53 protein-coding genes, 3 tRNA genes and 2 pseudogenes (1 of these 58 running past the window's edge) are annotated in these 57,671 nt (G+C 49.1%); 23 read left to right on the top strand and 35 right to left on the bottom strand.

Annotated elements, in window-relative coordinates; translation table 11 throughout:
- The 8 genes from APU02_RS21105 to APU02_RS21070 form a co-directional block, all read right to left on the bottom strand.
- Nucleotides 1-21, bottom strand: the 5' end (the start) of a protein-coding gene (locus APU02_RS21105) for a DUF987 domain-containing protein (protein ID WP_008783823.1). It extends 201 nt beyond the left edge of the window; 21 of the gene's 222 nt are visible here — the first part of the coding sequence; it begins with the start codon at nt 19-21; its stop codon lies beyond the left edge, outside the window.
- A gap of 8 nt (nt 22-29) precedes the next feature.
- Nucleotides 30-512 (bottom strand): DNA repair protein RadC, encoded by a 483-nt coding sequence (gene radC, locus APU02_RS21100; RefSeq protein WP_060571129.1) that lies wholly within the window; start codon nt 510-512, stop codon nt 30-32.
- Nucleotides 513-520: 8 nt separating this feature from the next.
- Nucleotides 521-985, bottom strand: coding sequence for an antirestriction protein (locus APU02_RS21095; protein ID WP_060571128.1), 465 nt, complete (start codon nt 983-985; stop codon nt 521-523).
- 141 nt (nt 986-1,126) lie between these two features.
- Nucleotides 1,127-3,970 (bottom strand): Ag43/Cah family autotransporter adhesin, encoded by a 2,844-nt coding sequence (locus APU02_RS21090; RefSeq protein ID WP_060571150.1) that lies wholly within the window; start codon nt 3,968-3,970, stop codon nt 1,127-1,129.
- A gap of 72 nt (nt 3,971-4,042) precedes the next feature.
- A complete protein-coding gene (locus APU02_RS21085; protein ID WP_047738081.1) occupies nt 4,043-4,729 on the bottom strand; it encodes a WYL domain-containing protein in 687 nt (228 codons plus the stop codon).
- A gap of 226 nt (nt 4,730-4,955) precedes the next feature.
- A complete protein-coding gene (locus APU02_RS21080; protein ID WP_060571127.1) occupies nt 4,956-5,783 on the bottom strand; it encodes a DUF932 domain-containing protein in 828 nt (275 codons plus the stop codon).
- 89 nt (nt 5,784-5,872) lie between these two features.
- On the bottom strand, nt 5,873-6,736 hold the full coding sequence (locus APU02_RS21075; protein ID WP_060571126.1) for a GTPase family protein: 864 nt from the start codon (nt 6,734-6,736) through the stop codon (nt 5,873-5,875).
- A 90-nt stretch (nt 6,737-6,826) separates the two neighbouring features.
- Entirely contained in the window at nt 6,827-7,738 is a 912-nt protein-coding gene (locus tag APU02_RS21070) for a hypothetical protein (protein ID WP_060571125.1), read from the bottom strand.
- Nucleotides 7,739-8,131: 393 nt separating this feature from the next.
- Here APU02_RS21070 and APU02_RS25485 point away from each other — a divergent pair, with 393 nt between their 5' ends.
- The 6 genes from APU02_RS25485 to APU02_RS21045 all read left to right on the top strand — a co-directional run bounded on the left by APU02_RS25485 (nt 8,132) and on the right by APU02_RS21045 (nt 15,390).
- On the top strand, nt 8,132-8,338 hold the full coding sequence (locus APU02_RS25485) for an AlpA family transcriptional regulator (RefSeq protein ID WP_072197167.1): 207 nt from the start codon (nt 8,132-8,134) through the stop codon (nt 8,336-8,338).
- A gap of 372 nt (nt 8,339-8,710) precedes the next feature.
- Nucleotides 8,711-9,322: an inovirus Gp2 family protein gene (locus APU02_RS21065; RefSeq protein ID WP_060571124.1), complete on the top strand. Its 612-nt coding sequence runs from the start codon at nt 8,711-8,713 to the stop codon at nt 9,320-9,322.
- Nucleotides 9,323-9,627: 305 nt separating this feature from the next.
- Nucleotides 9,628-10,506 (top strand): WYL domain-containing protein, encoded by an 879-nt coding sequence (locus APU02_RS21060; protein WP_060571123.1) that lies wholly within the window; start codon nt 9,628-9,630, stop codon nt 10,504-10,506.
- Nucleotides 10,507-10,540: 34 nt separating this feature from the next.
- On the top strand, nt 10,541-11,386 hold the full coding sequence (locus tag APU02_RS21055) for a hypothetical protein (protein WP_047738096.1): 846 nt from the start codon (nt 10,541-10,543) through the stop codon (nt 11,384-11,386).
- On the top strand, nt 11,386-12,831 hold the full coding sequence (locus APU02_RS21050; RefSeq protein ID WP_060571122.1) for a hypothetical protein: 1,446 nt from the start codon (nt 11,386-11,388) through the stop codon (nt 12,829-12,831). The genes APU02_RS21055 and APU02_RS21050 overlap by 1 nt, the downstream gene beginning before the upstream one ends.
- A gap of 36 nt (nt 12,832-12,867) precedes the next feature.
- The gene (locus APU02_RS21045; RefSeq protein ID WP_060571121.1) at nt 12,868-15,390 is read left to right on the top strand and encodes a hypothetical protein; all 2,523 of its coding nucleotides are present in this window, start codon (nt 12,868-12,870) and stop codon (nt 15,388-15,390) included.
- 191 nt (nt 15,391-15,581) lie between these two features.
- Here APU02_RS21045 and APU02_RS21040 read toward each other — a convergent pair.
- A pseudogene (locus APU02_RS21040) lies at nt 15,582-15,779 on the bottom strand (arsenate reductase); the annotation flags it as partial.
- 503 nt (nt 15,780-16,282) lie between these two features.
- On the opposite strand from APU02_RS21040, the gene APU02_RS25480 reads away from it, so the two are divergent.
- Complete coding sequence (locus APU02_RS25480) at nt 16,283-17,110, top strand: DUF2971 domain-containing protein (protein ID WP_072197166.1); 828 nt, start codon at nt 16,283-16,285, stop codon at nt 17,108-17,110.
- A gap of 178 nt (nt 17,111-17,288) precedes the next feature.
- Here APU02_RS25480 and APU02_RS26730 read toward each other — a convergent pair whose 3' ends face one another.
- Complete coding sequence (locus APU02_RS26730; RefSeq protein ID WP_072197165.1) at nt 17,289-18,329, bottom strand: hypothetical protein; 1,041 nt, start codon at nt 18,327-18,329, stop codon at nt 17,289-17,291.
- A 244-nt stretch (nt 18,330-18,573) separates the two neighbouring features.
- Here APU02_RS26730 and APU02_RS27035 point away from each other — a divergent pair.
- From APU02_RS27035 to APU02_RS21020, 4 genes and pseudogenes are all read left to right on the top strand, one after another.
- Nucleotides 18,574-18,720: pseudogene (locus APU02_RS27035) on the top strand (alpha/beta hydrolase); the annotation flags it as partial.
- Nucleotides 18,721-19,073: 353 nt separating this feature from the next.
- Nucleotides 19,074-19,781: a hypothetical protein gene (locus tag APU02_RS21030; RefSeq protein ID WP_047738102.1), complete on the top strand. Its 708-nt coding sequence runs from the start codon at nt 19,074-19,076 to the stop codon at nt 19,779-19,781.
- The gene (locus APU02_RS21025) at nt 19,778-20,359 is read left to right on the top strand and encodes a hypothetical protein (protein ID WP_060571118.1); all 582 of its coding nucleotides are present in this window, start codon (nt 19,778-19,780) and stop codon (nt 20,357-20,359) included. Before APU02_RS21030 ends, APU02_RS21025 begins: the two co-directional genes overlap by 4 nt.
- Nucleotides 20,360-20,681: 322 nt before the next feature.
- Complete coding sequence (locus APU02_RS21020; RefSeq protein ID WP_047717959.1) at nt 20,682-20,951, top strand: hypothetical protein; 270 nt, start codon at nt 20,682-20,684, stop codon at nt 20,949-20,951.
- 157 nt (nt 20,952-21,108) lie between these two features.
- On the opposite strand, the gene arsC is transcribed toward APU02_RS21020, so the two are convergent.
- The 5 genes from arsC to arsR are packed head-to-tail and all read right to left on the bottom strand — an operon-like array spanning nt 21,109 to nt 25,410.
- Nucleotides 21,109-21,534, bottom strand: a complete 426-nt coding sequence (gene arsC / locus APU02_RS21015; RefSeq protein ID WP_060571117.1) for a glutaredoxin-dependent arsenate reductase — start codon at nt 21,532-21,534, stop codon at nt 21,109-21,111.
- Between the two features lie 12 nt (nt 21,535-21,546).
- Nucleotides 21,547-22,836 carry an arsenite efflux transporter membrane subunit ArsB gene (gene arsB, locus APU02_RS21010; RefSeq protein ID WP_060571116.1) on the bottom strand — a complete coding sequence of 430 codons (1,290 nt, stop codon included), beginning with the start codon at nt 22,834-22,836 and terminating at the stop codon, nt 21,547-21,549.
- A gap of 47 nt (nt 22,837-22,883) precedes the next feature.
- The gene (gene arsA, locus APU02_RS21005; protein ID WP_060571115.1) at nt 22,884-24,635 is read right to left on the bottom strand and encodes an arsenite efflux transporter ATPase subunit ArsA; all 1,752 of its coding nucleotides are present in this window, start codon (nt 24,633-24,635) and stop codon (nt 22,884-22,886) included.
- A 17-nt stretch (nt 24,636-24,652) separates the two neighbouring features.
- The gene (gene arsD, locus APU02_RS21000) at nt 24,653-25,015 is read right to left on the bottom strand and encodes an arsenite efflux transporter metallochaperone ArsD (RefSeq protein ID WP_024273801.1); all 363 of its coding nucleotides are present in this window, start codon (nt 25,013-25,015) and stop codon (nt 24,653-24,655) included.
- A 47-nt stretch (nt 25,016-25,062) separates the two neighbouring features.
- Nucleotides 25,063-25,410 (bottom strand): As(III)-sensing metalloregulatory transcriptional repressor ArsR, encoded by a 348-nt coding sequence (gene arsR / locus APU02_RS20995; RefSeq protein WP_060571114.1) that lies wholly within the window; start codon nt 25,408-25,410, stop codon nt 25,063-25,065.
- 346 nt (nt 25,411-25,756) lie between these two features.
- On the opposite strand from arsR, the gene APU02_RS20990 reads away from it, so the two are divergent.
- The 3 genes from APU02_RS20990 (at nt 25,757) to APU02_RS20980 (ending at nt 29,620) form a co-directional block, all read left to right on the top strand.
- Nucleotides 25,757-26,842 carry a nucleoid-associated protein gene (locus tag APU02_RS20990; RefSeq protein WP_060571149.1) on the top strand — a complete coding sequence of 362 codons (1,086 nt, stop codon included), beginning with the start codon at nt 25,757-25,759 and terminating at the stop codon, nt 26,840-26,842.
- Nucleotides 26,843-26,844: 2 nt separating this feature from the next.
- Nucleotides 26,845-28,131 (top strand): hypothetical protein, encoded by a 1,287-nt coding sequence (locus APU02_RS20985; RefSeq protein ID WP_060571113.1) that lies wholly within the window; start codon nt 26,845-26,847, stop codon nt 28,129-28,131.
- Between the two features lie 571 nt (nt 28,132-28,702).
- Nucleotides 28,703-29,620 (top strand): restriction endonuclease, encoded by a 918-nt coding sequence (locus tag APU02_RS20980; protein WP_060571148.1) that lies wholly within the window; start codon nt 28,703-28,705, stop codon nt 29,618-29,620.
- Nucleotides 29,621-30,105: 485 nt separating this feature from the next.
- Here the strand turns inward: APU02_RS20980 and APU02_RS20975 are convergent, their stop codons facing one another.
- From APU02_RS20975 to proB, 6 genes are all read right to left on the bottom strand, one after another.
- Nucleotides 30,106-30,516 carry a hypothetical protein gene (locus APU02_RS20975; RefSeq protein WP_004129411.1) on the bottom strand — a complete coding sequence of 137 codons (411 nt, stop codon included), beginning with the start codon at nt 30,514-30,516 and terminating at the stop codon, nt 30,106-30,108.
- Nucleotide 30,517: 1 nt separating this feature from the next.
- A complete protein-coding gene (locus APU02_RS20970) occupies nt 30,518-31,216 on the bottom strand; it encodes an HNH endonuclease signature motif containing protein (RefSeq protein ID WP_060571112.1) in 699 nt (232 codons plus the stop codon).
- A 440-nt stretch (nt 31,217-31,656) separates the two neighbouring features.
- Entirely contained in the window at nt 31,657-32,895 is a 1,239-nt protein-coding gene (locus tag APU02_RS20965) for an integrase arm-type DNA-binding domain-containing protein (RefSeq protein ID WP_060571111.1), read from the bottom strand.
- 163 nt (nt 32,896-33,058) lie between these two features.
- Nucleotides 33,059-33,134, bottom strand: a tRNA-Thr gene (locus APU02_RS20960).
- A 113-nt stretch (nt 33,135-33,247) separates the two neighbouring features.
- Nucleotides 33,248-34,501 carry a glutamate-5-semialdehyde dehydrogenase gene (gene proA / locus APU02_RS20955; RefSeq protein ID WP_060571110.1) on the bottom strand — a complete coding sequence of 418 codons (1,254 nt, stop codon included), beginning with the start codon at nt 34,499-34,501 and terminating at the stop codon, nt 33,248-33,250.
- Nucleotides 34,502-34,512: 11 nt separating this feature from the next.
- Nucleotides 34,513-35,616 carry a glutamate 5-kinase gene (gene proB, locus APU02_RS20950; RefSeq protein WP_042286149.1) on the bottom strand — a complete coding sequence of 368 codons (1,104 nt, stop codon included), beginning with the start codon at nt 35,614-35,616 and terminating at the stop codon, nt 34,513-34,515.
- A 287-nt stretch (nt 35,617-35,903) separates the two neighbouring features.
- On the opposite strand from proB, the gene phoE reads away from it, so the two are divergent.
- Nucleotides 35,904-36,956: a phosphoporin PhoE gene (gene phoE / locus APU02_RS20945; protein ID WP_060571109.1), complete on the top strand. Its 1,053-nt coding sequence runs from the start codon at nt 35,904-35,906 to the stop codon at nt 36,954-36,956.
- Nucleotides 36,957-37,001: 45 nt separating this feature from the next.
- On the opposite strand, the gene crl is transcribed toward phoE, so the two are convergent.
- The 3 genes from crl to gpt form a co-directional block, all read right to left on the bottom strand.
- On the bottom strand, nt 37,002-37,403 hold the full coding sequence (gene crl, locus APU02_RS20940; RefSeq protein WP_042286152.1) for a sigma factor-binding protein Crl: 402 nt from the start codon (nt 37,401-37,403) through the stop codon (nt 37,002-37,004).
- Nucleotides 37,404-37,460: 57 nt separating this feature from the next.
- Nucleotides 37,461-38,705 (bottom strand): esterase FrsA, encoded by a 1,245-nt coding sequence (frsA, locus tag APU02_RS20935; RefSeq protein WP_042286154.1) that lies wholly within the window; start codon nt 38,703-38,705, stop codon nt 37,461-37,463.
- A gap of 99 nt (nt 38,706-38,804) precedes the next feature.
- On the bottom strand, nt 38,805-39,263 hold the full coding sequence (gene gpt / locus APU02_RS20930; RefSeq protein ID WP_003863205.1) for a xanthine phosphoribosyltransferase: 459 nt from the start codon (nt 39,261-39,263) through the stop codon (nt 38,805-38,807).
- Between the two features lie 260 nt (nt 39,264-39,523).
- On the opposite strand from gpt, the gene pepD reads away from it, so the two are divergent.
- A complete protein-coding gene (pepD, locus tag APU02_RS20925; protein WP_060571108.1) occupies nt 39,524-40,981 on the top strand; it encodes a cytosol nonspecific dipeptidase in 1,458 nt (485 codons plus the stop codon).
- Between the two features lie 41 nt (nt 40,982-41,022).
- On the opposite strand, the gene dinB is transcribed toward pepD, so the two are convergent.
- A complete protein-coding gene (gene dinB, locus APU02_RS20920) occupies nt 41,023-42,078 on the bottom strand; it encodes a DNA polymerase IV (protein WP_060571107.1) in 1,056 nt (351 codons plus the stop codon).
- A 262-nt stretch (nt 42,079-42,340) separates the two neighbouring features.
- Here dinB and dpaA point away from each other — a divergent pair, with 262 nt between their 5' ends.
- On the top strand, nt 42,341-43,081 hold the full coding sequence (gene dpaA / locus APU02_RS20915) for a peptidoglycan meso-diaminopimelic acid protein amidase (protein ID WP_042286159.1): 741 nt from the start codon (nt 42,341-42,343) through the stop codon (nt 43,079-43,081).
- On the opposite strand, the gene APU02_RS20910 is transcribed toward dpaA, so the two are convergent.
- Both APU02_RS20910 and lpcA read right to left on the bottom strand, forming a co-directional pair.
- On the bottom strand, nt 43,052-43,819 hold the full coding sequence (locus APU02_RS20910) for a class II glutamine amidotransferase (RefSeq protein WP_042286160.1): 768 nt from the start codon (nt 43,817-43,819) through the stop codon (nt 43,052-43,054). The two genes, dpaA and APU02_RS20910, sit on opposite strands and share 30 nt — an antisense overlap.
- A 48-nt stretch (nt 43,820-43,867) precedes the next feature.
- Entirely contained in the window at nt 43,868-44,446 is a 579-nt protein-coding gene (gene lpcA / locus APU02_RS20905; RefSeq protein ID WP_060571106.1) for a D-sedoheptulose 7-phosphate isomerase, read from the bottom strand.
- Between the two features lie 239 nt (nt 44,447-44,685).
- Here lpcA and fadE point away from each other — a divergent pair, with 239 nt between their 5' ends.
- A complete protein-coding gene (fadE, locus tag APU02_RS20900; protein ID WP_060571105.1) occupies nt 44,686-47,130 on the top strand; it encodes an acyl-CoA dehydrogenase FadE in 2,445 nt (814 codons plus the stop codon).
- 109 nt (nt 47,131-47,239) lie between these two features.
- The gene (locus APU02_RS20895; RefSeq protein ID WP_060571104.1) at nt 47,240-48,010 is read left to right on the top strand and encodes an amidohydrolase; all 771 of its coding nucleotides are present in this window, start codon (nt 47,240-47,242) and stop codon (nt 48,008-48,010) included.
- A 66-nt stretch (nt 48,011-48,076) separates the two neighbouring features.
- Here the strand turns inward: APU02_RS20895 and APU02_RS20890 are convergent.
- Nucleotides 48,077-48,153: transfer RNA gene (locus APU02_RS20890), tRNA-Asp, on the bottom strand.
- Nucleotides 48,154-48,287: 134 nt separating this feature from the next.
- On the bottom strand, nt 48,288-49,019 hold the full coding sequence (dnaQ, locus tag APU02_RS20885) for a DNA polymerase III subunit epsilon (RefSeq protein WP_082636886.1): 732 nt from the start codon (nt 49,017-49,019) through the stop codon (nt 48,288-48,290).
- 64 nt (nt 49,020-49,083) lie between these two features.
- Between dnaQ and rnhA the strand changes: the two genes are divergently transcribed.
- The gene (gene rnhA, locus APU02_RS20880) at nt 49,084-49,554 is read left to right on the top strand and encodes a ribonuclease HI (protein WP_042286171.1); all 471 of its coding nucleotides are present in this window, start codon (nt 49,084-49,086) and stop codon (nt 49,552-49,554) included.
- Here rnhA and APU02_RS20875 read toward each other — a convergent pair.
- Nucleotides 49,551-50,273, bottom strand: coding sequence for a class I SAM-dependent methyltransferase (locus tag APU02_RS20875; RefSeq protein WP_042286174.1), 723 nt, complete (start codon nt 50,271-50,273; stop codon nt 49,551-49,553). The two genes, rnhA and APU02_RS20875, sit on opposite strands and share 4 nt — an antisense overlap.
- A 33-nt stretch (nt 50,274-50,306) precedes the next feature.
- Between APU02_RS20875 and gloB the strand changes: the two genes are divergently transcribed.
- The gene (gene gloB / locus APU02_RS20870; RefSeq protein WP_042286175.1) at nt 50,307-51,062 is read left to right on the top strand and encodes a hydroxyacylglutathione hydrolase; all 756 of its coding nucleotides are present in this window, start codon (nt 50,307-50,309) and stop codon (nt 51,060-51,062) included.
- 71 nt (nt 51,063-51,133) lie between these two features.
- Nucleotides 51,134-52,501 (top strand): murein transglycosylase D, encoded by a 1,368-nt coding sequence (gene mltD / locus APU02_RS20865; protein WP_042286177.1) that lies wholly within the window; start codon nt 51,134-51,136, stop codon nt 52,499-52,501.
- Between the two features lie 50 nt (nt 52,502-52,551).
- Here the strand turns inward: mltD and APU02_RS20860 are convergent, their stop codons facing one another.
- The 3 genes from APU02_RS20860 to APU02_RS20850 form a co-directional block, all read right to left on the bottom strand.
- Nucleotides 52,552-53,322 carry a class I SAM-dependent methyltransferase gene (locus APU02_RS20860; RefSeq protein ID WP_060571103.1) on the bottom strand — a complete coding sequence of 257 codons (771 nt, stop codon included), beginning with the start codon at nt 53,320-53,322 and terminating at the stop codon, nt 52,552-52,554.
- 78 nt (nt 53,323-53,400) lie between these two features.
- A complete protein-coding gene (locus tag APU02_RS20855; protein WP_042286179.1) occupies nt 53,401-54,201 on the bottom strand; it encodes an endonuclease/exonuclease/phosphatase family protein in 801 nt (266 codons plus the stop codon).
- 130 nt (nt 54,202-54,331) lie between these two features.
- Nucleotides 54,332-55,510: an MFS transporter gene (locus tag APU02_RS20850; protein WP_060571102.1), complete on the bottom strand. Its 1,179-nt coding sequence runs from the start codon at nt 55,508-55,510 to the stop codon at nt 54,332-54,334.
- A 104-nt stretch (nt 55,511-55,614) separates the two neighbouring features.
- Between APU02_RS20850 and yafC the strand changes: the two genes are divergently transcribed.
- Nucleotides 55,615-56,520: a DNA-binding transcriptional regulator YafC gene (yafC, locus tag APU02_RS20845; protein ID WP_060571101.1), complete on the top strand. Its 906-nt coding sequence runs from the start codon at nt 55,615-55,617 to the stop codon at nt 56,518-56,520.
- 24 nt (nt 56,521-56,544) lie between these two features.
- Here yafC and dkgB read toward each other — a convergent pair whose 3' ends face one another.
- Both dkgB and APU02_RS20835 read right to left on the bottom strand, forming a co-directional pair.
- Entirely contained in the window at nt 56,545-57,348 is an 804-nt protein-coding gene (gene dkgB, locus APU02_RS20840; RefSeq protein WP_060571100.1) for a 2,5-didehydrogluconate reductase DkgB, read from the bottom strand.
- Nucleotides 57,349-57,511: 163 nt separating this feature from the next.
- Nucleotides 57,512-57,588: transfer RNA gene (locus APU02_RS20835), tRNA-Asp, on the bottom strand.
- Nucleotides 57,589-57,671: the final 83 nt, after the last annotated feature.

Genomic DNA, 57,671 nt, shown 5'->3' with positions numbered 1-57,671 from the left:
GCGTTTACTGATAATTTTCATGTAATACCTCAAAGCAGACCGTGTTCAGCGAACGACAATATCTGCGTGCCACCGACGATAAGGTGGTCAGGCACACGGATATCAACGAGCTGGAGCGCCTGCACCAGACGCTGCGTGACAGCTTTATCGGCCTGACTGGGTGTGGTGTCACCGGAAGGGTGGTTGTGCGCAAATAACACTGCTGCCGCATTAAAGTACAGGGCCCGCTTGACCACCTCACGGGGATGTACCTCGGTGCTGCTAATGGAACCGGCAAACAGGGTTTCGTGGGCAATCAACCGGTTCTGCTGATTGAGATAAAGCACCATAAACTCCTCTCGCTCAAGCCCGGCCATTTTCAACCGCAGCCAGTCGCGGGCGGCCTGTATGGAGGTGAACGCCACGCCAGTTTCGCGCAGGTGGCGGTCAAGCAGGGCCAGGGCATGTTGCACAGTGCGTTGAGCGCTCAGTGGGAGCACCGGAGCCTGTGGGGTAAGTGACTGTTCCATCATGAGTATCCTCAATCGATAATGCTCAGAATGGCGTGAGCTTCGGGATGCTGCAGGGCATAGTCCCGCAGGCGGTAATAGTGCGCGGTCATGGCATAGCATTCGGTGCGACAGGCGTGATGGCTGTATTCAATCAGGCAGACAGCGATACCTGCGGCTTCCGCGCTCATTTCCGCACCATTGCCGTTCATGCCGTTGAACAGATGCCATTTATCGTCACTGTCAGCATCGGGAGCCATAAACGCTCCGCCATTGCTGAGCATGTAAAAGGACCAGATACCACCGCTGTACTCATCACAGAAGCGGTCCATCCAGGCGAAAATGCGGGGCTTCAGGATTATCCACTGCGGAATGGAACCAAAGTGTGTCGGCCAGAATGAGAGCCGCTGACGATCGGGCACAACAGAGGCGGTAATACCTGTCGCTGGCGATTGTTCCTGAAAGGGCGTAACGCTATTGCTATTGAATGCGTTCATGATGTTTCTCCGAAATAAAAAGCCAGCGACTGTGTGCTGGCGTGAAGTCGATTACATAACGTTAAAAACAAAAAGCCCCTGCTGCATAAGCAACAGGGGCCGGATGAGAGTGGTTATCTCTGTTTTAGTGGGGCTGTGCTATCAGAAGGCGACTTTCAGCGTGGCCTGCCCGTTGTAACCGTCAGCGCTGTTACCGCTGACACTACGGGTATAGCCGCCTTGAATACCCAGCGTCACGTTCTGGCGGATAAGGGCATCGATACCCGCCTGGAGATCAACCGCTGTGCCATCCTGAGACGGGGTAAAGGTAACATTGCTTCCCGCCGTGGCCGTTCCCATGCTCAAATCACCATCTGAGCTGAAGGTACGAATAAAAGACGGACGCGCCCACCAGTTCACCGGCAGTTCGCTTACGCTGCGTTTCATGCTGTCGCCAAAACCAGCCTGTGTGGAAGTACCGTTACCGAAGGCCATCTCTGACTGGCTGCCGAAGCGAACACCGGCACGAATATGCTGTACGCTACCGTCACCGAGGTTCACGTAGCCGCCATTGTCATAGCCGTTATTCAGGGACAGCCCCTGCCAGACATACTGAAGCTGCGGCTCCAGTATCAGGCCACTGGTCACACTGAACGACAGGCCCGTTTCCAGCGAGCCCAGCCAGCCCCAGCCGTGGGTAGCGAAACTGTCTGCATCAGACGTCGCTTTCAGGTTATGACGGGAGCCCTGAGCCACCACATCCGCCCACAGGCCGCTGGCGGCATGCACGGCGGTCAGGTAACCGCCCAGGCTGTACACATCGTCACGGGCAGTCCCGGCGCGGGAGCGGTCATCGTCTTTTACATCAACAGAAGAATGTCCTGCTGCACCGTACACACCGGCTTTCAGTGATGGCGTACTCAACATGTCACCACCCAGCTGTACGAAGCCGTAGCTGCCGCTGCTTTCCGGTGTCGCACCCTGTGCAATTCCGCCGTTATTATCATGTCCCATGTGACCGCCCTGGATGCGTCCCCAGACTCCGCTGTCACCTTTGACCGCGCTGCGCTGGTTGTAACTGCCTGCCAGTGCGCGGTCATAGTCCATGCTCTGCGCAAACAGCGAAGCATAAAGAGCAACTTCAGCACGATAGCCAGCTTCGCTGGTCAGATACCAGTTTTCATCCGCAGCACCGTGGTTCAGGATGTAGTTATACGCACCAGCCTGCAGTTTGCTGCCAAGTGCAAAGGCCCCGGCATTCGTCGTGGCACCGTTAATCGCATCCACTACTTTGATGCCGTTCCCCGTGGTGGCGAGGCCCAGCCCGGCATCACCGGCATTGGTGAAATTCAGCCAGGTTTTACCCGTTGCCTGCCCACCATCAATAACCAGCATATCAGCCGGGAAGTCTGGGTTAGCCAGATTAATGCTCATGTTAATGGTGCCACCCTGGCCGACAATGTTTGTCGTGGTGAGCTTGCGGGGAGTAAAGGTAATATCAGAGGAAGCAGCAAACAGGCGAGTTCTGGCGGCATCGCTTTGCTCAGGCGCGAAGGTTATCGTACCGGCATTTTCAATGGTGCCGGTACTGATGACATCCCCCGTAATCGTCAGGTTTGCATGCTCAGCCAGGCTGGTGGTTCCGGCCAGCCCACCGCCATTTCCCACACTCAGCTCGCCGCCGCTGCCAACGGCTGTATTTTCCGCTATCGCACCGGATTTAACGCTAAAGTGACCGCCGTTTTCCAACCAGAGCCCACTGGCTTTGCCAGATGCAGCATCAATACTGAATTCACCATGCGCGTTTGTACCGCTGACCGTTGAACCGCTGTCGGCAATCAGGGCACCGCCCTCATTTATAGTCACGTTTGTCGCCGTTCCGCCGTTGTTAACCGCCAGCACACCGCCCTTATCGACCATTGTTGTGTCTGCGGCATTGTCAGTGAGGACATCCAGTCGCCCCCCATTTTCCAGCACCACATTGCTTGCGTTACCGGAAACCGAATCAACACTGAAGCTGCCTAGCCGGTTGGTGCCGGACACATCCGCAGCCGTATTTGTCACCAGTGCGCCACCGGCATTGATAATGACATCTGAGGCTTTGCCACCCGCCACCACGCTGAGTCTGCCGCTGTTATTGACCGTGGTATCGCTGACCTGAGCGCCGTCCTTAACTACCTGCCAGCCACCGTTGTTGATGACGGTATCCGTTGCTGCCGCACCGGAATGAACGTACTGATAGCCGCCATTTAGCGTGGTATTTTCTGCACTGCCATGAACGCTCTGGTCACCGCCAGCATTCACCGTCGTAGCGACGACGGTCCCTTGCTCGAAAACGACCTGGCGGCCATTTTCATTGATGGTTGTATTTGTTGCGGTACCAGAAACAAACATCCCGTCGCTGTTTTCCGAATCCGGACCACCCTGTGCGCCGGTATTCACAACGGTGCCAATTGCCTGAGCCCCCCCTTTAACTACCATGTAGCCGCCTTCATTAATGACGGTACCGCTGGCAATCCCGCCGGAATGTACCCATTGCTCGCCACCGTTCAGTACCGTACCGGAAGACTGACCGTGTACGCTCTGACCACCACCGGTATTTATCGTTGTATCGCTGGCACTGCCGCCTGCAAGCACCGCCTGAAGACCGTTACTGTTTATGGTGGTGTGGTTTGCTACGCCACCATCCTGTACGAACTGGCCGCCCTGATTGTTATCTTCATCATCGCTGCCGTACTCAAGCCCAGTGTTAATGGTGGTGTTATTCGCCTGCCCGTAAACCAGCTGCGTGTCGTTATTGCTGATAACCACCCCGTCAGTCGTCTCCCCGACAGGTACAGAGGTCTCTGCCGCCAGTGCTGTACCAGAGGTCAGTCCGGCAACGGCTAGTGCGAGTACTGCGCCAGTACGCTTTCCTTTTGCTTTTGCCAGTTCTGAAACAACCACAAATGCGCCAAGAACTTCGTTCCAGACCAGCCGATAGCTGGTATTCAGATTTCGCTTCATCGTATTAACCTTGTTGTGTGTAAATAAAAAAGCCAGCATCCACTCTCCGTGGATGCTGGCTGGTGAAAAACTTCAGGGTGAGGTAAATGCATTCAGCGACTGCTGGATGCAGCGGAAATGCGGCAGAGCCCGGGCAAAACCGGTATTCTCTGCCATCCGCCAGAGCCTCTCGTTACGTCTAAATATCTCCGTTGTGGGCTGTACCACATGGATTTCATTCAGGGTGAAAACAGCCGGGCGCTCCTGATATTCAGCGATCAGGTACCAGTGACCTTCCTGCATCATCAGCCGATACGGTGCCAGCCGTTCGCAACGCTGTCCGTCAGCAAGCAGCGTGACGCGATAGCAGGCGGTAATGGCTTTGACCAGACGATAGAATGACAGTGACGCTGACGGGCTGGTTATACCCACAGCTTCACCCGCCAGACAGGGCGCGTCGTTGCAGTTCAGCAGCAGGCTGACCAGTCGACGGTCCAGCCCCGGAAACAGATCGGCTACACCTGTACGGTGGGCGAAGGTCAGCACATCCAGCTCGGCCTGCGCACCACTCACCCCCGTCCGCAGGCGGTAACAACCGTTGCTACATTCAAGATCCAGATACATCAGCCGTTCACGAAAATCGCGGTACAGAGTACGTGCAGATACACCAAACTCTGCGGTCAGCCTGCGCATATCCAGCGTTTCACCTGCGACGAGGCGACTGATAATCAGCGACAGCCTGATCGCCAGCCTGTCGTGGCGGCGCTCTGTCTGTGTCATTATCATTTCTCCATACGAGTTAACTGACTGAAAGGGTTATGATTCTAAAGAAGGGGTCTGACAGGGTATGTCCGGGGCAATAACTATTTTTCGATGGACAGGAAGCCACTGTTCACTGGGTAAGCTGGGGTTTTTGTTCAATTAATCAGCAACACAAGAAGAGGTGAATTGACAGGGCATGTCATTCTTTAACGAGGCATTAACTTTTCAGATGCAGAACCTGAATTTAAACAGACTGAAACTGTGACAACATCGTTTCCGCCATCACCCACAGCGCACGGTTGAGTTTTACGTCCCCGTCAATGCCACGCACCGCACGGGTATGCGTTCGTCCGCCTTTAGCATTGCGTCCACTAAGCCCGCCCTTAATCAGGTTTTCCTGTACACGCTGATAAGTGGTCCACAGTTCATTGCTCTCATCCTGCCAGCGGCGTGGGGAGAGTATCTGCGATTCAGTAACAGGCTGGTGGTCCTCACCAAAGCGATACGTAAGCGCTGCTTTCGCAAGTGCCTGCTGCGCAGGTGGCGGTAGCATCAGAGACTGCATGGCATCGCTTTTCTCTTCCACCCGATCAAAAATCCCAAGCACTTCATAAGCCCCTTCAATCACCTGACTCACCACATCACCTTTATGTGGTACCCGCACCTCACCAAACGACTCACCGCAGACAAGCCCGTTCTGACACACCGCACGAAATAATCCCGGCAGCATTTGATACGAACTGGTGCCATCATGAGAGTTAAGCAGAATGATTTCCGGCACCTGTTTACCTGTAATTTGCCCCTCCCGCCGCAGGCGAAGCATGTGCCTGGTGTGTTCCCGACGCCCCGGGTCACGCACGCGGGTCTGACAGGCAAAGAATGGCTGAAAACCTTCGCGCTGCAGGCTGTCCAGCAGGGAGATAGTTGGAATATAGGTATAACGTTCGCTGCGGGATTCGTGTTTGTCCTGGCTGAAAACGCTGGGCACCACACGAAACAGTTCTTCGCGGGTTAACGGACGGTCACGACGGATAAGATTTGCTGCGCCAAAGCGCGAAGCCAGACGGGTCATAAGCAGACTCCTCATAACGGAAAACAATAATAGAAAGCCCTGCCGCACAGGCGACAGGGCTCATGGAATAACAGGTTGGAATTAAACGCTCAGAAGAAGAAATCCCAGACAGCACGGGCCACTGATACCACGGTGGTGCGCATGGCCTGAATGATGGTCCGCACCGGAGTCGGTATCAGTGGGAAAGTACTCACCGTATCCAGCACCGCACCGATAGTTTCACCAAAATCAACGCGCGCTTTTTCCTGGACTACTGTTGTGCGAAAGGGAGACTGCAGTTGCGCGACCACCGGGCTGCTGGCCTCGCGCGGCAGGCAGCGAATCATTCTCTCCGCCATTGTTCGTAATCCCCACTTAGCCCGGACCGATACGGCACATACAGGATGAACAGGCTGGAACAATTCATGCAGCAGGCAAATTTTACGGCTAATGTTTTGCTTCTGCTCTGTGGATAAGTAACCGCCACCGCTAGTGGGTTCGGTCTTGTCCGACTGACTAATAACAAACAGCACCTTATGCCGGTACGACTCACCAATTATCTGATGATAAAAATGCTCATCCACCGCCAGCGCCCGATCATCGGCCTTGATCAGCCACAGCACCAGATCGAGCCGGGGAAGCTGATCACGGTACAGCCCGTCATACTCGTTATCGCGTGCACTACTTTCCCCTACGCCGGGCAAGTCTACCAACGTCATAACGCGCTCGCCAACCTGAAGGCGAAAGCGCAGAGGTTCCCGGGTGCAGGCTACCACATCGCTGACAGGAGATACCTCACCAGCAAACAGGGCATTGCAAAGGCTACTTTTGCCTGCTCCCGTTTTACCCATAATACCTATAACCGGTTCATACTCAGTTATCTGTCTTATTTGTTGCAATAAATGCTCAGTAACCCATTCAGGTAATCCAGATACCGGCTTTAGCAAAGAAGAATAACCGTATTTATTTTTCATAACACCCCCCTCTTATTGATAATAAAAAGGCAGCTTACATGGCTGCCTTTTTGAATCCTTCATGGGGATGATATATATCCAAAAAAACATTCAGCGTGGATTCAATTTTTGCCTCCATGCCAGATGAATAGCATATTCAATAACTCTGGCATTTGAGATCCCTTCTCTCACAGATATATCACGAAGCTTATCATGAGTCTCCTGAGAAATGATCACGTTAAGGGATTTATTTTTATCTGCACGCTTCTTCTCTCGGCTTTTCTGTGTGCTCAATGCACTTTTAAATTTCCTTATGAATAGTTCTCTTTCTGCTTCAGTTCTAAAAACATCCTCACGCCAGATAAAATATGACGCATAACAGTATGCGATTTTTTCTTCTGTTCCTTCAGCATGCCGATACTTTTGCAAGGTAATATTGTTTTCCTGCAAATAGTTCAGCAACCAGTCAATGGTCACCCCTGCCTTCCCATTAACATCAGAAAATAAATTTCTCTTTGTGATTAATTCATTCCACTCATTATGTAATTTTAGGATGTATTGTCTGGTATTTCCTTCAGAAATGCTTCTTACAACTTTATCTTTGATAAGCCGCACCCGAAGATTATGGACCGGCGGAATATCGAATCCTAAAGTGAATGGTTCATTTAACAGAGAATTTCCTGCCTGAACAGGGAAAGTGTTTGTATAGGGTGCATAACCCGCGGTAACGTGATCTTGATCTGTTTTACAAAGTAACCAATAACTAGCCCTGGAGTCTGTGGTGAACCATTCAAGCTCATCTTCACATGGAATCTCTTTTTTAGCCTCAACCCGGGTGTTATTGATAAAAGTATCTACTTCTCTTTCGGAACCTTTATTCCCACTCAATAATAAATTGCGCACTCTCTTTTCATAGTTTGCAAGATTTGCTTCGGACGACTCAGGAGGAATATCAACCTCGAATTTCTTTAATTTAAAGTACAAAAATAAAATGAGATTCCTTTCATCATAAAATGAAACCACCACTACCCCCTTGTCACTACGTGATTATAGGTACAAAAATGCCCATTTTTGCACATTAACTCAATGAGTTATTGTTGATAACGTGTATACGGTCACGAAAATTTGGCTTCTTGAGGACTGGGGGATAGCAGAGGGGAAGAAGTAAAAGAACTGTTTGGGTCCTGGATTACAAAGGGATATAAAACTCTAAGCGCAAATATAAACAGATTGAAATAGTCATAACGAATTATAAAAAACCTTACTGCTTTATATGCATGAAGTGGGACATTTCAATTTCCAGAATCACTTAAAAGGCTCATTATAATTTTTACATAACAACCGGTTGTTATGCCTGAACGCGAACTCAATTCCAAATTGAGCTCTGCCACACTAATAACAACCGGAGAATCTAATATGATAACTGAAACACTATTAACTGAAGACAAATTAGTTGACATGTTATTTATCACCACCCTAACTGGATTAACTGACAAGTGGTTCTATAAATTAATTAAAGATGGTGAATTTCCAAAACCTATTAAGCTAGGGAGAAGTTCTCGCTGGTTACAGAGTGAAGTTGAAAATTGGTTACGAGAACGAGTTAAAGCATCGCGAAGCTGAAATGAAATTACGCCCATGCCCCCAATCGGACTGCATGTTTATATCATAAATATCATTATATAACCCACATGTTAACTTCGGAGTAAAAATAAATGATCACCAGCTAATAAAATCACACCTTGCATGACACGCATTAAAATTAACACCCCGGATTGGTAATATATACAACAATATACTACACATCCAACCATCAACACACTCATCCATTGCAAGTATATAAACAACAATAGTCAATACACTCTGCACATATACACGCTCCCACAAATCAAACTAACAAACATTCAAATCAAAACCATAAATCACCATTTAATTACCTCATCAACCCAAGGTAAGACACAACCCTAGATACTATACAGACAACAGGAATTTATGATGCTTAATGATATTTATCTTGATCAACGTCATGCCCCATTCAATACAATGTATCTGCAACGGATGCTTCGCGTGATTAATAACGCTACAGCACAATACCCACGAACAATGGTTGTCCGTGTAGACCTACGACTTCCTGATAACCACGATGAATGTAAGGCTGGTCTTATCTCTCGATTTATAGAATCGCTTAATGCAAAGATTGAAGCACGATATCGAAGCAAACTAAAGCAGGGTATTCGATGCTACCCATGTCATTTACGTTACGCCTGGGTCCGGGAGGTTGGAGAAGTAAACAAGAAGTCTCATTACCACATGGTACTCTTTGTGAATAAAGATACTTTCAACGGGTTAGGGGTGTACGGTGAAGATGGAACTGGGTTAGCCAGCCTGATACAGGCAGCCTGGCTGAGTGCCTTACAGTTGAGCTCTCCCCCCGGATATCGAACGCTGGTACATATCCCGGACAACCCATTGTATTACCTGGACGTCAATAATTTAGACTACAAAACGGTTTACGATAAACTCACTTTCAGGCTGAGTTATTTTGCGAAGGAGCGCACCAAGTCATACAGCCGGAATGAAAGCTCATTTGGCTGCAGCCAGTCCTGAGGCAAAACAAACTAAGTCTATAAAGATTTTTTCAGCCTGGCTCTAATCGACTGAATCTCAGCATACTCCGCTTTTGAAGCCTTGACACGTCAGTTGTTCTTTCACCTCTGAGTGGCTACTCGCGACTGCCTGCAGGAGACTGATTATGTTATTGACCGCAAAAGCCATTAACTGACTTTTCGACTTAATCTCCTTAAGTTATGTGAGAAATTTGCCGATATGAAAACATGATCCCCCAGTCGCTACTGACATGCCCTGTCAGTAGCGACTGGTAATCTCAAGGAAAAATTACAAGGAGAACGCGCATGAGCGGGCATGAGGTAATGGTACAAAGAATAACCGCTATTATTGCAGAACTTTACCAGTACGGTTTTGTATCACGTAAGAAGATGATGGACGAATTCAACATCAGTGAGCGTACTTTGTATCGTGATCTTAATCGTCTGGGCGACAGAATCGTCCCCGATGGTGATGGTATTTACAGGCTGGCTCCCGCTTACGCTAAACCTCAGGCTCTAAAAGAACAACAAAATCTCATCAATGCCCTAGGGATGGCAGAGTTATTCCCTGTAAAAAAAATCTTCTCCCAGCCTGACATGACTTCACTGATCATCAGATCGCTGCCCGGAGATCCAGAAGCGAAACGCGTACTTGAGAATAACTATAGTGTGTTCGATAAAGCGATTCGTGAAAATAGCCTTTGTGAATTTCATTATAAAGGGAAACATCGGACCGTCGCGCCTTATAAGCTTATTAACATAAAGAGCGTCTGGTATCTCGGTGCGGTAGAGAATGAAAAGGTTAAAGGATTCCAGCTCACCAAAATTCATTGGCTGAAATTTAAATCAGAGCACTTCACACCACAACCCCATATCACACAATACTTTGCTGAAGAAGATGATGTCTGGTTTTCTTTGGATAAGCAGATTGTACTCCTTAAAATTTCAGCCGACGTAAGCCATTTTTTTAAACGTCGAAATGTTCTGCCTGCCCAAAAGTTAATTCGTCAGGAACCTAATGGCGACTTGATCGTGCAAACAAAAATGGCACACGAAAACCAGCTATTTCCATTATTACGTTATTGGTTACCAAATCTCACTATTATTTCCCCGGTTAGCCTACAACAACGTTTTTATCAGAAGCTCAACCAGCAGATAATAGAAATGAAAAACCCATTGCAGTGAAATTATTTTTGACAACATACAGCAGGAGTAAAAAATGTTACGTGGTTCAGAAAGAAAAGAAGCATTAGCCAGTCTCAAAAGTGCAACTAACCGTTATGAAGTACAGGCTAAAGACACCCAGGATGAGATCACTGCCCTCTTTCTGTTACGCCAGAAATGCAGTAAGGACCTGATTGCCCGTGGTGAAAATTTTGTTAATCGACTGGCGAATACACCGAAAGAGTTTGATAAATCCTGGAGCGAATTGAAAGCGGAAATCGCTGAATTTGATAACGTGGTGGAAAAACTGGAAGAAGAATACCGCGCATCACATATTGGTAAAGGAACGGCTGCTGCGGGGGTTGCCGTTGGGGCGGGGGTCGCCGCATTTGCCCCTACGGCTGCGCTGGCGGTCGCAACAACTTTTGGTACAGCATCCACGGGTACCGCTATTGCTACGTTAAGCGGAGCTGCCGCAACAAATGCAGCCCTGGCATGGCTCGGCGGCGGCGCACTGGCTGCGGGTGGCGGTGGCATGTCAGCAGGAAGCGCACTACTGGCTCTGGCGGGTCCAATAGGCTGGGGGATTGGTGCTGTAGGCATCGCTGGCGGAACCTTACTAGCCCGTCGCAAAAACGGTAAAATCATTGATGAAGCACAACAGGAAGAGCGCCAGGTTCGCGCAAAAACCAGCGAACTTCGCGTGATGGAACGTGGTGCGCAAGAACTCAAGATGCTCACATCCGAGCACTATCATGGTACTGAAAGCATTATTGATGTGCTGGAAAAGGCTGCGCCTCAAGACTATTGCCAGTTTAATACCCATCAGAAAGATCAATTAGGGGCATTGATTAACCATATCAATGCATTATCAAAACTGATCAACAAGAAAATCCAGTAATGAGCATTAACCATAATACAGTTGGCGACCAGCTTATCGGCAGCGCGGTTAACGCCATTAATCAGACCCGCATTGATAATGAACTGTTAAAACTATCGCAGCAGGATCGTGCATTTGAGTTGGCTGGCGAACAAATGCAAAAGGTGCGTAATTTCATCGCGTCACCGGGTAACATCCTGGGCTCAATGAGCACCAAACACGGTGAAATTGCTGAGCAGGTAGAAGTTGGCGTGCGCAATGCTCGCCAGGCAATAGAAGAAAGGGTTCAGGATGCCTCTGATCTTAGCGCCACGTTTGACGGAGTGGGTCGAACCGCTCCGGCGGATTATATGATAGATGGCGTTGACGTGCAGTCAAAGTTTATCAACGGAGTTAATAATAACCTGAACCATGTCCTTCAGCACATGGAAACCTATCCCAATTTCACCCGGGGAGAATCCTTTTACCATATCCCCAAAGACTCCTGGCAAACGATTCAGGATGTTATTGATGGGAAGCCGGTGGAGGGCTTGAGCGAAAAAACAATACAGGCTATCAGGGATAAAGTTGCAGAAATTGAAAGTACAACGGGAAGATCCTTTAATGATGTCGTGCGTCCTGGAGTTTCTGATTACAAAGATGTTCAGTGGGGAAAAATTGACGAAACGCTTGATAAACATGATCAGGAATTAGCGGAACAGAACGAGGCAAAAAAAGCAGAAATTATTGACGATCACCAACCCTCCCTAAGTGAAGGCATGCGTGCAACCGCAATGGGAGCCGCTTTCGGTGGAACCTTTGCTCTTGTAACAGGTATATATAGCAAATACCGTGACGGTAAAAATATATTTCGTGGAGATTTCAACAGACAGGACTGGCAGGATGTCGGCTTAGATACATTGAAAGGTGCCGCTATTGGCGGTGTATCCGCCGGAGCAATTTATACCCTGACCAATTATGCCTCTCTGGGAGCACCGTTCGCCAGCGCGCTGGTCACTGCCGCTAAAGGTGTAAGCAATCTTGCTCTCTCCTATCAGCGCGGTGAGATTAATGCTGATGAATTTACCGATCTTGGCCTTATCATCTGCGCGGAATCGGCCATCGTTGGCGCAATGTCTGTCGCAGGTCAGGCAATCATCCCTGTGCCTGTTTTGGGGGCATTGGTTGGTTCTATCTCAGGGAAGTTTATGGTTACCGTAGCTAAAAATCTGGACAGTAAAGCACGCCAATTGCTGGCGAAAAAAATGGAGCAATTTACATGTCGCTTAAGTGAGATTGAGCAGAAAGCACTCAACCGAATTTTGAACGAGTTCGCGGCGCTGGGTGAGCTTACCGCAGCTGCATTTAGCGTGGAAAACAATCGCCGGTTGCTGGAAGCAAGCATCACGCTTGCCCAGGCCCACGGTGTTGAAGAGGCGAAGATAATCAAAAATGCGGATGATCTTGACACATTTATGATGGCGTAGCACTCGAATAAAAATTACAGCAAGGATAAAACCACAATGCTACAGATAATTGGTGCGTTAATTTTACTGGTAATCGGTTTTGTTATTATAAAAGCGTTGTTTAAGGCATCTCTCAATATTCTAGGTGTGATATTAGGATTGGGTGCATTGATTGTTGCAGGCCCACCTTTATTGGCGGGCTATATTGTAGAGCGCGTAACCTATGCGCTTCACTCACGTTGGCTGCTGGGTGTACCTCTTGCCATAGCAGGAATGGTGATTAGCTTTATGTGGGGACTTGATGGTAAACATATTGCCTACGAAGCTTATTCATTTGATTCAATGAAGTTTATTTTAACCGCTGCATTTGCCAGTGGCCTGCTTGCAGTACCTGTACAAACCAAGGCTATTCTACAAAACGGGCTTATACCAGCCGATATCAATGCCAAACTTAAAGAGTATTATTGCTGTTTTTATACGTCTTACTTTTTGATGGCCTGCTCTGCGGCTACACCGTTTATAGCCTGGCAATATAATATCTCATCTTCACTGATGTGGTGGACAGGATTGCTATACTGGATAGCAGCCTTACTGACACAGTTCTATGCGGCAAACCAAATTCAGGAACTCAAGAAGTTAACTAATGCCATCAATACAGGGTTAAATGAGCAAAAAGCGATCAATAACCAACTTTGGCTGACGGAACTAAAAGAAGGAAGTAACCTCTCAGCAGAATTCGTAGAGACTATCTATCTTAAGTTGGTCTCACAGCATATTTTTCAGGGCGATACTCGAGAGCAGGATCTGGCTGGTGAAAACTGGCTTTTAAATGATGCCTGGTATGAAAGAAAGATGGCTGAATTTAATGAGCAGTTAAACAGTAAAATTGTACACTCATCAGATGAGCTAAGAAGCCTTTTTGGTAATAGGCTGAATTTACCCTCTGCTGCGAATGATGATCTCCTGAACCGTTATCTTGATGGTGGGAACTATTATTCTTTTTCGGATGGTCGAAAATTTGTCTCGTTTCACTATGTCGACGAGCTTTGTACCTGCACTTCATGCGGTTTGAGCGAGATTAAAAACGCAAAACACCAGGACGGTGGTGGGAGCCAGGAATGGTATTGCTCTGATATTTGCCGGGAAACGGAAAAACTCTGCATTGAAATTCACAAGCGACCACAGGCTGAATTTATTTCCAGTGCAGCAACAAACGGTCTGATTCTCATGACGCTCCCGGAGGCCTGGAATACTAACGAAAAAATGTTTGCAGTGGGAGGACAAGGACATGGTTTTGCAGCCGAACGGGGAAATCATCTTACTGACAAAATCCAACTAAAAGATGCACATATTCTCGGTGATGATAATGCGAAAAATGGTGCAGACAGGCTGGTTAACGGTTCAGAGATTCAGACCAAATACTGTGCAACCGCTGCACGTAGCGTCGGTGCTGGTTTTGACGGACAAAACGGTAATTATCGCTATTATGACAGTAACGGAACCCCAATGCAGTTAGAGGTTCCGAAAGACCAGTATTCGAAAGCGCTTGAAACGATGGAGAACAAAATTCGCGATGGCAAAGTCCCCGGCGTTACCGATCCTGCAGAAGCCACAAAACTTGTACGTCAGGGACACCTGACTTATAGCCAGGCACAAAACATCACTAAGTTTGGCACGTTCGAATCTATCACTTACGACATTGCGGAAGGATCTATCATCAGCCTCGCAGCTGGAGGTATCAGCTTCGGTCTGACAGCTTCTATTTTCTACCTCAATACCGGCGATCGTAAGGCTGCGTTGCAAACGGCAGCAATACAGGCAGGTAAAACATTTACCCGCACACTGACAGTTTATGTGACGGTACAGCAATTACACCGTATCAGTGCCGTTCAGGGGTTACTTAAAAATATTGATTTTGCCGCTGCCAGCCCGACAGTTCGTAATGCGCTTCAACAGGGAGTCGGAGCTAACAATCTCAACTCCCTTAACAAGATGATGCGTGGCACACTGGTTACCTCTTTCGCACTGGTCGCCGTGACCACTGGTCCGGATATGATCAAAATGGTGCGAGGTCGTATTTCTGGGGCACAATTTATAAAAAATCTGGCAGTTACTTCATCTGGTGTGGCTGGGGGGGCAATTGGTTCTATTGCTGGCGGAATGATGCTTAGTCCATTAGGTCCTTTCGGTGCTTTAGCAGGACGCGCAGCTGGTGGCTTGTTAGGCGGTATGATTGCCACAGCGATTTCCAAAAAAATAGCGGGTGCACTGGTTGAAGACGACCGGGTAAAAGTGCTGGCTCTCATCCAGGAACAGGTTACATGGCTTGCAACAAGTTTCATGCTTACAGAACACGAACTTGAAAACCTGAACGCGAATCTGGCAACAGTAATTGACCAAAAAACCCTGGAGGTTATCTTCGCCGCAAAAGAGCAAGACCGAGCAACGGCCAATATGCTGATTAAACCACTTGTAGTAAGTGTGGTTAAGCAACGACCGGTCCTGAGCTATGAACAATCGCAAATCTGCGAAATGGTCGATCAGCTTGATACATCGGTTTCATTATCTGCTGTTGCATAATGAAAGGTATAAATTCATTACCATCGTGATATGGTGCTTCAGACGAAGCAAACTTAAATACCATTAACCCCATGATACTATTGTAAAATCCAAAAAAAAACAATGGTAATCATCATAATGAACTGGTTCGAACAGACTTGCGGAAGAGTATGGAGAATTAACAAATAAGGGGGCATTTGCCCCCTTCATCTTTATTTCAGTCGTTTACCTGCATCATCAACAACTTTCTCACCGTCTTCCCTGGTGAAAGCCGCTTTCTGAGCATCAGGAAGGATATCCAGAACAACTTCAGAAGGACGAAACAGTTTGGTTCCCAGCGGCGTCACAACGATTAACCGAGCGTCAGTAAATTTCTCATCTGCAAAGCCCAGTTCCTCATAAGGCTCAACAGTTTATTCCTTATTTGATAACATTACCCATTAATAGGTCAGGGTTAACTTGTGCTCATCGATTAGCAATATCTAGCTGCATGCGAAGCGTATCCTCCCAAGGAAGGTTATGAATGAATATGGTTTATCTCTCAGTCACTGTATTGACCCGTTCCCCGTTGAACCACACAGATTGTTGTTAGCCACTTCCGCCCCCGAACACGAAGAAACTCACGCTCAGCAAGGTCCATAGTGAGTGAGGAGCGAAAGTTAGTTTTGGGTAACGTCATCGGTGTAGCAGTTACCTTCTACAACGATAAAACAGTATCTATGGATAGCAATAAGGTATCGGTTAAATATATGGTGATTCAGTCTTCATTTTATTATCATGCGATATCTACTCATACATCTGCGATTAAATCATTGAGAGGCATGAGTGTTGGAAGACAGGCGTTAGCTAAGTCGCGGGAGCCTCTTGAGATAAGCAAGGGGATTTTTATATTATAAAGAAGGTTGTGTCTTTGATGGGTAAAGTTTATCACTATTGTGATCTCAATGCACTATTGAGCATTATAAATAATAAGAAACTTTGGATTTCATCGGCTGGAAATCTAAATGATTATACTGAAATAAATTATGCTAAAAACTATTTCTTGGATGCTCTGGATTCAAAGAGGAATCCATCTAATAATTATGTTATTGATGAGTTCCTTCTTTGCTTTCAAAACTCATTCCCACATCCTTATATTTGTAGTTTTTCAAAAAACAAAGATCTCTTAAGTCAATGGCGTGCCTATGCTAGTGATGGCTGTGGAGTATCAATTGGTTTTAATACTGAAGCCTTTGGGTTTTCTGACGTCGCCCCAGTTTTGGGTATGTCTGATATTCATTCCATAGGCATCAATGAAGTTTTTTATGATGATGTTAAAGTTATCCGTGAGTTTGCTGACCGCATGTCTAATGTTGTAATTGCATCATCTTTTCTTGATGACTCTCATAGATGGATGACCTATAATCATATAACAACTGAGGTCAGAACAAAATGCTTATTTACTAAAAATAAATTCTTTGAAGAAGAGCAAGAAGTGAGAATTGTACACCTTCCCTTTGTTACAGGGAATGAGCGTGGCGAATTTAACTTCTTACATTCAATTTCAAGGCCAAAGCAAAGAGTTACAGGAAATAGAATAACATCGTATTTCGAATATGATTTTTCCTCAAAAGAAAATCTTCTATTTGAAGTTGTTCTTGGCCCTAAATGTGAAATAAATAATTATGAAATTGAGATGTTACTAGCGTCGAATGGCTATCTAAAGATACCCGTATCTAGATCTGGTGCAAGTTACAGGTAATCTTTGTAACTTTCCTCGTTTGTACGAAACAACAGAAACAATGAAGAACTAGCCAAGTCTACAAGAGCATTTAGGTGTTGTCCGCTCCTCCCACGGAACGGACACGTTAACCGGGCTAAAAGTCCGATGTGAGCGAACAACATAAGTAAGTGGCAATGTTTGAAAGAGGATAGCTAATTCACGCTGTTGCCTGCATAGCCGATACACTAATGCGCTTTTCGCCCAAAAATGCTTTAAGTTCAGGCCACGTGGTTATTAGTTTATAAGAGTGAATTTCTTCTTCATCACTCACATGACGATCGACAACAATTGGCGGAAGTTCTGTTATTGGCTGTATATTTATTGACTTTTTCCCCTGTTGCAATATATCCCTTATCGAGTTATACAAAAATGGATTATATCGTTTGATATAATCTAATTTTTTCTGGACATCAGGAACTGAGAGCACAGAAAGAAATAATCTGTAATTTTCAGTTTTCATTTCAGTGGGTCCTAAACCTAGGGTGATAAATGCTTCTTTTAAATTCTTGTTTTGTTGCTCACTATAAATCTCGTCAAAGGGTATTTCTGATTCAAAAGAAATCAATGTTCGACTTATACCCGGCTGATTAACTTTTGACGCTTCATTCAGAATTATGTTTTTGAAATTTTTAAGAGTGATAATATCTGGAGCACCTTCAATGTTAGAAAATAATTTTTTGTACTCCGGCGTGGAAATTTCCCTCCCCTCTAAAAAAGAAGATATTGCCTGAAAGGTGCTATTAGTCATTCCACTACCTGATTGAGCAACCCCAGGCAATGCGGTTGAATTCATAGTAAAGTTTGGCGATTTAAATTTCATGCAAAATGGGCGATATAGAAGTCCATCGCCTTCTTGTGAATTCCATAGAAACATTAATTCAAGATAAGGCTTATGGTTCGGATTGATATAATCATAACAGCAATTAAGAAAACCTATCAATATCTTAGATTGGCCATCAATATCAAAGTATTCACCATCCTGAAAGTTTTGATGAATATTTTCCCTCAATAACTCGATGATTTTGAAACCTGACCTAATATCACCACTGAAAGCCACGCATAAATTACTTCCTATTTGGTGTATTTTTTGAATGCAATTAAAATAACGAACTTCCCCGCCAGTCAATGTTATTGTTGCCTGAATATCGGCTACGCAAACAAACCCATTAAAGCAGTTCCCTCCAACCACCCAAGTCATAATATCCATCCTTTTAATTTCAATTCTTTCGAAGCTGCATGTTCGTCCAAAACTTTATCGATATCATTTATTTAATCTTCCATTAACTATATCTGCTATGGCCTATAGAAGCTAATTTTTATTTCCAAGAGTTCAGTGATGTCTTCTCGCAAACAAACGTTACCCGTTGTTGAAATATCGCTCATAGTCCCATTCATCCTGCCTGTGATTATCAATAAGCACAAACTCGTCAACATCCTCCTAACTTTACAGCGATGACCTAACAGATAAACCCATCGCTATGCCCGCGCAGGGCAGCTGGTGCATACGTCTGGCGATGGCTCGTGAGTGGCGTGACGTAGTGAACAAGCATGGCCAGGATGTGACACTGCCTGATGTGAGAGTCAAAGGTAAGCCAGTAGCCTCAGATACAAGTAGTTGGCGGAGCAGCTCAGCGTATGCAGCGGCCAGCCCGTGACTGCGTCGGCTTCTCATTACTGAATGATTAATGCTGTCTGACGGGAAAGCACTTTCACCAAAAATTTTGAACACAGGGCCGGTAAGGTCCGCTCTTTCTAAATGACTCATTTGCTCCAACGCTTAGTGTAATGTAAAAATCTCCTTAGAAAACAATCATCCTCTCAGAATAGAGGCCGATAAATCGCTATGGATATAGGTAAACAGCGGTCATAAATATGCCAGCTCCGGCGTGTGGATAAATATACGTGCGGAGCCGCGCTAAGAACTGAGGAGGGGAAGCAGACAGTGAAACTTTATGAGAACGTGGTTATTGGTAATTTCCTGTACGGACTGGGCGTCTCTGTAGGGGCACAGCTTCGCGGGCATGTATTGCCAGCATCTGTCAATCTGCTCCAACAGACGCCTGAGGACAAGGCGCTGGCTGATGTCCTGCTTTCCTTTCCCGGCACCCTACGGCTAATTGAGTTCAAATCTGCGGATAACCGCTCTGGTAAAGAGGCCGCCCGTTTCAGAAAGCTCTCTCACGCGCTAGGAAGTGATGTGAGGCTGAGGCCGCTCTCTCACCGAATCCACTGGTATGTTGAAACAACGCCTGACGTTCAGGTGGGTGTGAAAACCTACTTTTCGAGCTATCTCATCGCCCTCTCTCGGTCCCCCCGTCAGGCTGAGCCCCTGAACCTTGAGAACTTTATTGCACAGACAACCCGTAGCATCTTTTCGACTCAGGTTAATGCCGAAGATCCGGTTGCCGTCAGTGACTACCTGAAACTGGTCAGGTGGTGCCAGGGCGTGGACGCAGAGAGCAACGCGGGCGCGCTTATCGTCGTTTGTGACGGCAGCGGTAATCTGAGGTATGCAGAGCTGAAGAATATGATGGAGCTTTCGATGACACATGAGAAATGGCTCCTGTACAGGCATGAAGTAGATCGCCAGCCAAAGCTGGAGAGAGAGCAATCATTAGACCACGACAGAGGGATTGAGCTGAGCCTATGAAAAACACAAATTCCGTCAGTGAACACGACATACGCCTCTTTTTTGAGGCCGCAGACAGGCTCCTTCAGGCCGCACAGCAGCAGGGAAAAACAGCAGACAGGGCAACGTCAGCACTGATTCATTCCGCAACATCTCATGAAAAACAGATGAGAGAGGTCAGAGATGATGTTATCAGTGCCGTTACAGCAATGGCCGACTCAACGGCTCAGAGGTCTGCACGACTTCTGGCGGACCATTTCCGCGAAGCCGATCGAGCCGCAGACGGTGCAACTAACCGCTATGAACGAGCCTGCAGGTCTCTTGGTTGGCGAAGCTGGCTCTGGTTTCTGGCTGCACAGGGGGTTCTGTGCAGTGTGGTCATTGTGCTTATCCTGACGCTTGTTCCCTCACTGGATGAGATACACGAGCGACGCTCAACGCTGGCGCAGCTACATAAGGAGACTGAGGGCTTCCCGTTATACTGGGGAAATTGCAACGTTGACGGCAAAGTCACCCGGTGTTTCCGGACGGATGATAAGGCAGGAAATTTTACGTCTGAAGATGGCAGCACCTGGCACGTTCCATGGCAGAAACCTTAGGCCAAGCAGGGCTTGGGATAAACGCATCGGTACCCTGCCTGCAAAAGACTCCAGGCCCGACAGAATTTCTCAGTGCCATCGCCTGAATTTTCGGAGATGAGAGTGCGACGTCAAAAAAAGAGAAAAAGCCCCCACAGGTTTCCCTATGGGGACTTCACTCAGGTGCGGCTGCTGTGAGCGATAAGCGGAAGTTCGCAGCCTTGCCGCTGTATCCTGTTCGAATAGCCAATCACTAGTGTAGAGTTAAAATCGACGAGGTTCTCGCGACAGGAGATTTCTTGTTTGTCCGTAATGCTATTGTTATTTATCAGGGAGGTGATGAGTGGAAGATATACTTTTTGTGATGAGCTGGATTAAGGATCATCATGTGATGTCATTAACTTTTGGAGTCTTATCTGCAATTTTATGGATTAAATCTGCCACAGCAAAAGTTGAGCTAGGCAAAAAAATTGTCATGGTCACATATGAAGATCCCGAACTTAATGTAAACCTCCATGATTTCTTCGCTACTGCGCGGCTTCAATCTAAGTACAATTCATTTGCGGCATTGTCTGCGGCTGCAACAGCGCTATCCCAGATTCTTGGTTTGTAATGCTGGGCTGCCCCCCCATTGATTAATATCCAGTGGTATTGGCCGTGTCCGCTCCTGGCACAAAGCGAACCGCCTGAAGCGTTGCGAGGTCTGCTATGAGCGAAAGGTGGACACCCGCATAGCGTTAACAGGCGTCCGATATTTTAAAGTGGGCAGATTACTTAACACGCTTCCCCGTTTCGCCAATGACTTTCTCACCATCCTCTTTGGTAAATGCTCCTTTCTGACGTTCCGGAATGATATCCAGAACCAACTCCGAAGGACGGCAAAGTTTAGTTCCCAGTGGCGTCACTACGATCGGACGGTTGATCAGAATTGGATGCTGCAGCATAAAGTCGATGAGCTGGTCGTCAGTAAATTTATCTTCTGCAAGACCCAGTTCCTCATACGGCTCGACGTTCTTACGCAGCAAAGCACGGACGGAAATGCCCATATCCGCAATGAGTTTGACCAGCTCATCGCGTGAAGGTGGAGTCTCAAGGTAAAGAATAACGGTCGGCTCAATACCGCTGTTGCGGATCATCTCCAGCGTATTACGCGACGTGCCGCAGGCTGGGTTGTGATAAATGGTGATGTTGCTCATATCAGTATCTCATTACAAAGTGAAAGAGAGACGTAGCGCCAGCGCGGCCAGCGTTACAAACAGCACAGGCAGAGTCATGACGATCCCGGTGCGGAAATAGTATCCCCAGGTGATGGTCATGTTCTTCTGTGAAAGGACATGCAGCCAGAGCAGCGTTGCCAGGCTACCAATAGGTGTAATTTTCGGTCCCAGATCGCAGCCAATCACGTTGGCATAAATCATCGCCTCTTTGATAACACCTGTTGCGGTGCTGCCATCAATAGAGAGAGCGCCAACCAGCACGGTAGGCATGTTGTTCATGATGGAAGACAGGAAAGCCGTCAGGAAGCCAGTACCAAAGGTCGCGGCCCAAAGACCTTTATTTGCCAGCACGTTCAGTACGCCAGAGAGATACTCTGTTAGACCGGCGTTACGCAGGCCATAGACCACCAGATACATCCCCAGAGAGAAGATGACGATCTGCCATGGCGCACCGCGAAGCACTTTGCCAGTGTTAATGGCATGGCCTCGTTTCGCCACCGCAAACAGAATGACAGCCCCTACAGCCGCAATCGCGCTGACCGGGATACCCAACGGCTCAAGGACGAAAAAACCAACCAGAAGAAGGATCAACACTATCCAGCCAGTTCTGAAGGTTGCCAGATCTTTAATCGCCTTTGCCGGTGCTTTCAGGAGAGCCAGGTCGTAAGTCGGTGGAATATCTTTGCGGAAGAACAGATGCAGCATCACCAGCGTGGCGATAATAGCGGCAATATCCACCGGCACCATTACCGACGCATACTCAGTGAAGCCCAGTCCAAAGAAGTCCGCCGAGACTATATTCACCAGGTTCGACACGATAAGCGGCAGGCTGGCCGTATCGGCAATAAAACCGGCTGCCATGACGAATGCCAGCGTGGTGCCTTTGCTGAACCCTAATGCCAACAGCATGGCGATGACTATCGGCGTCAGAATAAGTGCCGCACCATCGTTGGCAAACAGTGCCGCCACCGCCGCACCGAGCAGAACGATATACGTAAAGAGCAAACGTCCACGACCGCTACCCCAGCGGGAAACGTGCAGCGCTGCCCATTCGAAAAAGCCCGATTCATCGAGCAGAAGGCTGATAATAATCACGGCAATAAAGGCCGCCGTCGCATTCCAGACGATATTCCACACTACAGGGATATCACCAAAATGGACTACGCCAGATATCAGCGCCAGTACCGCGCCCAGCGTCGCACTCCAGCCGATCCCTAATCCCTTCGGTTGCCAGATAATCAAAACGATGGTCAGGACAAAAATAGCGCCTGCCAGTAACATAAATCCTCCAGACAGGACGGCTCTGCCGCCCTGTGTATACAAAAAAATTAAACGGCCAGCTCTCTGAGTTTCTCGATGCCAGTGGGCTCTGCAGCCACTACCGGTACTAACGCTATGCGGCTTGCATGCTGGTTTTTCACAACCTCGATTTGAGGAAGCTCTTGTAGGGCGCGCTGGCAAAGCAGCGGCGATTGCGTCTGTGCAATCGAAAGGCTGTTATTGATAATCCAGCCCCAGGGATGAATCCCCGCACGCTCAAGATCGGACTGCAGGTTTGCAGCTTCCAGTACAGGTGTGGTTTCAGGCAGAGTGACCAGCAGGACTTTGGTACGTTCCGGGTCCTGAAGCTGCATCATCGGAGTGGTAAAATGACCTTTATCCCCCATCTTCTTGGCAATCTCACGGTGATAAGCCCCGGTAGCATCAAGCAGTAATAACGTATGCCCGGTAGGTGCCGTGTCCATGACCACAAAGCGCTTACCTGCTTCACGAATTACCCTTGAAAAGGCCTGAAAGACGGCAATTTCTTCGGTGCAAGGGGAGCGTAAATCTTCTTCGAGCAGCCGTTTCCCGGCTTCGTCCAGATCTCTTCCCTTCGTCTCAAGAACATGCTGGCGATAGCGTTCGGTTTCATCGTGAGGGTTGATGCGGCTGACCTGCAGGTTTTTGAGGCTGCCGTTCAGCGTTGTACTCAGGTGCGCAGCAGGATCAGAGGTCGTGAGATGTACGTCAAATCCCATATCCGCCAGCCTGACGGCGATGGCAGCAGCCATCGTGGTTTTCCCTACGCCACCTTTGCCCATCAGCATAATCAGGCCGTGTTCACTGCGAGCGATATCATCGACCAGGCCAGAGAGCGATAAGTTTTCAGGCGTGTACAGGACGTTCGTTACCGGGAGCGGTAATGCCTCAGAACGGGTATCCAGCAGTCCCTTCAATGATGAAACACCAACCATATTGACTGGCTGTAGTAATAGGGTATCTGTCGGTAGCTCAGATAAACCGGCAGGAAGATTTGCCAGTGCCTCCTGCTCACGTTGCCATATCGCAGCGGCCAGGGCGTCATATTCAGTTTCGGCTTTAGGCAGCACACCATTAATCACCAGATACTGGTTTTTCAGGCCAATTGCAGCCAGTTCTTCATGGGTGCGGGCGACTTCCTGCAGCGTAGATTTTTGCAGTCGTGAAACCAGAACCAGGCGGGTACGTTCAGGATCGGATAACGCCTCTACTACATGAGCATACTGCTCACGCTGCTTTTCCAGCCCGGCCATTGGGCCAAGACAGGAAGCGCCATCTGGATTACTTTCAATGAAGCTACTCCAGGCACCGGGAAGCTGGAGAAGGCGAATCGTGTGGCCCGTCGGCGCTGTATCAAAAATGATGTGATCGAAGCGGGTCAGCAGGGAAGCGTCTGTCAATAAGCCGGTGAACTCATCAAACGCTGCAATCTCAGTGGTACAGGCTCCTGAAAGCTGCTCGCTGATACTGCTAACAACATCATCAGGCAGAAGACCTTTGATAGGATCAACGATTCTGGCGCGGTATTGCTGGGCAGCTTCCTGCGGGTCAATCTCCAGAGCAGAAAGCCCAGGAACTGCCGTTACAGGGTGAATGGTGTTACCGATAGCCTGATCGAATACCTGGCCGACATTGGAGGCCGGATCGGTACTGACCAGCAAAACCCGCTTACCCTGTTCGGCAAGGCGGATAGCCGTCGCGCAGAAAATAGAAGTTTTTCCTACACCTCCCTTACCGGTAAAAAACAGGTAAGGCGGGATATTCTGTAAGAATTTCATTTGTCCTCCTGACATATTCAGCAACAGGAAGTATTACCACCACAGCAGCTGGTGGGAGCTAACGCCACCTTCTCCAGCGGAATACCGAACCAGCGAGCCAGCTCAGCGCGTTTTGGGTATCGCCCTGCCATCACCGTTTCACCGTCCAACAGCAGTAACGGAAGCCCTTCTGCTCCAGATGCTTCGAGGAATGCTTTCGCTTTCTCATTCTGAACAAAGCTCATGGGCTGCTGCGCCAGGTTGTAACGTTCAACCTGGACGCCACGTCCTTTCAGCCACTGCACATCAGCAGAAAAATCAACCAGAACCTGATCGACATCTGAGCCACATACGCCGGTACTGCAGCACATTGCCGGGTCAAACACCGTTAACGTCTTCATTCTGAATACCTCACATTCGAAAAATCATATATGTTAAGGCAAATTTTTTAGATGCAAACACCCTTACCGCTACCAGAGCAGTTTGCCGATGCCAGCTTACGGGCGATGGCCTGTACGTCGTCCTGTTGGCTTAACCAGGCCTGCTCAATCACCTGAGCGGCCCAGGAAGGAATATGCGGGGACAAGCGGTAGTGAACCCACTTGCCTTGTTTACGATCCAGCAATAGACCACTTTCCCGGAGCATTGCCAGATGACGGGAGATCTTGGGCTGCGACTGCTCCAGCGCTGTACAGAGATCGCACACGCACAGCTCTCCCATCTCTCTGAGCAGCAGCACGATGCCTAGACGGGTTTCATCGGAGAGGTTTTTGAAGAGTTGTAGGGAAGTAAACATCTTATTCGCTCCATCATGCCTGCCGTGAGCATACTCCAAATTAGGATTATATAAATTGATACATGCGTTTTATCATATACATGATATCTAAGTGCCTAGTTTCATGCAACTGTACAGATTTAGTTACGTTACTTAACGAAGCTTTTGAAACTATGTATAAAAAATCAAACTTCTCCCCTAAAAACTGTCGTTTTGTTCATATATGCAAGAAAAAAACCTTTTTACGCTTAATCGTAAACATTACACTATCTGAAACAGGCAACCTTCGGAGCTGAAAGAGATTTTTTCATCTTTTTTATGAGGTTAGGTTGATCACTATAGTGATATATTGATGATAGGTATAAAAATGGCATTTCAGTTAAGGCATTGTGTTATACACGAACTAGTAAAAGAAAGTGGAAAACAGCGCGTTGAGGCTATTATTAAGCAGGTTCTGCCTACAGATGACAAATATGTGCAGGAATTAGTAAAATCTCTGAATGACCTAATTGGAAAAAAAGAAAACCAAGCAGCAAGAGGTACTTTTGACATTGAGGATCCTACTTACAGGGTACCTAATGCTTTCCAAGACTATTACAACGGTAAAGCAGAGCCTGATTCATTTCATACATTTTCAACTGTGTGTATGAACGAGCTTACTCGGCAAGCAAAAGACCCTTCGAGAGTTGCCGCATCCGGTGGAGCAATAGTATTTGCTCATTACACAAGTGGCACCTCAAACTTCATGCTTATTACAATGGTTAAGCAAAAGGAAGCTTTACGGCTAGATGAAAATTTAAAGCCCGTCGGGATCGTTCAAATAGACATGGCCAAGATACATCAGGCTGCAAGGGTAAATTTTGATAGATATTATCAATATGAAACATTACCGGAAGAAGAAAAACCTACGTATCTCGCTTTCGTCAGTCCTAAAATAAATCAGGATGCTTCGGGGTATTTTGTAGCAGCCTTAGGATGTTCAGATAGTGTTCCCTCTGCTAAAGCCACTGATGGCGCACTTAATGGGGTTAAACAATACTTCGAAGCGAATAAAGAATTAACTGCGTATAAAAATCAAGCATATGATGCTGTACTCAATTATTTAACATTAAAAGAAGATGGTAAATTAGCATCTCTTACCGAAATCGACCATGCAGTTAGAAGTACAGTTCCTGCAGATAAGTATGAACATATGGATAACTTTATAACCTATCTTAATAGTGAGGAAATTGGACTACCGTTAGAGTTTTCTATTAACAGAACTGTGCTCGGTAGACGTGCGAAAGTAAAAGCTAAGTCAAATGGGTGGGAGTTAAACTTTGAAAGACGATTTTTTGGTACAGCTCCAGGATCAGTAATCCAGTATAATCGTGCAGATAAAAAACTAATAATATCGAAGCTAGACGAAAATATCATACAAAAATTAGAAGCTGTTCTTAAAGAGAGAGGGTAATTATGTCCGCTCAACAATTTGAAAAATTAGTCAATTTATATCGTGGGCTCGGTAGACCTGCCATGACTGATTCTCAATTTGTTTTCAAGGGAAAACTTAGCGATAACCTTACGCAGCTAAAAGAGCTATGGGATGAACATAATCCAATGCTCTCAGATTTTGAAATATTATTTAGTGATTCAAATGCCGGGACTTATTTCGGTGATATCTTCCCCATCAATATTGATCATGATACAGATGTAACACTGAAGGTCTCTTTACCGGGTGGGGATTTTCAATTTGTAGATTCACTTGATGTCTTTTTATCATTTGATAACAAATTAAACATGGGGTTAGATGTCGAGAATGTATATCTTGTTCAAGAAGATTATATTTTTGGAGAAAATACTGACAACCTAACAATTAAAAATACATTAATACTTTCTAATTTTATAAATGAACTCAGCAAATTAGCAAACTATATTGATCGAATTGATGACAATGGCCGCCTTAAGATTGTATTTATTGATACCGGAAGTTCTAAAAAAACACCTCCAATTGTACTTGAGCCAAAGATATCGATAGATAATGCTTCTTACCCTGCCGTAGATTTATCAGTCTTTAATAATATCAATAATCATGAGAATGATAATGCTCATGTTCAAGAAAAACAATCAATGTTTAGAGTTTCAGTAATCGAAGTGCTACGAGAAGTAGATGGGGAGGAAGACAATTTTAATAAATTAATTAAACATTGGGAACTCCTGAAAGAGACATATTACGGTAATTTTGAATGCTATTTGACGAACTTTTCATTTCTGAAACAAAAAAAAGAAGCTGCCGAAAATTACATGTCAGTATCAAGTAAAATATCAAATACTCTATCCTCTATTTCAGGGAAACTTTTCGGCCTTCCCATTTCCATAGGTGTTGCTCTTGCTATATTAAAATCATCAGAAAAATTTGAAAGTATTCTCACATTAATTGGTGTCGCAATCACATCACTGTTAATATTATTTACCATTCAAGATCAGAGAAAGGTCCTTTATTCTATAAGGGCGTCCATAGATGCTTTGTTTAGCCATACAAAATCGGCTAAATCTGGTGAACTGTCAGAACTTATAGCCTCCCATAAAAGAGATCTTTTTTCTCAGGCTGATAAACTTAACTCAGTTATGGTTATCTTTTTAATTTTATCAGTCACACCATTCATCCTCTCATTATTAGTTTATTTATCGAAATTTGAACCAACCATTGTTATTAAATTCGATGAGTATATATCAATATTCATGAAGCAATTACTATCTTAATTTTAAAAAAAGCCCACTTAAAAATAAAATTTAGCTAGCTAACAATGGCAATGGCAATGGCAATGGCAATAGCAATGGCAATGGCAATGGCAATGGCAATGGCAATGGCAATGGCAATGGCAATGGCAATGAATATGACAGCATGACATTATTAACTTAACGCTATGATTATAAAGAATATTTAACAAAAACCTTCATGCAATTGAATACAGAATTGCCCATACCCCATAACTAGTTTCGCAACGCAAATGCATCTTACAAACATAGCCAGTCCGATATTCCAATCAGGTTATTAGGAGAATGCAACTGAAGTAGAAACTCCCCTATGTAAAATATCATCTCAACCGGAACTTGAATATGGCGGTCATTGCTTGCTTAGTCTGCTTTGAGCGAGAAGTGGATTAAGTATGGCACAAATACCGATTTATGGGTGTTTATCACAAACGTGATATATAGTTTCCTGTGATTAACTCAATGCCTTGACACACAAAATGGTATCCGTTTGATTCATTGATTCAGGAGGGTTTTAGTGATAAAAAAGTCATATAACCTTTGGGATTTAAGGCTAGTTGTGAAAAAAATCAGTCCTTCCGATGTGAAATATATAAAACTAGGTCCCGGTGGAAAATGGGAAGCCGAATGTATTGATACTGGTATCATAAAATTTGGCTACCACGAGACACCAAATCAACTCTGTATAGATGGTAAATGGGCTGAGGTTCATGAAATATGGAAAATCATCAGGGGAAGTAAAACGGGTACAGCTACTAGTGACCTTAACCAGATAAAAGTGTTTTATACTGCTCAGGAAGATACTGTCTTTATCACCTTCTACGGTGGTTTTCTTTATTGGTGCAGACCAACAGGCGACGTCACTGTTCTTCAGGATGGCAGCAGAATTCGTCAGACTATTGATGGATGGCACAATCGTAGCATCAACGGGACAATTTTCACTATTAGTTCAATAAATGGTGAGTTGAATGCAACCCATGGATTCAGAGGCACTATCTGTAATGTTAAAAAAGCCGAATATGTTATCCGAAAAATTAATGATGAATATTCGCCTGAAATTATTGAGTTTGATCTCGCCGAAACTAGCTATCTGAATTCAATTCGTCAACTTTGTAAGCTATTGACATGGCAAGACTTCGAGTTGCTAGTAGACCTTATATTTTCTCAAAGTGGATGGCGACGAGTCGGTAGTCTGGGCAAAACGCAAAAAACGATTGACCTTGTATTGGAACTACCGACAACTCGCGAAAATGCATTGGTTCAAGTTAAGTCCATAGCAGACAATGCTACGTTGGATGAATATGTAAAAAGATTCCATGAATGTGATGCCTACGACAGAATGTTTTTTGTCTGGCATAGTGGTCCGCTGAATGAAGATCAACAAATTGACGGTGTTACATTAATTGGGCCTGAAAAACTATCAGAGATTATTTTGGAAAGCGGGTTGACCCGTTGGCTTCGAAAAAAAGTATGGTGATAAAAAGTAAGAGTATTTGATATATTGATGACCAATTACGGACAATACTTTAAGATATATAGTTATTTCATGTCGCGAATTTAATGTGTATTGATATCTATAATAATAAACTCCCACTCGGCATTTAAACTTAGTTTAAATATGGTAGGTTGAAGTTGTAAAAATATTTTTTATAGTTAATAATTTCTTATTGATTGCATTATTTCTATTAACTCACTTACGATGATTTCTTTCTCTATTCCTGAGTACTCACCCAATTGAACTGCAAAAGACTTCTCGATAAAGTTAAATTTATCTTCCTCAGATTTTGATAGCATAGTGACATGTGCGTTAGATATTCTGAGTAACATTTCTGATTTCAATGAAATTGCTTCAAGACAGGATTTGTAACTATTCGAATCATGAATTATTAACAAATCCACATCATTAAAATCTCCGGAGCTTTTAAAAAAAGAACCAAAACCATAAATAATCACATTCAAGGGTTACAACCAACCATATTCTTTGAATTTCTCTTTTTCATAATCAGTCATATATTCCCAGAACTGCATTTTATTGATCGCAGCCATAAATCCTCTAATGTCAAAAATTCCCACATTTTTCTTCATGCACTCATATTTTAAATCCAGACTATATCCGCACCAGTTAGAACTTATTATAACTGCATCTAACTCCCCATAATTCTGACAAGACTCTACGTACTCTGCAGTGCTAAATGAATAACACTCGCAGATAAAAACTTTTAACATCTTACCATTAGTTAATTGGATGTTGTAAAGCCCTTTTTTTATCTCATGACAAGATGTAACTTTACTATGTTCATGCATTCTCTGCTCAAAGAAATTGTAGTTTCCATAGTAACTTAGCCATGGGAATTTATCATTATGAGCTGACATATTACTCTCCTAAAATTAAGGTTTCAAAGTCTAATGGAAATCTTTGTATGGCGTTATAAGGTATTTCATCATTAACCCATCTTTCATAGCTTTCAGCATGTTGAATAAATTTACTTACTAATCTTTGCTCGTTCCGAGAAAACAACTCTCTATTCCCCTGGAGAATTTTAACAATTTCTCTATTATTAGGAACGATTATTGAGAGGCGTTCAGATGTCCATACGGCATAAATTTGCTCACTGTTAGGATTCTTTTTAGCATTATCCGATAAAGGCCCATATTGTTCCCAACTTTGATGATTTTCAGCTAAGTATGTAGAAATTTGGTCTTTCAGTTTATCAGCAGACTCAAATTTAATAATAGCTAATCGGTTAGAAATCGACACCTCATGTTCTCTTTTCATTTCATGGAGAATTTCAACGCTAAATCTATCAACGTTTTCAACTTTATCAATTAATGTATGATGGGTTGGACAGAGTAAAATAAGATTCTCGTAACTATCTCGTTCAGAAGCAGGCTGTTCAATGTCATAGCGATTGGAACCTGGTCTATTCCCTTTTATATGTGCCATCTCCCCAATAGTATATGGGGCACCTTCAGCAGCCTCCGCTACTGAAAGTTTTTCATTGCAACCGCTAAAAGAACATATACCAGCAGCATTAGACCATAAAATCTTTATCGCTTTTTCTGAAATTGCCATGCGTATGCCTACTTGTCAAAAATTTTGCGCAATTTTTTTATTTTTTGTAATAAATAATATGTAATTCCAACGACAATCACATACTATTGAATTACATTAAATGATGTGGAACTAAAAACAACACATACTAAACCCCAATGACGCCAAACTGATTTAGTTATTTTAAAATAGCAATAAATCAGTAAAGTAGCTAGTGCCTAAGCATGGGGAAAAACATCAAATCTAAAATCTTTGAGATGGATCAAAAAAAACAACACTCAGTAAAAAGTGACAATAACATTCTTTTTATTTATAATGTACCAATATTCCCCTATAAAAAAATTACGAATCTAATTCTATTAAAATTGCTAAATTACTTTGCAATCAGAATGTCTGTTTTTGGTGCAAAACTAACTATCAAGAAAAGAGGTATCTAAGATACTCCGAATGAAAATAGCCTCCTAGAGATCTAGATGTCTTTTAGCTATTTTATATGTTTCGAGAATATTCCTTTTTAGTGTCTCCCCTTTTTGCAACTCAGCCATATAGTTTGCATACCACTGCATCATCTCCCTCCGCCCATCCAGATACAACGCATGGTTATACGTCCCACGAATCGCATTCTTATCAACGTGAGCCAGCTGGGTTTCAATCCACGCTGTATTGAACCCTTCCTCATGCAAAATCGTACTCATCGTGTGGCGGAAACCATGCCCCGTTACCTTCCTCGTATATCCGATCCGCTTGAACACCTGATTTATACTCGCTTCGCTCATCGTTTTACGGGGGTCATTCCTTCCAGGAAACACCAGCGGATATTGCCCTGACATCACTTTGAGTTGCTGTACGATTTCCAGCGCTTGGGTAGAGAGAGGCACAAGATGGGGCCGCTTCATTTTCATTCGTTCGGCAGGAATTTCCCACACCGCTTTTTCAAGATCAAACTCACTCCAGAAAGCACCTCGGAGCTCACCGGTGCGAACTCCCGTAAGGATCAGCAGACGTGCTGCAAGAACAACTAACGGGCTTCCTGTATAGCCTGCGAGAGCTTTAAAGAAGTCTGGTAACTCCTCAACAGTAAGGAAGGGATAATGCTTCGATTCATGCCCTGACATCGCGCTGGTTAGATCCGCTGCAGGATTGTATTCCGCACGACCGGTAACGATGGCGTAACGAAAGACTTCACTGCAGCGCTGGCGAACTTTCTTGGCCTTCTCTGTCGCGCCACGGTTCTCCATTCGACGCAGCACATTCAGCAGAACTAGCGGTTTGATTTCATTCACCGGCTGCTGGCCGATATAGGGGAAAATATCTTTATTGAAAGCTTCGATAATGTCTGAGGCATAACCTTCTGACCACCGGCTCACCTTCGTTCCGTGCCATTCAAGCGCCACAGCCTGAAACGTGTTGTTGAGCTGCACATCGCGAACCAGCTTTTCTTCTTTCTTAGCGAAAGACGGATCGATGCCCTCAGCCAGCTTTTTCTTGGCTTCATCACGTAGTGCCCTCGCTTGTGCAAGGGACACTGCTGGATAGACACCAAAAGCCATACGCTTCTCTTTTCCATTGAAGCGATACTTCATCCGCCAGTATCTGGAACCAGAGGGAACAACCTCAAGATACAAACCAGCACCATCTGCCAGCTTGTAGGCCTTCTCTCTGGGTTTAGCGGCGTCTACCTGTCGTGCATTTAGCTTCATTGGGGGCATCTCCCTGGACCGAACACAGAATGCCCCCACTTATGCCCCCAACTGTAACTTGATTCCAGTTGAGTCCAGTTGATAACAGGAGATAAAATACGGGCTAGAAACCGCAGTATACGGGCTTTAAGTTGATTTCGGTAGACTTGAGAAGAGTTTGAAATGGTGCCGATAATAGGAGTCGAACCTACGACCTTCGCATTACGAATGCGCTGCTCTACCAACTGAGCTATATCGGCCCTGAAAGGACGTGTCCACGAGCGTGAACACGGGGTAGAAGGTTAAAACTAACCGGGCGATGCGTCAATGGCCTTGCGATTCAAATGCCTATTTTTGCATCATCCGGTTGGTTTTACGCACGAATCGTATCGTCGCCGATGCCGATCCACTTGTATGTGGTCAACGCCTCGAGCCCCATCGGGCCGCGGGCGTGAAGTTTCTGCGTGCTTACCGCCACTTCCGCGCCCAGGCCGAACTGACCGCCATCGGTAAAGCGCGTGGAGGCGTTGACGTAAACAGCGGAAGAATCCACTTCATTCACAAAGCGGTTTGCGTTGTGAATCGTACGCGTCAGGATAGCGTCTGAATGTTGGGTTCCGTGTTCGCGGATATGCGCGATAGCATCATCAAGATCGGCAACAATTTTTACGTTCAGATCCAGCGACAGGAACTCATCGTCGTACTCTTCCGCTTTCACTGCTACAACGTGTGCCGGACCCGCGCTCAACGGCCCAAGCGCGTTAGCATCCGCATGCAGCGTTACGCCGCTTTCAGCCATCTGCTGACTCAGCGCGGGCAGGAAACGTTCGGCAATGTCCTGATGCACCAGCAGGGTTTCCACGGTATTACAGGTGCTCGGACGCTGGGTCTTGGCGTTGACGATGATATTCAGCGCCGGTTTAATGTCGGCACTATCATCAACAAAAATATGACACACGCCGATCCCGCCGGTGATGACCGGGATAGTCGACTGCTCGCGGCACAGCTTGTGCAGCCCGGCGCCGCCGCGAGGGATCAGCATATCGATGTATTTGTCCATCCGCAGCATCTCGTTCACCAGCGCGCGGTCAGGGCTGTCAATCGCCTGAACAGCGGCTTCCGGTAAACCGCAGGCGTTAAGCGCTTGCTGGATAACGCCTACGGTTACCGCGTTGGTCCGATACGTCTCTTTACCGCCGCGTAGAATGGCGGCGTTGCCGGTTTTCAGACACAGCGAGGCGACATCCACGGTGACGTTAGGCCGCGCTTCATAAATCACGCCAATCACCCCCAACGGAACCCGGCGACGCTCCAGACGCAGTCCGCTGTCCAGCAGCCTGCCATCCATCACCTCCCCGACCGGATCGGCCAGATGGCATACCTTACGCACATCGTCGGCAATCGCCTTCAGACGCGCAGGGGTGAGCGCCAGACGATCGAGCATCGCTTCGCTCAGGCCGTTCTCACGCGCTCTCGCCACGTCCTCGGCGTTGGCGCTAAGGATGATTTCCCTTTGCGCTTCCAGCTCGTCGGCGATTTTTTCCAGCACGCGATTTTTTTCACGGCTGGAGAGCAGCGCCAGTTGGTACGACGCGGCTTTTGCCGCTTTGCCCATGTGTTCCAGCATCTGTCTGCTCCTTAGCGGGTAATCATATCATCACGATGAACGGCGACCGGGCCGTATTCGTAGCCCAGAATCGCATCAATCTGCTGTGAGTGGTGTCCGGCAATGCGGCGCAGCGCGTCGCTGTTGTAGCGGCTTACGCCGTGGGCGATGTCGCGCCCTTCCAGATTACAGATGCGGATCACTTCACCACGCGAGAAATTGCCTGTCACGCTTTTAATGCCTTTTGGCAGCAATGAGCTGCCGCGCTCCAGAATGGCGGCGGTCGCCCCTTCATCGACGCTAATTTCCCCGGCAGGCGGCGCGCCGAAGATCCAGCGCTTGCGGTTTTCCAGCGGCGAGGCCTGGGCGTGAAAACGGGTACCCACGGAGAGACCTTCCATTACGTCACCAATCACGCCCGGCTTGCTGCCTGCGGCGATAATAGTGTCGATACCGGCGCGGCAGGCGACGTCGGCGGCCTGCAGTTTGGTGCTCATGCCGCCCGTTCCCAGACCAGAAACGCTGTCGCCGGCAATCGCGCGCAGCGCGTCATCAATACCATAAACGTCTTTGATCAGTTCTGCCTGCGGATCAGTGCGCGGGTCTGCAGTGAACAGCCCCTGCTGGTCGGTCAGCAGCAACAGTTTATCCGCGCCCGCCAGGATAGCCGCCAGCGCCGAAAGATTGTCGTTATCGCCCACTTTGATTTCAGCGGTCGCCACCGCGTCGTTCTCGTTGATCACCGGAACGATATTGTTATCAAGCAGCGCGCGTAGCGTGTCGCGGGCGTTAAGGAAGCGTTCACGGTCTTCCATATCCGCGCGGGTCAGCAGCATCTGTCCGACGTGAATGCCGTAAATCGAAAACAGCTGTTCCCACAGTTGAATCAGACGACTCTGCCCTACCGCGGCCAACAGTTGCTTGGTGGCGATGGTGGCGGGCAGTTCCGGGTAGCCCAGATGTTCGCGCCCGGCGGCAATCGCGCCAGAGGTAACGATAACAATACGATGTCCTGCGGCGTGCAGCTGCGCGCACTGACGAACAAGTTCTACGATGTGGGCACGGTTCAGGCGGCGCGATCCGCCCGTTAGCACACTGGTGCCGAGTTTTACCACCAGCGTCTGGCTGTCACTCATGATTCTCTGCCGTTCAAAATAGGGAAATGATATCAAACGAACGTTTTAGCAGGACTGGCCCCGGTTGCCAACAAGCAGCGCACAAAGCATGAAATTTTGTTGCGCAGGATCAGCAAGCGTAGCGGCAAAGTTTGACGGTTTTATTACCGTGATAAATAAAACCTCTTTTTTAAAATTATTCTGACTTTGTCATAAAACTTTCATTGCAGAACGATAAAAACCATCCTGTTTTTTTCACGGGGACACTCCCAATGAATAGTTGCGCGTTAGATAAATCAGGACTGAAAATGAAAAAGAGCACTCTGGCATTAGTGGTGATGGGAATTGTTGCATCGGCATCCGTGCAGGCAGCAGAAGTGTATAACAAGAACGGTAATAAACTGGATGTGTATGGCAAAGTGAAAGCGATGCACTATTTCAGCGATGATAATGCAAAAGACGGCGACCAGACCTATATCCGTTTTGGCTTTAAAGGCGAAACGCAGATCAACGATCAGTTGACCGGTTACGGTCGCTGGGAAGCTGAATTCGCCGGCAATAAAACCGAAAGTGAGAGCGGTCAGAAGACGCGTCTGGCATTTGCCGGTCTTAAATTTGGTGAGTATGGCTCGTTTGACTACGGTCGTAACCTCGGCGCGCTGTATGACGTCGCCGCCTGGACCGACATGTTCCCGGAATTCGGCGGTGACGGCCTGGCGCAAACCGATAACTTCATGACCAAGCGCGCCAGCGGCCTGGCCACTTACCGCAACACCGACTTCTTCGGGATGATCGACGGCCTGAATATGACCCTGCAATATCAGGGCAAAAACGAAAATCGCGACGTGAAGAAACAGAACGGTGACGGCTTCGGCACTTCACTGAGCTATGACTTCGGCGGCAGCGACTTCGCGATTATCGGCGCATACGCCAACTCTGACCGTACCAATGAGCAGAATCAGCAGGCGCGCGGCCAGGGGCAAAATGCAGAAGGCTGGGCGACTGGTCTGAAATATGATGGTAACGATATTTACCTGGCCACAATCTATTCTGAAACCCGCAACATGGCGCCAATCTCCGGCGGTTTTGCCAATAAAGCGCAGAACTTCGAAGCCGTTGCGCAATATCAGTTCGACTTTGGTCTGCGTCCGTCTCTGGGCTACGTGCAGTCCAAAGGCAAAGATATTGAAGGCGTTGGTGATGAAGATATCGTGAAATATATCGATGTCGGCATGACGTACTATTTCAATAAAAACATGTCCGCCTTTGTTGATTACAAAATCAACCAGATCGATGACGACAATAAACTGGGCGTGAGCAGCGATGACATCGTTGCGCTGGGTATGACTTATCAGTTCTGATGATACATTGCCGGATGGCGTTTCGCGCATCCGGCATTTTTCGCTTTATGCGCTTAACTTCACCGGTTCATCGGCGAAATCGTCAGCAGGTTCCAGCGAAAGCTGTAGTGAGTTCAATAACTCACGCAGCTTCTCGTGAAATTCTCGCAGGGTATATTCCAGTCGCTCAACCACTTCGGTATCCTTAATCGGAACCGCCTTCCAGTCCCCCGCTTTGTCAAACAGACCAAACTGGTAACTGTAAGTGAAGCGATTTTCCTGTGCTTCCAGTTCCATCCACCAGCCCCAAAATTCGCGCAGCTCAGGCGCAGGCTTCACGTTGACGCAAACTGCCAGGCAATCGAAAAAGAATCGATTATCTTCGCACTTGCCTTCACGGATGTAAGGACCTAGCGCGGTAAACTTCTTAATCAACCTGCTCTTCGGGTGTCCACTCGGTAACGTCATTGCGATCTCCTGTTATGAAGCAACTGTTTTACCAAAACAGTAGAATTTAGCAAATTATTAACACAATCTCTTTTCAATCCAGTGCGTGATTTCCTGGAGCGCTTTGTCAAAATTGCGATACACCGGGTTAAACGGTATCTCTAAAAGTTTACCATCGGCGGATGAAGAGGTGATTAAACGCGACTCTTCCTCCGGACTGAACGGATCGTTCTTCCAGAAGCCCGACAGCATGGGCGTCGGGCAGCGTCTGCCGAGCAGTCCCTGCACCTTCAGCGAGTAGCGATTAAGCTCAACGCACAGCGCGTCGTCGGAGGCGTCGTGCATCCCCAGCCGGCTCGCCAGCACGTCAAGATACATTTCCGGTACGGCGCGCTGGCGTTGCACGTCGCTAAGCAACGCGTGTACAACCGGGCCGAGGCAGGCTACCGCTTTCAGACGCGGCGACTCAAGATAAGCGAGGCGCACCGCCACGTTCGCGCCAAAGCGGAAACCAAACGCCGCCACGCGGGTGTGGTCCACCCACGGTATGTTAGGCAACGCTTTCAGCACATGCTGATGCAACAGGCTGGAATCCTGAGTGAGTTTCCACTTCGACGAGAACCCTACCGACGGCATATCCAGCGTCAGCATGGCGATGCCGCGCGGGGCGAAGTAACGCTCATACAAGGTGTAATAATCAGTTTGCATGGCGTCGAGGCCGCCGCACATCAGTACGGTCGGGAACGGCCCGTCGCCTTTCGGCATATGTAAAAAGCCGGTCACGGGCGAACCGCCGGGAATAGCGAACTCCATTTCACGCAGCGTACCGGGCAACCGCTGCGCCGCCTCTTCATAAGCCCGGTTAGCCAACGCCTGCGCCTGCTCAGCCAGCTCGTCGCCTTTCAGATGTGGGTAGGCGGCAATATTATACAGCGTGGACGCATGCAGCCAGTGGCGACCGCTGCGTTCAGCGTCCTGCTCCTGACAAGCCTTCTGCTGCCAGTCCATCGCCTGTTTCGACCATTCATAAATCCAGTTGCCGCCGCGGTAGCCAACCACCGTATCGTACAGTTCAGCGTCGGTGCGCTCGGCTTCGCTCATGACGATGCGCGCCTGCACGTCGAGGATTTCCCACGGGTCCACGCCGCGCCAGATCCACATCAGGCGGTTAATCATACGATACCAGTGGGGAACGTTTTTACCGTCCAGCGTGGATTGCACCGGCGACTGCGTACCGGCATTGAACCGACGAACCAGGGTCGACGTTTCAGGATGTTTAAAGCGGGGTTTGAACAGGGTTTCACTGAGGTTAGCCTGTGACATGCGTGCAGCCTCCTTAAATACTTACTGAGGCTTATTGTAACCTGTCATGGCGTAAAGAGAACAACGCCCGGCATTGCCAGGCGTTGAAACGTGCGGAGATTAGCGACCAGAAATCGGCGGAACGAAGACCACGCCCATGTCCCATGGCTGCTCAATCCAGGTATCCTGCGGGATATCAATAACATAGTCGTCAACCAGCGGACGGCCTGCCGGTTTGGCAAAGATCGTGACGAAGTGGGCTTTCGGATACATTTCGCGGATAGCCACCGCGGTTCCACCGGTATCGACCAGATCGTCGATGACGATAAAGCCTTCACCGTCGCCTTCCGCGCGCTTGAGCACTTTCAGTTCGCGCTGGTTGTCGTGATCGTAGCTGGAGATGCAAACGGTATCGACATGACGAATACCCAATTCACGCGCCAGTAATGCGCCCGGTACCAGACCACCACGGCTAACGGCAATAATGCCTTTCCACTGTTCTGAAGGCATCAGGCGAGCTGCCAGTTTGCGTGCGTGAATCTGCAACATGTCCCAGGTGACGACGTATTTTTCGCTCATGTGAAGTGTCCCAGCCTGTTTATCTACGGCTTAAAAAGTGTTCGAGGGGGAAATAGGTTGCGCGAGATTATAGAGATCTGACGCAGCAAAAACCAGTGTTTCGCGGTATCCGCCCCTCTTTTTACGTGCTTTATACTACCCGCCGACAAAGAAAGTGGTATTCTCAACCGCATTGCGCAAGCCTGACTTGTGGTAATGATTAACCTGCTAACCCTGTGTGCGACAAGCCTGTTTGCCGTACACCGATGAGGAGACTCAACGTGTCTGAACTGTCTCAGTTATCACCACAACCGCTGTGGGATATTTTTGCCAAAATCTGCTCCATTCCGCATCCGTCCTATCATGAAGAACAGCTCGCTGAGCACATTGTTGGCTGGGCGAAAGAGAAAGGTTTCCACGTAGAGCGCGACCAGGTCGGTAATATCCTGATTCGCAAGCCCGCGACCGCAGGCATGGAAAACCGCAAGCCGGTCGTGCTGCAGGCGCACCTCGACATGGTGCCGCAGAAAAATAACGACACCGTACACGATTTCACCAAAGATCCTATTCAGCCCTATATCGACGGCGAGTGGGTAAAAGCGCGCGGCACCACTCTGGGGGCAGACAACGGCATTGGTATGGCCTCTGCGCTGGCGGTTTTAGCCGATGACAGCGTAGTCCACGGACCGCTGGAAGTGCTGCTGACCATGACCGAAGAAGCCGGAATGGACGGCGCGTTTGGTCTGCAGGCCAACTGGCTGCAGGCGGACATTCTGATCAATACCGACTCTGAAGAAGAGGGTGAGATCTACATGGGCTGCGCAGGGGGGATTGATTTTACCTCTAACCTGAAGCTTGAGCGCGAAGCCGTTCCGGCGGGCTTCCAGTGCGTTAAGCTAACCCTGAAAGGGTTGAAGGGCGGCCACTCCGGCGGCGAAATCCACGTTGGCCTCGGTAACGCCAACAAGCTGCTGGTGCGCTTCCTCGCCGGTCATGCGCAAGAGCTGGATCTGCGTCTGGTCGACTTTAATGGCGGCACCCTGCGTAACGCGATTCCGCGCGAAGCGTTTGCCACCGTTGCGGTTGCGGCTGATAAGGTCGAGGCGCTGAAAGCGCGGGTCAATACTTACCAGGCTATCCTGAAAAACGAACTGGCAGAGAAAGAGAAAAATCTCGTGGTTCTGCTGGAAACGACGACCAACGAGAAAGCGGCGCTGACCGCGCAGTCTCGCGACAGCTTTATTCGTCTGCTGAACGCGACCCCGAACGGCGTGATCCGCAATTCTGACGTCGCCAAAGGCGTGGTGGAAACGTCGTTAAACGTGGGCGTGGTCACCATGACTGACGACAACGTAGAAATTCACTGCCTGATCCGTTCGCTGATCGACAGCGGTAAAGACTACGTGGTGAGTATGCTGGATTCTCTCGGCAAGCTGGCAGGCGCGAAAACCGAAGCGAAAGGCGGCTACCCGGGCTGGCAACCGGATGCTAACTCGCCGGTGATGCACCTGGTGCGGGAAACCTATCAGCGTCTGTTCAACAAGACGCCGAACATTCAGATCATCCACGCAGGTCTGGAATGCGGTCTGTTCAAAAAACCGTACCCGGACATGGACATGGTTTCCATCGGGCCAACCATTACCGGTCCGCACTCGCCGGATGAGCAGGTTCATATCGAAAGCGTGGGTCATTACTGGACGCTGCTGACGGAACTGCTGAAAGCGATCCCGGCAAAATAAGTCGGTAATCCATACCGGATGGCGCTACGCCATCCGGTCGTCTATAACCCCAGCAGTAACTGCCGCTCCAGCTGCGGGTCAAGCAGCGTAACGTGTAATCCCACCAGACGAACGCCTCGCCCTCCCCGTCTTTCGTCCCAGGTTTTACGCGCGGTAGAAAGTAAATCGTCTTTGTTCAACCGCGGCCAGACGTGTTCCTGGGTGGTTTGCTGAAAATCATTAAATTTTAATTTCACCCCCTGACGGGCGATTAATAAATCCGGCTTGACCTTTGCCAGACGGCGTTCAAGCTCGGGGTATAAGCGCTCGATGATTGCCTCACATTCCGACCAGTGATGAATATCTTCCGCCATCGTCCGTTCGACACCCACGGATTTTCGCAGGCGCTCGCTGTTGACGTCCCGCCCGTCAATTCCCTGACTGCGCTCCCAGATAATGCGTCCGAATTTGCCAAAGCGTTTTAACAGCGTCGCCAGGTCAAAATGCTGAATATCGCCGCAGGTACGCAGTCCCATACTTTCCAGTTTTGCCGCAGAGACTTTTCCCACGCCGGGGATTTTTTCCAGCGGCAGCGTTTCGAGAAATGCCGGAACGTCTGCTGGCGTGATCACGTACTGCCCGTTTGGTTTATTCAGATCAGAAGCGATTTTTGCCAGAAATTTTACCGGTGCGACGCCCGCAGAAGCGGTCAACCGCAGTTCGTTAAAAATGGTCTGGCGAATTTCCTGAGCGATAAGCGTCGCGGAGCCATGACAGTGGGTGCTGTCGGTGACGTCAAGATAGGCCTCGTCCAGCGAGAGGGGTTCAATGCGCGAGGTGTAGCGGGAGAAAATTTCGCGGATATGTTCTGACGCTTCTTTATACGCATCGAAACGACCGGGTAATAAGGTGAGGTGCGGGCATAACTTTAACGCCATTCCGGTGGGCATCGCGCTGCGCACGCCAAACTTTCGCGCCGGATAATTGGCAGTGCTGATCACGCCACGCCGCTCCCGGCTGCCGCCAATGGCGATGGGAATATCGCGCAGCGCGGGGTTGTCGCGCATTTCAACCGCGGCGAAAAAACAGTCCATATCAACATGTATGATTTTACGCATCGCCCCTCCCGCACACTGTTTAAGTATACAGTATTTTTAGGGAATGAGAAGTCAATGAAGAACCCATAATGTGGTGTCAAAAGAGATGCAATTAAAGAAATGTCTTAATTCGTTTTAGCGTAAAGTGTAAACACAACACGCGGGGCTTGCGAAAAACTGCCGTGGTGCTAATGTGAGCGCTTAAAATCCAGATTCGTCCGATTTTGGGTACTGATATTTGCCGTTCTGGCATGTGTAACCGTTTTATCAAGGAACAAGCAGTATGCGTAAAATCGCATTGTTTATTGCGATGCTTTTGATCCCGTGCGTGTCATTCGCCGGTTTGCTGAGTAGCAATAGCTCCACGACGCCGATCAGCAAAGAGTATAAGCAGCAGTTGATGGGTTCGCCTGTCTATATTCAGATCTTTAAAGAAGAGCGCACGCTTGATCTCTACGTTAAGATGGGCGAACAGTACCAGTTGCTCGACAGCTATAAGATTTGTAATTACTCCGGCGGTTTAGGCCCTAAACAGCGCCAGGGAGATTTCAAAAGCCCGGAAGGTTTTTACAGCGTTCAGCGTAGCCAGCTCAAACCGGACAGCCGTTTCTATAAAGCCATTAACATTGGCTTTCCTAACGCCTATGACCGCGCACACGGTTATGAGGGCAAGTATCTGATGATTCACGGCGCCTGCGTGTCCGTTGGCTGCTACGCCATGACCGACAGCGGGATTGACGAGATTTTCCAGTTCGTCACCGGCGCGCTGGTGTTTGGCCAGCCGAGCGTTCAGGTCAGCATCTACCCGTTCCGCATGACCGACGCCAATATGCAGCGTCACAAGTACTCTTATTACAAGTCGTTCTGGGCGCAGTTAAAGCCAGGCTACGACTACTTTGAGCAGACCCGCAAGCCACCGACCGTTTCCGTTGTCGATGGCCGCTATGTGGTCAGCAAGCCGTTGAGCCACGAGGTGGTTCACCCGCAGCTGGCGTCAAACTATACGCTCCCCGAGACAAAATAACGCCCACTCGCCTGGCATGATCTTTTGCCAGGTTTCATTGCCCGTCAGCGGTTGAGTGGCGATCACCGAGACCACATCGTTAGGTGTGGTCTGCGAGCTGAAGTCAATTTCCACATCCTGATCCAGCAGCGTAGCAACGCCAAACGGCGCCCGGCGCGTGATCCAGTACAGATTCGTTGAGCAGAACGCCATCACATAGCGTCCGTCTGACAGCAGCATATTGAACACGCCTTTTTCCCGCAGCCCCCCCGCCAGCGTCGCGATATATTTAAACACCGAGGCCATGTTGCCCGGCGTGCGTGGGTAACGCAGGGTGAGCTTATGCAGCATCCAGCAAAACGCCTTTTCACTGTCTGTTTCGCCAACCGGACGGAAGTTGCCGGTTTCGAGAGATTTATAACCGCTAAGCTGCCCGTTATGGGCATACGTCCAGTTACGCCCCCACAGCTCGCGGGTAAAAGGATGGGTGTTCTCCAGCGCCACTTCGCCGCGATTCGCCTGACGAATATGGGCTATCACCGAGCAGGATTTTATCGGATACTCCTGTACCAGTCTGGCGATGGGGGAGTTAAAGCTGGGCTGGGGATCTTTAAATGTGCGACAGCCTTTGCCTTCATAAAAGGTGATACCCCAGCCGTCTTTATGCGGTCCGGTGCCGCCCCCACGCTGTACCAGCCCGGTAAAACTAAAGCAAATGTCGGTGGGCACATTGGCGCTCATCCCGAGCAGTTCGCACATATATCACCTCCACAACAGCGGGGGACCAGTTTGCCCCCCAGCGAAGCCTTACTTAACCATCTCTTTTTCGATCAGTTGGATCAGGATATGGATCACTTTAATGTGGATTTCCTGAATACGATCGGCGTAGCCAAAATGCGGCACGCGAATTTCGATATCGGCCGTTCCCACCATTTTGCCGCCGTCTTTGCCAGTCAGGGTGATCACTTTCATGCCCTTTTCGCGCGCTGCGGCGATGGCTTTGATCACGTTGCCGGAATTGCCGGACGTGGAGATGCCTAACAGTACATCGCCTTCGCGCCCCACGGCTTCGACGTAACGAGAAAAGACGTAGTCGTAGCCAAAATCGTTGCTGACGCAGGAAATGTGGCTGACGTCAGAAATGGCAATCGCCGGATAGCCCGGACGGTTTTCACGGTAACGGCCGGTCAGTTCTTCCGCAAAGTGCATAGCGTCGCAGTGGGAGCCGCCGTTGCCGCAGGAAAGCACCTTACCACCCGCTTTAAAACTGTCTGCCAGCAGGACCGCCGCGCGCTGAATGGCGTGAATGTTGGCGTCATCTTTTAAAAAGTTAGCCAGCGTTTCCGCCGCTTCGTTCAGTTCGTTACGAATAAGATCCTGGTACATGAGGATATCCTTCAGCATGAATGTAAATGACAGAATGCAGTGTACCGGATAGCACCGGAAGCGAGAAGCACAAGCCTCGCTCATCCCCCGCCCTTTTGATTTTTCGTGCCGCGACAAACGGCAACAATGTGAGCTTCGTTGTAATTATTTTGTAAACACATTGCTAAAAGAATTTACATCCACTACAACCTAATCATCACAAGTGGTCAGACCTCCTACAAGCAAGGGAGCTTTTCGTTATGATGATTTTGAGTATTCTCGCTACGATTGTTTTGCTCGGCGCGCTGTTTTATCACCGCGTGAGCTTATTCCTTAGCAGCCTGATCCTGCTCGTATGGACGGCAGCACTCGGTGTGGCCGGACTGTGGAACATCTGGCTGTTGGTGCCTCTGGCCATTATTCTGGTGCCGTTTAACGTGACGCCAATGCGCAAGTCGATGATTTCCGCGCCGGTGTTCCGCGGCTTCCGTAAGGTCATGCCGCCAATGTCGCGCACCGAAAAAGAAGCCATCGATGCCGGGACCACCTGGTGGGAAGGCGATCTGTTCCAGGGGAAACCGGACTGGAAAAAACTGCACAATTACCCACAGCCGCGCCTGACCGCAGAAGAACAAGCGTTTATTGACGGTCCGGTAGAAGAAGCGTGCCGCATGGCGAACGATTTCCAGATCACGCATGAGCTGGCGGATCTGCCGCCCGAATTATGGGCCTTCCTGAAAGAACATCGCTTCTTTGCGATGATCATCAAAAAAGAGTACGGCGGTCTGGAATTTTCTGCCTACGCCCAGTCGCGCGTGTTGCAAAAACTGTCCGGCGTTTCCGGGATTCTGGCGATTACCGTTGGCGTACCCAACTCATTAGGGCCCGGGGAACTGCTGCAACATTACGGTACCCAGGAGCAGAAAGACCACTATCTGCCTCGCCTGGCCCGCGGTCAGGAAATTCCCTGCTTTGCGCTGACCAGCCCGGAAGCGGGTTCCGATGCGGGAGCCATTCCGGACACCGGTATCGTCTGTATGGGTGAATGGCAGGGTCAGCAGGTGTTGGGGATGCGCCTGACCTGGAACAAGCGTTACATCACGCTCGCGCCGATCGCCACCGTACTGGGGCTGGCGTTTAAGCTGTCTGATCCGGAAAAACTGCTGGGTGGTGAAGAAGAGCTCGGCATTACCTGCGCGTTGATCCCCACCTCGACGCCTGGCGTAGAAATTGGTCGCCGCCACTTCCCGCTGAACGTGCCGTTCCAGAACGGTCCAACGCGCGGCAAAGATGTCTTTGTGCCGATCGATTACATCATTGGCGGGCCGAAAATGGCCGGTCAGGGTTGGCGTATGCTGGTCGAATGCCTCTCGGTCGGCCGTGGGATCACCCTGCCGTCAAACTCGACGGGAGGACTGAAGTCCGTTGCCATGGCGACCGGCGCTTATGCCCATATCCGTCGTCAGTTTAAAATCTCTATCGGTAAGATGGAGGGTATTGAAGAACCGTTAGCGCGCATCGCCGGTAACGCCTACGTGATGGACGCAGCGGCGTCGCTGATTACCTATGGCATTATGCTCGGTGAGAAACCGGCTGTCCTGTCGGCCATTGTGAAGTACCACTGTACGCATCGCGGTCAGCAGTCAATCATCGACGCGATGGATATTACTGGCGGTAAAGGCATTATGCTGGGCGAAGGCAACTTCCTTGCCCGCGCTTATCAGGGCGCGCCAATCGCGATTACCGTTGAAGGCGCGAATATCCTGACCCGCAGCATGATGATCTTTGGTCAGGGCGCGATACGCTGCCATCCGTATGTACTGGAGGAAATGGCCGCCGCGCAGAACAACGACGTTAACGCATTCGATAAGCTGTTGTTTAAACATATCGGTCACGTCGGCAGCAATAAAGTTCGCAGTTTCTGGCTGGGTCTGACGCGCGGCCTTACCAGCACCTCGCCAACCAGCGACGCAACCAAACGTTACTACCAGCATCTTAACCGTCTGAGCGCAAACCTGGCGCTGCTGTCCGATGTTTCTATGGCGGTGCTGGGCGGTAGCCTGAAGCGTCGCGAGCGTATCTCCGCGCGTCTGGGGGATGTATTGAGCCAGCTGTATCTGGCCTCGGCGGTGCTGAAGCGGTATGACGATGAAGGCCGTCATGAGGCTGACCTGCCGCTGGTTCACTGGGGGGTTCAGGATGCGTTGTATCAGGCAGAGCAGGCCATTGACGATCTGTTGCAAAACTTCCCAAATCGTCTGGTTGCCGGTCTGCTGAACGTGGTGATCTTCCCGACCGGTCGTCACTATCTGGCGCCATCGGATAAGCTGGATCATAAAGTGGCGAAAATCCTCCAGGTGCCAAACGCGACGCGCGACCGTATTGGCCGCGGCCAGTACCTGACGCCGAGTGAGCATAATCCGGTAGGCCTGCTGGAAGCAGCATTGCGTGACATCATTGCCGCCGAACCAATCCACCAGCGGATCTGTAAAGAGATTGGCAAAAACCTGCCGTTTACCCGTCTGGACGAACTGGCGCAGAACGCGCTGGCGAAAGGCTTGATCGACAAAGATGAAGCCGCCATTCTGGTCAAAGCCGAAGAGAGCCGTCTGCGCAGCATCAACGTGGATGATTTCGACGCCGATGCGCTGGCGACACAGCCGGTAAAGCTGCCGGAGAAGACGCGTAAAGTCGAAGCGGCATAACGCTTTCGCCTCATCGTTTAGCCCTGCTCCGGCAGGGCTTTTTATTGCCCCCGTTTCCTGAAACCTCGTGCTACAGTGTTTGGATGCTGTTCAAAAAGGAGTATCGACCATGCCTGGCCTGAAAATTACGCTGCTGCAACAATCGCTGGTGTGGATGGATGGTCCCGCTAATTTACGTCATTTTGACCTGCAGCTTGAACTTATGAGCGGACGCGATCTGATCGTTTTGCCGGAGATGTTCACCACAGGCTTTGCCATGGAAGCCGCCAGCAGCGCGCTTTCTCAGGAGGACGTGATTGACTGGATGCGAGGCAAGGCGCGACAAACAAATGCGATGATTGCCGGTAGCGTAGCCCTGCCAGGCGAGACAGGAGCGGTAAACCGCTTTTTGCTGGTTGAGCCCGAAGGAACGGTACACTTTTACGATAAGCGTCATTTGTTTCGCATGGCGGACGAGCATGAATATTATCAGTCGGGTGACACCCGAAAAGTGGTCGACTGGCGCGGCTGGCGGATCCTGCCGCTGATTTGCTATGACCTGCGCTTTCCGGTGTGGTCGCGTAACCGAAACGACTACGATCTGGCGCTGTACGTCGCCAACTGGCCCGCTCCCCGTTCGCTGCACTGGCAGACGCTGCTGGCGGCGCGCGCTATCGAAAACCAGGCTTACGTGGCGGGATGTAATCGCGTCGGCACCGACGGCAATGGACATCACTACCGAGGCGACAGTCGGGTAATCAATCCTCAGGGCGAAATCATTGCGACCGCGGACGCCCACCAGGCGACACGGATCGACGCAGACCTGTCGCTGAGCGCACTGAAGGAATATCGGGAAAAGTTTCCCGCCTGGCAGGACGCGGACGGGTTTACGTTATGGTAAGAGATGTTGAAGCCATGCAAAAACGACGAAAGCCTGAATCATTGCTGATTCAGGCTTTCTGAATAGTGGCGGAACGGACGGGACTCGAACCCGCGACCCCCTGCGTGACAGGCAGGTATTCTAACCAACTGAACTACCGCTCCGCGTTGTGTTCCACTTGGGAACGAAGCGCATATTACGGATTGGTATGCACCTCGTCAACGCTTTTTCTCATGTTTTTAATCGTTTGCTCTAAATTTCACCCGGACGGCGATTTTTACATCATTAACGGCCTGACTTACGCCCGCCAAAGGCAGCTTCCGCCCTTTTTCTCAACCAGGTCAAGACGCGATTCATGGGCGGCGACCTCCTCATCAGAGGCAAAAACAACGCGTAGTTTGCGAGCCTGACGCACAAGACGCTGGATTGTCTCTTCACCCTGTTGCTGCTGAGTTTCCCCTTCCATGGCAAAAGTCATCGACGTTTGTCCGCCCGTCATCGCCAGATAAACGTCGGCCAGGATCTGGGCATCGAGCAATGCGCCGTGAAGCGTACGTTTGCTGTTATCGATCTCATAACGCGAACATAACGCATCAAGGCTGTTGCGCTTGCCGGGGAACATCTTTCTTGCCAGCGCCAGACTGTCGGTAACTTTACAGAAGGTGTTGGTTTTAGGGATATCGCGATTGAGCTTCGCGAACTCGTAATCCATAAAGCCGATATCAAACGACGCGTTATGAATCACCAGCTCTGCGCCACGGATATAGTCGAGAAACTCATCGGCCACTTCGGCAAAGGTTGGCTTATCCAGCAGAAACTCATCCGCAATTCCGTGAACGCCGAACGCTTCCGGGTCCACCAGCCGGTCAGGCTTAAGATAGATATGAAAGTTATTGCCCGTCAGACGCCGGTTGATGACTTCCACCGCGCCGATCTCAATGATCTTGTGCCCCTCGTAGTGCGCGCCAATCTGGTTCATACCGGTGGTTTCGGTATCGAGGACGATCTGTCGTGTAATTGCAGTGCTCATAGCGGTCATTTATGTCAGACTTGTCGTTTTAGGGTTCGATTCAATTACAGGAAGTCTACCAGAGATGCTTAAACAGGTAGAAATTTTCACCGATGGCTCCTGCCTGGGTAATCCCGGTCCGGGAGGTTATGGGGCGATTTTACGCTATCGCGGACGCGAGAAAACCTTTAGTGAAGGTTATACCCTCACCACCAACAACCGCATGGAGCTCATGGCGGCGATCGTTGCGCTGGAGGCGCTCAAAGAACATTGTGAAGTCATTTTAAGCACCGACAGCCAGTACGTGCGCCAGGGGATTACTCAATGGATCCACAACTGGAAAAAACGCGGCTGGAAAACGGCAGAGAAAAAGCCGGTAAAAAATGTCGATTTGTGGAAACGGCTTGATGCAGCGCTCGGCCAGCATCAAATAAAATGGGAATGGGTAAAAGGCCACGCAGGCCATCCGGAAAACGAACGCTGCGATGAGCTGGCGCGCGCAGCAGCCATGAACCCAACCCGGGAAGATGTCGGTTATCAGACAGAAGAAGCTTAAGCGTCCGGTTTGCGAAATTGCCGGGTGGCGCCCACGGCCTGGGGAATTCGCGCTTTGGTTTTGCTCTGTTTCATTGGGTTAAGCGTAAGCGGAATCGTGCGCTTACGCGCCACAATCGTCTGCATACAGCCCAATGCAGGAAGATGCGCGCTCAGCATTTTTCCGCCGTTCTTTTTCCACGGCAGCACATGAAAGCGGCTGTAATACATCACCTCAAAATTCAACAAGGACAGCCAGTCCAACTGGCGCATCAGCGTAAACATTCGGCTATTGTAAGGAGGTGACTTACGCAGCACCGGCACCAGCTTACGCAGCCCCATCAGGCTCACCGGGTTAAAACCGCTGAGCACCAGCCAGCCATCATCAATCAGTACACGATCGGCTTCGCGCAGTAGACGGTGAGGATCGTCGCACCAGGGGAGCGTGTGCGCCAACAGGCAGACATCGACCGATTTCGGGGCGAAAGGAAGATGTAGCGGATCGGCCTGAACCTGGACAGGCGAGCCTTTGGTCGACACATTGACCTGATGAGACACCGCGCAGGCTTCTGTGTTGATTTCTGCGCTTAAATTGCCCACTTTAAGCAGGTGAAATCCATACATTTTAGCGAACCACGGATTAAGCTGTTGTTCCAGCGCCTCACGATAGTACTCGCCCCAGGGCAAATCGCCCCAGCGATCGGGTGCTACAACTGTCTGAGGGTTCCTTGCCGGTTTCATCACAACCATCCGTTACGCATAGAGAGGTAATAAATGAATCTTAACAGTATTCCGGCGTTTGAGGACAACTACATCTGGGTTCTGAGTGATGACGAAGGTCGTTGCCTGATTGTCGATCCGGGCGACGCCGCGCCAGTCCTGCACGCCATTGCCGAGAATCATTGGCAACCCGAAGCCATTTTATTGACGCATCACCATAACGATCACGTTGGCGGGGTAAAAGAACTGGCGCAAAACTTTCCACACCTGGTGGTATACGGACCGGCAGAAACACAAAATAAAGGCGCTACGCATATCGTCAAAGAGGGCGATTCCGTGCCCATTTTGGGACATGAATTTAGCGTATTCGCTACCCCGGGTCACACTTTAGGACATATCTGTTACTTTAGTCATCCTTACCTTTTTTGCGGCGACACGCTTTTCTCGGGCGGTTGCGGACGGCTATTTGAAGGGACTGCCAGCCAGATGTATCAATCCCTTAAAAAAATAACTGCACTTCCTGATGATACGCTTGTTTGCTGTGCTCATGAGTATACGTTAGCAAATCTTAAGTTTGCTTTAAGCATTCTTCCGCACGATTCGTTCATAAATGATTATTATCGTAAAGTTAATGAGTTACGGGTAAAAAAACAAATGACACTACCCGTAATTCTGAAAAATGAGCGGCAAAATAATATTTTTCTGCGAACAGAAGATCCTGATTTAATTAATGAAATTAACAAAGAAACAATATTGCAACACCCTGAACAGCGTTTTGCATGGTTAAGGTCAAAGAAAGACACCTTCTGACAATTCCGGGTTGCCTTTTCAAAACTTCGCCGTTATGATCGGTCGTCTTTTAAGCAACTATTGACACACACATGAAGGCAAAAGCGATATTACTCGCCTCTGTCCTGCTCGTGGGTTGCCAGTCGTCTCAAAACGCAGGCAATGTCCAACAGCACGCACAGAGCCTTTCTGCAGCTGGTCAAGGGGAAGCAGGAAAGTTTACGAGTCAGGCGCGATGGATGGACGATGGGACGTCCCTCGCGCAGGATCAAGACTTGTGGGCTTTCATTGGCGACGAGCTAAAGATGGGAATTCCGGAGAATGACCGGATTCGCGAACAGAAACAAAAGTATTTACGCAATAAGAGCTATCTCCACGATGTAACTTTACGGGCAGAGCCGTATATGTACTGGATAGCCGGGCAGGTTAAGAAACGTAACATGCCGATGGAACTGGTACTACTACCCATAGTGGAGAGCGCTTTTGATCCTCACGCAACGTCTGGCGCCAATGCCGCAGGTATCTGGCAGATCATTCCGAGCACGGGACGCAATTACGGTTTAAAACAGACCCGCAATTATGATGCGCGTCGCGATCTTGTGGCCTCCACAACCGCAGCGCTCGACATGATGCAGCGTCTGAACAAGATGTTTGATGGCGACTGGTTACTGACCGTAGCGGCGTATAACAGCGGCGAAGGTCGGGTCATGAAGGCAATCAAAGCGAACAAGGCGCGTGGAAAATCCACTGACTTCTGGTCGTTGCCGTTGCCGCGTGAAACGAAGCTGTATGTGCCTAAGATGCTGGCCTTGAGCGATATTCTTAAGAACAGTAAACGTTACGGCGTGAGTCTGCCCACCCCGGACGAAAGCCGGGCACTGGCGCGTGTACGCTTGAGCAGCCCGGTTGAAATGGCGCAGGTTGCAGACATGGCGGGGATCTCCGTCAGCAAGCTGAAGACCTTTAACGCGGGAGTGAAAGGCTCCACGTTGGGCGTTAGCGGTCCACAGTATGTGATGGTGCCAAAGAAGCATGCAGAGCAACTGCGTGAGTCGCTGGCTTCCGGCGAGATTGCTGCCGTGCAGTCTACGTTGGTGGCCGATAACACGCCGCTGAACAGTCGTAGCTATACCGTTCGTTCAGGCGATACACTTTCCGGCATTGCTTCGCGTCTCGGCGTGAGCACCAGAGATTTGCAGCAGTGGAATAAACTGCGCGGATCATCGTTGAAAGTGGGCCAAAGCCTGACGATCGGCGCTGGCAGCAGTGCACAGCGACTGGCCAATAACAGCGACAGCATTACCTATCGCGTGCGGAAAGGCGATTCGTTGTCGAGCATTGCTAAACGTCACGGCGTAAACATCAAAGATGTGATGCGCTGGAACAGCGATACGGCAAATCTGCAGCCGGGTGATCAGCTGACGTTGTTTGTAAAAAACAACGCTACGCCGGACTCCTGAAGGCGGTAATAAAAATAAAGGCACTGGATTCCCCCCAGTGCCTTTTTTATTTATGCCGCTTTGTGGGCTTCAACCATTATCGTGTCGCTGCAGAATGAACCGTCGCCCTGTAAGTCGAAGTAAGCTTTTACTTCTGCCGAGGCACTCTCCTGATAAATACGGATCGCCTCCACCAGCGCTGCGGGAGTTCGCATTCTCGTAACCCATGAATGGAATTCCAGCGACAGACGATCGGTCAATAACGAGTCGGCCACGAAACTCGCCTCGCTGATCAACGACAGCCACTCGCCAGCAGAATAATTACGCACGTGAGAGGTGTCCCGCAACGCTTCAACGGTCTGTAACCAGATATCCCGTACCGGATGTCCTGGGGACATAACATCCATCACGATCAATACCCCGCCCGGCTTCAGTACCCGATTCACTTCCCGCAACGCCCGTCCGACATCATGCCAGTGATGTGCGGAGTATCGGCTGATAACCACGTCAAAAACGCCGTCTTCAAATGGCAAGGTTTCGGCATAACCCTGACGGGTAGTGATATTGCTAAACCCCTTCTCGTTTGCGGCGTGAGCGACAACATCGAGCATCTGAGAGGATAAATCATACGCCACCACCTCTTTGACGTTCTGCGCCGCGACGAAGCTGGCATGGCCGGCGCCACACCCCATGTCCAGCAAGCGGGCCTGCGGCAAAGAGAACAAGCGTGCTGCCAGACGCTGTAAGTCGCGTCCGGAGGCATGTACTGCGCTGGTTAAATAAGCGCTGGCCTGAGAGCCAAACTGTTTTTCAACGTTATCGTGGTGGGAATGGGATGTCATTGTGCTGTCCTTTCGTTGTTGACAAGATAAAGGGCAGCACCGCAGACAGGTCTGCCCCAACGGCAGACCTGACTCACCTTATTGATCAGGTTTGCCGGGACTGAATTCGACGAGTAGCGGATTGTGATCGGAAGCGCGCGTCACCAGTACGGAAGCCTCGCTGACGTTCAGACCACGGTAAAAGACAAAATCGAGAGGACGACCAAACGCCCGACGGCGCTGATCGTCAGTAAAGCGAACCTGCCGCAGGGACATCTCACGCGCAAAGCGATACAGCGCATTCATACGACGTCGGCTCCAGGCGTTAAAATCACCGGCCATAATCACCGGACCACTGTGATGCGCTATCTGGTCGCCGATGGGAAGTAACTGCTTACTGTACACATCAACCCCCAGACTAAAGTTCACTGCGTGAATATTCACGACCATCAGCAGTCGCGTATCCGGTAACGGATAGACCGTGACCAGTGCAGACTTGGCGAGACGCAGTATCGGCTCACGCTCGCGAAGAGGACAACAATAAACCGGATGCGCGGCTGACAGCGTCATCACCCCGGACGGGTGCTGCGGCAACACAAACGCCGGTACCTGATCGGCCGCCAGATAGTTAGCGGTCGCAAACTGGACCAGCTCCGGCGTGGTCTGTGCTTCCTGTAATAACACCAAATGCGCGTCTTTACCGAAATTTTTCAGCACCGACAGCCATTCGGCCCGCTGCTGCTTGAATATGTTCCACACCAGGATGCGTATCCGATCTTCACTGCTTAACGGCGCCCCGGCGGGTAATGCCTGGCCGATGCTCGAAAACGACCCGGGCGGCAATATCCGCTCAGCGGGTTGTCCGGCAACGTAGCGCATGGCATAGGTGTTTTTTCGCACTTTTAACTTTCAAACCTCTGTAACGTCAACCAGTCCGGTGTCGGACTGGTTCTTCTGTTATAGGGATTTTAGCTCACACTTTCAACGACCAATTACTGTTTGTTTGTAAGTAAGCGCTGACTTAAGCCACTTACCCCAGTGCGACCACGCGTTGCGGCTTGTCCATTCGGCCACTGACGCCAAGCAATAAAAAAGCGCCCAAAACAATCAGCGCGCCGATCCACGGCGTCTGCGCCAGCCCAACATGCTCAACCGTCTGCCCGCCAATCACCGATCCCAGCGCAATGCCAATATTAAAGGCGGCAATATTCAGCCCCGACGCGACATCAACCGCATTTGGGGTAAACAGCTCAGCCTTTTGCACGACATAGACCTGCAGTCCCGGAACATTGCCAAACGCGAAAATCCCCATCACCAGTATCGTTGCCAGCGCAGCGTAGTGCAGGGTGGCCGTGAACTGAAACACCATCAGCAGGAGAAACAACGCCGCAAAGATAAATTTTAGCGCGGGTACCGCACCATGCTTATCTGCCAGTCTGCCGCCCCAGATATTCCCCACCGCCACGGATACGCCATATCCCAGTAAGATCCAGCTCACCGCTGAGGGTGAGAAACCCGCAAGCTCCTGCATCATCGGCGCGAGAAAAGTAAACGCGGTAAAGACGCCGCCATACCCGAGCGCGGTAATGGCATAAATAAGCAGCAAACGTGGATGCGTTAATACGCGCAGTTGATCGCGGAGGGATGCCGCGGCGCGTCCGGGTATGTTCGCCGGAATCAATAGCTGGCTGCCGATCAGCGCGATAACGCCTAACAGGGAAACCGCCAGAAACGTTTCACGCCAGCCAACATGTTGACCGATAAACGTCCCCAGCGGCACGCCAGTGACCAGAGCCACTGTCAGCCCACCAAACATAATGGCAATGGCGGATGCCGCTTTCTCTTTTGGCACCAGACTGGTCGCGATGGTGGAGCCAACGGAGAAAAATACCCCGTGAGCCAATCCGGTAAGTAGCCGGGCAATAATAAGGGTGGTGTAACCCGGCGCCTGCCAGGCCAACAGATTACCCGCCGTGAACAATACCATCAGCGCGACCAGGAGCTGCTTACGCGGTAAGCGCCCTGTCAACGCGGTCAGCACTGGCGCGCCAATAGCAACACCCAGCGCATAGATAGAAACCAGCATCCCCGCCGAAGGAAGGGAGACAGATAACTGTTCGGCAATGGTCGGCACCAGCCCCACAATCACAAACTCGGTGGTACCAATAGCAAATGCGCTTATTGTTAGCGCGAATAACGCGAGAGGCATAAATTACTCCAGTTCATCACTATTCAGATGACACGCAGTATGCCGGGATGGTTTAATTACAAAAATATCCAAAATAACAATACAATTTTGCTTCAGAGGCAAAAATGAAAGCAACATCGGAAGAACTTGCTATCTTTGTATCAGTGGTGGAAAGCGGAAGCTTTAGCCGCGCAGCGGAACAACTTGGTCAGGCAAACTCAGCAGTCAGCCGGGCCGTTAAAAAACTGGAAATGAAGCTTGGCGTCAGTCTCCTTAACCGTACTACCCGTCAGCTCAGCCTGACGGAAGAAGGCGAACGTTACTTCCGGCGCGTGCAGTCCGTACTGCAGGAGATGGCTGCGGCAGAGACCGAGATTATGGAGACGCGAACCACGCCGCGTGGCCTGCTGCGCATTGACGCGGCCACGCCAGTCGTTCTGCACTTTCTGATGCCGCTGATTAAACCGTTTCGTGAGCGTTATCCAGAGATTATCCTTTCTCTGGTTTCTTCCGAGACCTTTATCAATCTTATTGAACGGAAAGTGGATGTGGCTATCCGCGCGGGCACATTGACGGATTCGAGCCTGCGCGCCCGACCATTGTTTACCAGCTACCGTAAAATTATTGCCTCGCCAGAGTATGTATCGCGTTTTGGTAAACCCGAGACGGTAGAAGAGTTGAAGCAGCACCTTTGCCTGGGCTTTAGCGAACCGGTCTCGCTTAATACCTGGCCCATCGCCTGTCGCGACGGTCAGCTTCACGAAATTATATGCGGTATTTCATCGAATAGCGGAGAGACGCTTAAACAGCTTTGCCTTAGCGGCAACGGCATTGCCTGTCTGTCAGATTATATGATTGATCGGGAGATCGAGCGGGGTGAGCTGATTGAGCTCATGGCCGATAAACGTTTGCCGGTAGAGATGCCATTCAGCGCGGTGTATTACAGCGATCGCGCGGTGAGTACTCGCATTCGGGCGTTCATCGACTTTCTGAGCGAACATATCAAAACAGCTCCCGAAGGAGCTGTCTGAAAGGGAGAAGGCACAGATCAGGAATTAATCCCACTCTGGCGCCAACCCCTCGGGACTGACCAGGCGATCGTTACAGTCCAGCGTGGCGATTGCGTGTTTATCTTCAGCATCCAGCTTCAGATTCAGCGCCTGAAGATTACTCGCGAGGTTTTCCCGTTTTGTGGAAGAGGGAATGACTGAATAGCCTTCACCTATTGCCCACGCCAGGATCACCTGGGCTGGCGTTGCGCTATGCTTCGCTGCAATACGGGAAATCACTTCATCATTCAGAGCTTTACCATACGCCAGGGTCATGTAAGAGGTGATATGGATGCCGTGCTGTTTTGCCCACTCAACCACTTTACCGTTTTGCAAATAAGGCGACAGCTCAATCTGATTTGTCGCGATATTATCAACGCCTACGGCGGCAATGGCTTTTTCCATCAATGGGATAGTGAAGTTCGAGATACCGATTTCACGAGTGAGTCCTTGCTCTTTCGCTTCCAGCAATGCCTGCATAAATTCTGCAACCGGAACAGCATCATTAGGCGAAGGCCAGTGGATTAGCGTCAGATCGACATAATCGGTACGTAGCTTTTTAAGACTTTCTTTCAGGCTGGGAATGAGCTTGTCTTTGCTCAGATTTTCAGTCCAGATCTTGGTGGTGATGTATAAGTCACCGCGTGGAATGCCGCTTTCTGCAATCGCCTGCCCTACTGCCGCTTCATTGTCATAAATTTGTGCCGTATCGACAGCACGATAGCCCAGCGCGAGAGCTGTTTTCACGGACGCAATAACCACGTCGTCCTTAAGACGAAAAGTACCTAAACCAAATGCCGGGATAGCCATAAAATTCCTCGTTAATTCTGTATGTTTGTAAACTCAAAGGATTATGACTTTCTGGTGCAGCTGGAAAAAGAGCGTAAAGCGCAGAGGATTTTTGCGAATTTGGCAATAATGGAACGGCAGGCAAAGAAAAAGCCCTGAGTGTTAACTCAGGGCTCTTAATAAGTGGCGGAACGGACGGGACTCGAACCCGCGACCCCCTGCGTGACAGGCAGGTATTCTAACCAACTGAACTACCGCTCCACCGAATTTTTCTACAACCACTGATTTTTACATCAGTCTACTGCTTAATTTGATGCCTGGCAGTTCCCTACTCTCGCATGGGG

The organism is Citrobacter sp. 50677481, from assembly GCF_001463265.1.
Taxonomy (GTDB): domain Bacteria; phylum Pseudomonadota; class Gammaproteobacteria; order Enterobacterales; family Enterobacteriaceae; genus Citrobacter_A; species Citrobacter_A sedlakii.
The sequence above is the reverse complement of the archived record's forward strand: the minus strand, read 5'-3'. Positions and strand labels throughout refer to the sequence as shown.

Excerpts from the sequence above, each read along its gene's own strand:
- APU02_RS20860 (WP_060571103.1), bottom strand. The coding sequence starts at position 53,322 with ATGACATCCCATTCCCACCACGATAACGTTGAAAAACAGTTTGGCTCT.
- APU02_RS25480 (WP_072197166.1), top strand. The coding sequence starts at position 16,283 with ATGGGTAAAGTTTATCACTATTGTGATCTCAATGCACTATTGAGCATT.
- APU02_RS21060 (WP_060571123.1), top strand. The coding sequence starts at position 9,628 with ATGAGCGGGCATGAGGTAATGGTACAAAGAATAACCGCTATTATTGCA.
- APU02_RS25485 (WP_072197167.1), top strand. The coding sequence starts at position 8,132 with ATGATAACTGAAACACTATTAACTGAAGACAAATTAGTTGACATGTTA.
- APU02_RS20970 (WP_060571112.1), bottom strand. The coding sequence starts at position 31,216 with ATGGCAATTTCAGAAAAAGCGATAAAGATTTTATGGTCTAATGCTGCT.
- yafC (WP_060571101.1), top strand. The coding sequence starts at position 55,615 with ATGAAAGCAACATCGGAAGAACTTGCTATCTTTGTATCAGTGGTGGAA.
- dpaA (WP_042286159.1), top strand. The coding sequence starts at position 42,341 with ATGCGTAAAATCGCATTGTTTATTGCGATGCTTTTGATCCCGTGCGTG.
- gloB (WP_042286175.1), top strand. The coding sequence starts at position 50,307 with ATGAATCTTAACAGTATTCCGGCGTTTGAGGACAACTACATCTGGGTT.
- dinB (WP_060571107.1), bottom strand. The coding sequence starts at position 42,078 with ATGCGTAAAATCATACATGTTGATATGGACTGTTTTTTCGCCGCGGTT.
- proA (WP_060571110.1), bottom strand. The coding sequence starts at position 34,501 with ATGCTGGAACACATGGGCAAAGCGGCAAAAGCCGCGTCGTACCAACTG.
- lpcA (WP_060571106.1), bottom strand. The coding sequence starts at position 44,446 with ATGTACCAGGATCTTATTCGTAACGAACTGAACGAAGCGGCGGAAACG.
- APU02_RS21095 (WP_060571128.1), bottom strand. The coding sequence starts at position 985 with ATGAACGCATTCAATAGCAATAGCGTTACGCCCTTTCAGGAACAATCG.
- APU02_RS21050 (WP_060571122.1), top strand. The coding sequence starts at position 11,386 with ATGAGCATTAACCATAATACAGTTGGCGACCAGCTTATCGGCAGCGCG.
- APU02_RS20990 (WP_060571149.1), top strand. The coding sequence starts at position 25,757 with ATGGCATTTCAGTTAAGGCATTGTGTTATACACGAACTAGTAAAAGAA.
- APU02_RS20975 (WP_004129411.1), bottom strand. The coding sequence starts at position 30,516 with ATGTCAGCTCATAATGATAAATTCCCATGGCTAAGTTACTATGGAAAC.
- arsA (WP_060571115.1), bottom strand. The coding sequence starts at position 24,635 with ATGAAATTCTTACAGAATATCCCGCCTTACCTGTTTTTTACCGGTAAG.
- phoE (WP_060571109.1), top strand. The coding sequence starts at position 35,904 with ATGAAAAAGAGCACTCTGGCATTAGTGGTGATGGGAATTGTTGCATCG.
- APU02_RS20850 (WP_060571102.1), bottom strand. The coding sequence starts at position 55,510 with ATGCCTCTCGCGTTATTCGCGCTAACAATAAGCGCATTTGCTATTGGT.
- crl (WP_042286152.1), bottom strand. The coding sequence starts at position 37,403 with ATGACGTTACCGAGTGGACACCCGAAGAGCAGGTTGATTAAGAAGTTT.
- gpt (WP_003863205.1), bottom strand. The coding sequence starts at position 39,263 with ATGAGCGAAAAATACGTCGTCACCTGGGACATGTTGCAGATTCACGCA.
- mltD (WP_042286177.1), top strand. The coding sequence starts at position 51,134 with ATGAAGGCAAAAGCGATATTACTCGCCTCTGTCCTGCTCGTGGGTTGC.
- APU02_RS21025 (WP_060571118.1), top strand. The coding sequence starts at position 19,778 with ATGAAAAACACAAATTCCGTCAGTGAACACGACATACGCCTCTTTTTT.
- APU02_RS20985 (WP_060571113.1), top strand. The coding sequence starts at position 26,845 with ATGTCCGCTCAACAATTTGAAAAATTAGTCAATTTATATCGTGGGCTC.
- arsC (WP_060571117.1), bottom strand. The coding sequence starts at position 21,534 with ATGAGCAACATCACCATTTATCACAACCCAGCCTGCGGCACGTCGCGT.
- APU02_RS21065 (WP_060571124.1), top strand. The coding sequence starts at position 8,711 with ATGCTTAATGATATTTATCTTGATCAACGTCATGCCCCATTCAATACA.
- APU02_RS21085 (WP_047738081.1), bottom strand. The coding sequence starts at position 4,729 with ATGACACAGACAGAGCGCCGCCACGACAGGCTGGCGATCAGGCTGTCG.
- APU02_RS21080 (WP_060571127.1), bottom strand. The coding sequence starts at position 5,783 with ATGACCCGTCTGGCTTCGCGCTTTGGCGCAGCAAATCTTATCCGTCGT.
- rnhA (WP_042286171.1), top strand. The coding sequence starts at position 49,084 with ATGCTTAAACAGGTAGAAATTTTCACCGATGGCTCCTGCCTGGGTAAT.
- dkgB (WP_060571100.1), bottom strand. The coding sequence starts at position 57,348 with ATGGCTATCCCGGCATTTGGTTTAGGTACTTTTCGTCTTAAGGACGAC.
- frsA (WP_042286154.1), bottom strand. The coding sequence starts at position 38,705 with ATGTCACAGGCTAACCTCAGTGAAACCCTGTTCAAACCCCGCTTTAAA.
- fadE (WP_060571105.1), top strand. The coding sequence starts at position 44,686 with ATGATGATTTTGAGTATTCTCGCTACGATTGTTTTGCTCGGCGCGCTG.
- APU02_RS20910 (WP_042286160.1), bottom strand. The coding sequence starts at position 43,819 with ATGTGCGAACTGCTCGGGATGAGCGCCAATGTGCCCACCGACATTTGC.
- APU02_RS21055 (WP_047738096.1), top strand. The coding sequence starts at position 10,541 with ATGTTACGTGGTTCAGAAAGAAAAGAAGCATTAGCCAGTCTCAAAAGT.
- APU02_RS21075 (WP_060571126.1), bottom strand. The coding sequence starts at position 6,736 with ATGAAAAATAAATACGGTTATTCTTCTTTGCTAAAGCCGGTATCTGGA.
- APU02_RS20895 (WP_060571104.1), top strand. The coding sequence starts at position 47,240 with ATGCCTGGCCTGAAAATTACGCTGCTGCAACAATCGCTGGTGTGGATG.
- APU02_RS20875 (WP_042286174.1), bottom strand. The coding sequence starts at position 50,273 with ATGAAACCGGCAAGGAACCCTCAGACAGTTGTAGCACCCGATCGCTGG.
- dnaQ (WP_082636886.1), bottom strand. The coding sequence starts at position 49,019 with ATGAGCACTGCAATTACACGACAGATCGTCCTCGATACCGAAACCACC.
- APU02_RS20965 (WP_060571111.1), bottom strand. The coding sequence starts at position 32,895 with ATGAAGCTAAATGCACGACAGGTAGACGCCGCTAAACCCAGAGAGAAG.
- arsB (WP_060571116.1), bottom strand. The coding sequence starts at position 22,836 with ATGTTACTGGCAGGCGCTATTTTTGTCCTGACCATCGTTTTGATTATC.
- radC (WP_060571129.1), bottom strand. The coding sequence starts at position 512 with ATGATGGAACAGTCACTTACCCCACAGGCTCCGGTGCTCCCACTGAGC.
- APU02_RS21045 (WP_060571121.1), top strand. The coding sequence starts at position 12,868 with ATGCTACAGATAATTGGTGCGTTAATTTTACTGGTAATCGGTTTTGTT.
- proB (WP_042286149.1), bottom strand. The coding sequence starts at position 35,616 with ATGAGTGACAGCCAGACGCTGGTGGTAAAACTCGGCACCAGTGTGCTA.
- arsR (WP_060571114.1), bottom strand. The coding sequence starts at position 25,410 with ATGTTTACTTCCCTACAACTCTTCAAAAACCTCTCCGATGAAACCCGT.
- APU02_RS21090 (WP_060571150.1), bottom strand. The coding sequence starts at position 3,970 with ATGAAGCGAAATCTGAATACCAGCTATCGGCTGGTCTGGAACGAAGTT.
- APU02_RS26730 (WP_072197165.1), bottom strand. The coding sequence starts at position 18,329 with ATGACTTGGGTGGTTGGAGGGAACTGCTTTAATGGGTTTGTTTGCGTA.
- arsD (WP_024273801.1), bottom strand. The coding sequence starts at position 25,015 with ATGAAGACGTTAACGGTGTTTGACCCGGCAATGTGCTGCAGTACCGGC.